Raw genomic sequence first — 56,099 nt, 5'->3', positions numbered from 1 at the left:
CCAGCATCCAGGTGCGCAGCGGCAGCTTGGTGCCTTCGAACATCGTGCCTGCAATCAGGCTGGTCTGATGCCGGCACGCGCTGCATTGGTAGTAGATCGCAGCACCCCGCTTGAAACGCGAGCGCACGCGTCCGGCACAAACAGGGCAACGAAAGCCTTGCGGCCAGCGCCACTTGTAAAGCGCGCGATAGCACTTGGCTTCGGTGCCGTAGGACGCGAAGAACTCAGGCATCGACAATCCCGCTTGGAACTGCACGGCATTGATACTCATCACGCCACCTCGTTGGCTTCAGGTGACAGCAGCATCCACCCAGCGCGGCGCAGATCCTGCGACAGGCGGCTGATGGTCAGGGCTAATCAGGNAACGCCCGGCCACGGCAGACGCTTGGCTGGAAGACGCCGAACCAGGCGCTGGAAGAAGAGATCGCTCAATTCAACTCACGTGTTGCACTTGCAAGTTGAGACCGCCCTGTCTCGATGCCCGGCATGTTCCGGACAGTCGCTGATGACCAGACCGCAATCCATCAGGCGGTCGATCCCCGCGGGAACCGAAGCCAGCTGCTCAATCGATTGCCACCGTAGGTGACTGAGCTCTCCAAGAAAGTCGCGCTCAGCCGCCGCGACCTCTATCTCCGCATCCAGGTGGGGCGCCAGTGCAAGCCAGCGCGTACGGCGTCGTAACCCATCGCCTCCCGCCAGCAACTGAGCAAGATCGAATACTGCATCGTCGCGAAGTTCGAAGAACAATGTGGTGCATCGACGGATCTGCATCTGAACTTCTCAAGGACCGATAAATACGGTCGATATTGTCTCAGTTACCCTCAGCCCACACTCTCCCACTCGAGAAGACCATGGCCTTGACGAGCGATACTGCCCATCCCGCGATTGATGCCTCCATCGCAGACAAGCTTCTGGAGTTGCTTTCCAGCGACGATGCATTCCGTGATTGCTTCCAGTGCAATCCAGCACAGGCACTGGCCCAGATCGGCGCACCTGGCGCCATCGTAACCAACGCCGCCCCGGGGCCAGGCGACGCTTATTACTGCATGACCTCCAGCCAGCTCGCCTCAAAGGAAGACATCGCTCAGGCGCGTGCAGAATTGCACAGCCAGTTGACCGAAAAGACCAATCACACCGTGATCTTTGCCTTCGAATCGGAGAGTATTCGCTCCACCCTGCTGCGCAAGTAGGGCGGCAACTGCGGCACAGGCCAGGCGCGCGTGAACGCCTGGACCTGTTTACGTGCTTCCTGGGTACGCCCCAACGCGTGTAGGGATTCGGCCGCCCAAAGCTGTGCAATGCGTGCGTTGGCTACATTGAGTGGTTGCAATGTCTGCGAGGCATTTGCCTCGATGTAGGCAAGCCCACGGTGTGAAGCCAGCCAGCGCGCCTGCTCCAGTGCCTCGGCATCTCGTCCCGCCTGCTGCAGCAACGCGTACAGGGCGACACGTGTCTGGAATAGATCGCTGTCCCTGACAGGCAGGCGAGCAAGCGCTGCCTCATGCCTGCCGCCCAACGCCAGATGCTGCGCATCGACAATGGCACGCAGCCTTGCGAGTACCGTAGATTCATTCAAAAGCGCCGGCTCGATGGCCGCCAGCGCACGTGCGGTCAGGCCGTCATCCCCATGGCGCTGTGCCTGGCTTACCAGGATCAGCAACATTGCAGCATTGTCTTGCAGATTGGGATCGTCGGGAGCTGCAGCTTTCACCTCACCTATCAGCTGATCATAGGCTGAGCTGAGCACGGGCAGCACGTTTGCCACGCCATCGACAATATCTGACGTGCTGGCTGCAATTACAAGGAACTGGCGATGGCTGAATGTATCGGTTTGTTCGCTTCGCGCAAGGCCCTGGGCGATGGCAGCCCGTGCGGTCCTCCAGTCTGCATGGTCGAGTGCAATGCTGGTGCGATCGATCAGGGGGACGACATCGTCGTTGGCGTATCCGTTCTCCACGATCTGATCGAGCGCTTTCTGCGCATCTGGGTAACGGCCCATCACTGCCAATGCATTGGCCTTGCGCCTCAGGGGGCCAGCGCGATCTCCGTCACCGGAGCGCTCGAACTGGTGCAGAGCCTCCGCTGTCATCCCTTGCGCGAGCAGGATCCGTCCGACACGATCCGTGGCAATGGATCGCATGGGATCCTGCACGACGTCGGCGGTGCGGGCATACGGCAACGCATCGGAAAAACGGTTGGCTACGAATAGATGCCACGACGTATTGGCGGCACCAGCGAAGTTGTCCGGGTAGAGGGATGCCAAGGTTCTCCATAACGGCAGCGCCTTGCTGACGGTGCGCAACTCTGCCGCCCAGGCATCCAGGTACAGCTGATCACGTTCGGGAAGGCGCGAGCGGTAGCGAATAGCCTTGTCCAGGTACGGAAGTGCACCACGACGGTCTGACAAGGCAACCTTGATCCGCGCCGCTCCCAGGTATGCGAGGGCAAAGGTGGGATCGATGGCAACGGCGCGATCAAACAGTTCAAGCCCCTCGCGCCATTGTCCCCGCGCAGTCGCATCCTCACCGAGTGCGTAAGCACGTAACGCATCCAGGCTGGACGTCGTGACTGCAGGAAGCGGGATGGAATTCTTGTCGACTGATGCCGCAAGCTCGCCCAGGCCCAGCCTCAGCTTTCGGGTGATCTGGTCGACCGATGACAACGCAGATTGCAATCCCTCGCCCTGCACGAATTCCGAGTGCACAGTGGTCTGTGTGCGTGGATCCACCAGCTCCACACTGAAACGCAATTTCCCTCCGATCTCGGCCACGGTCGGAAGAATGACAGCGCTAGCGCCATCGCGCAGCGCCACTTCCGAGGCAATGCTGCGATCGATGACCAACGCATTGGGATCGCGCTGCATTCGTTTCACCGTATCGCGCACCTTCATGTCACTCAGCACGTTGACGTAGCGCGATTGCTCCAGGCTGATCCGCAGCGCCTGCTCCAAGGTGCTGTCCAGCAGCGTGTTGCCGGTGAGATTACGGACATCGCCCACCACAACCCAGTCACGATTTGCGAACGCGATCGCCGGTTGTGGACGGACAAAGAACCAGACGGCGATACCTACCGCCAGTACGACGCAAACCTCGGCTACCAGCGCGGCAGGTCGACGCCAGAGCGGAATGTCGCGCCAGGCCTTGGCCGAGTTCTTCGGCACGCGCAGCGGGGTCAGGCCGACTTCGCCGACTTCGTAGATCTCCATCGGCGTGGGCACGCCCTTGAAGCGCCAGCGGCCGTGCGATTTCCACAGGATGCGCTCGGCACGGTCGCCCAGTTCGCGTGCGGCGCGATGCGTCAACGATTCGGCGACGGCCGAGATCAGGATCTGCCCCGGCCGCGCCATCGACATCAGCCGTGCGGCGGTGGGCTTGGCCAGCCCTTCCACTTCCAGCGGCTTGGCGCCGATGCTTACCGCCTCCTCGCTGTTGCGCCAGGTCAGCACCTCGCCCACGTGCAGGCCCTGTCGCGCGCACAGCGTTTGCGCGTGGCTCTGGCTCATCGCCTTCAGGCCGCGGGCATAGTCCAGCGCAAAGCCCAGCCCGTCGATGGGGCGGTCGAACAGCAGCAACAGGCCATCGGAGCGGTCGATCAGGCGGCCGCGCCACTGCTGCTGCAACATGACCACCAGGCGGTCATGCTCGCGGAACAGCGCGGCGGCGGCGTTGTCGCCGATGCGTTCGACCAGCGCGGTCGAATCGCACAGGTCGGTCAGCAACAAGGTGCGCAGACGCGGCGCCTGGATCGCTTCCGACGACGCGTCCTTGCGTGCGTGGGTGCGGGCGCTCATTGCTCAGCGGGTATCCGGTTCGGGCGCAATGCCGGGAAGCGGCGCGGTGGTCACGGCGAGCGTGTCGTGCATGCACAGCACGTTGCCGCCTTGTCGCTTTGCTTCGTACAAGGCGCTGTCGGCAAGTGTGTACCAATCGTTCCAGGCCGCTTCCGCGTCGATCATGCACAGCCCGACACTGACTGAGCAGCCCTGCTCGCTCTGGCCGTTGCACAGGCGCGCTTCCACCGCACGCACGATGCACTCGCCGATGTGATGCACCAGCTCCGGGGCGCCTTGCGCAACCAGCACGCAGAATTCGTCGCCCCCCAGGCGGCAGGCCAGATCGCCATCGGCGATCACCGAACGCAAGGCATGGGCCACGTTCTGCAATACGCGGTCCCCGGCCAGATGGCCGAATTCGTCGTTGATGCGCTTGAAGCGATCGCAATCGATCAGGATCAGCCCCACGCCGGGCACATTGCCGGCGCGCCGGCATTCCTGCAGATACAGCGCCAGGCCGCGTCGGTTGTGCAGGCCGGTCAACTCATCGGTGCGGCTCAGCTCTTCGGTGTGGTTGAGCTGGTGCGAGGTGACATAGAGATTGTCCAGCGCCGCTTCCAGATCGTGGTTGCGACGGCGCAGCTGACGGATCAGCAATTGCTCGTTGTTGACCACGCGCACGATCGAGCGACGCAGGAAATGCGCCACCATCGACGGGTCGTGGTCCACGAGCCGTTCGAAATCGGCATGTGCCAGTTCGATCAGGCGGCTGTCCATCGAGGCGCTGGCACCGGCGCTGCGCGCGTGGTCGCCGATCAGCAAGCCGAGCTCGCCGAAGAATTCGCCAGGCCCCAGATGCTTGAGCATCAGGTCTTCGCCGAAATCCAGATCGATCTGGCCGCTGATCACGATGAACATCTGCGTGCCCACCGCACCGCGCTCGAACAAGGCCTGGCCTGCCGCGATATCGCGGGTACGGCCAAAGCGGGCGAAGAACGCCAACTCGTCGGCTGTCATTGACGCATGCAGCCCGTCGGACAGCGTCTTGGCAACGCTTCCCGTCGGTTCGACCGCGCCTGCGGTTTTATGGCAAGTCATCCCTCATCCTCAGGCCGGCCTGCAACGTTAGCCCGTGGGCAAATCCTACCGTAGCCGCCTGTTCAGCACCACATCACAGTTGTTCTCACCAAGAAAGAGACAAGATGACGGGTATTGGACGCAAAAAGGGGCTCGGTTTCCCGAGCCCCTTCCCCCTTCCGGGGTGGCGACATGCGGCGGCCTGCTGCAGGCTAGGCCGCCTTCTCGCCATGGAACTGCTCTTCTTCGGTGGAGCCGCGCAACGCGGTGGTGGACGACTGGCCCTGCTGGATCGCCTGGGTCACTGCATCGAAGTAGCCGGTGCCGACTTCGCGCTGGTGCTTGACTGCGGTAAAGCCCATCTCGGCCGCTTCGAATTCGGCCTGTTGCAGTTCGACGAAAGCACTCATCTGGCGGCGCGCATAGCCATGTGCCAACTGGAACATGCTGTGGTTCAACGCATGGAAGCCGGCCAGGGTGATGAACTGGAACTTGTAGCCGTAGCTGGCCAGCTCGGTCTGGAACCTGGCGATGGTGGCGTCATCCAGGTTCTTCTTCCAGTTGAAGCTCGGCGAGCAGTTGTAGGCCAGCAGTTTGCCGGGGAACCTGGCGTGGATGGCCTGCGCGAAGGCGCGCGCGAATTCCAGGTCCGGCTTGCCGGTCTCGCACCAGATCAGGTCGGCGTAGGGTGCATACGCCAGGCCCCGGCTGATGGCCTGCTCCAATCCGTTGCGGGTCTTGAAGAACCCTTCGACGGTGCGCTCGCCGGTAGTGAACGCGCGATCGTTGGCGTCCACGTCGCTGGTGATCAGGTCGGCCGCTTCGGCATCGGTGCGTGCGATCAGCACGGTCGGCACGCCCAGCACGTCGGCTGCCAGGCGCGCGGCGTTCAACTTCTCGATCGCCTCGCAGGTGGGTACCAGCACCTTGCCGCCCATGTGCCCGCACTTCTTGACCGAGGCCAGCTGATCTTCGAAATGCACGCCGGCCGCACCGGCTTCGATCATCGCCTTCATCAGTTCGAAGGCGTTGAGCACGCCACCGAAACCGGCTTCGGCGTCGGCCACGATGGGCTGCAGGAAGTCGATGGTGTCCTTGCCTTCGGCATGGTGCAGCTGATCGGCGCGCAGCAAGGTGTTGTTGATGCGCTTGACCACCGCCGGCACCGAGTCGGCCGGGTACAGCGATTGGTCCGGATACATCTGCCCGGCCAGATTGGCATCGGCCGCCACCTGCCAGCCGGACAGGTAGATCGCCTTCAGGCCGGCCTTGACCTGCTGCATGGCCTGGTTGCCGGTCAACGCGCCCAGCGCGTTGACGAACGGCGTGGCATGCAACGAGGTCCACAGCTTGTCGGCGCCCAGCCGCGCCAGCGAGTGCTCCACATGCACGGTGCCGCGCAGGCGCACTACGTCGGCGGCGGTGTAATTGCGGGTGATGCCGGCCCAGCGCGGGTTGCTGGCCCAGTCCTGCTGCAGGTGGTCGGCGCTTTGCAGTGCAGTGCTCATCTTGCGTTCTCCTGAAGAGGTACGACGGATGCAACGGGGGAAGGAACGGTGTGCATGACGATGCACGCGGCATGGCGAGGCCTTCCGCTGCGCAGGCACGCGCAACGGGCGGTGTGGAACGTTGCGGTGAGCGCTGCAGCGCCAGGGCCGCTGCAGCGCGGCGATCAGTCGATCAGGCGGTAGGCCGGAACGGTGAGGAAATCGGCCAGCTCGTCGGCGCGGCTGAGTTCTTCCAGCAGCGCGATCGCCTCATCGATGCGCGCGGCGCCGGGCAGCGTGCCGGCAGTGCCCAGCCGGGCCGGCAACGCGCGCAGGCTGGCCTGCAACAGCTGTCTGTCGATGGCGGTACCGTCGTCCAGATGCTGGCCGTGATGCAGCCATTGCCATAGTTGCGCGCGGCTGATTTCGGCGGTGGCGGCGTCTTCCATGAGGTTATGGATCGGCACGCAGCCGTTGCCATCCAGCCACGCGGCCAGATACCGCACGCAGACGTCGACATTGCCTTCGAAACCAGCGCGGGTGATGGTGCCGGGGGACGGGGCGATCAGCATGTCGCGCGTCACCTGCACATCGTTGCGCAGCACGTGTTGCTGGTGCGCGGTGGGCATGTGTTCGTCGAACAGCTTCATCGCCACCGGAATCAGCGCCGGATGCGCCACCCAGGTGCCGTCGTGACCGGCGCTGACTTCGCGCAGCTTGTCGGCACGCACGCGGGCCATGGCCTGTTCGTTGGCGGCTTCGTCGTGGTTGATCGGAATCTGCGCAGCCATGCCGCCCATCGCATGCGCACCGCGGCGATGGCAGGTCTTGATCAGCAGCTCCGAATAGGCCTTCAGGAATGGCTGGGTCATGGTGACCTGGCCGCGCTCGGGCAGCACGCGGTCGCGGTGCGACCGGAAGGTCTTCAGATACGAAAAGATGTAGTCCCAGCGCCCGCAATTGAGCCCGACGATGCGCTCGCGCAGCGCGTGCAGGATCTCGTCCATCTCGAACACCGCCGGCAGCGTTTCGATCAGCACGGTCACCCTGATCTGCCCGTGCGGCAGGCCGAGCATCGCTTCGATATGCGCCAGCGCGGTCTCCCACAGCGCGGCTTCTTCCATGCTCTGCAACTTGGGCAGATACAGATACGGGCCACGGTCCTTGGCCAGCAGGGTGCGGGCGTTGTGGAAGGCGAACAGCGCCGCGTCGAACAGGCCGCCGGCCAGCGGCTGGCCGTCGATGTGGACGTGCTTCTCGTCCAGGTGCCAGCCGCGCGGGCGCACGATCAGCACCGCACGCTCGGCTTCCGGGCGCAGCGCGTAGTGCTTGCCGTTGGGGGCGTCGAAGCGCAGATCGCCGCGCACCGCTGCCGCCAGGGTGCGCTGGCCGGCCAGCAGGTTGCGCCAGGTGGGTGCGGTGGAATCCTCGAAGTCGGCCATGAACACCTTGGCGCCGGAGTTCAACGCGTTGATGACCATCTTCGGATCGGTCGGGCCGGTGATCTCCACGCGACGGTCATGCAGCGCTGCCGGCAGCGGGGCCACGCGCCAGTCGCCGGCGCGGATGGCGCGGGTGTCGTCGCGGAAGTCCGGCAGCTGGCCGGCATCGAACGCGGCCTGGCGCGCGCGCCGCTGTGCCAGGCGCTGCTGCCGGCCCGGTTCGATGGCGCGGTGCAATGACACCAGCAGGGCCAACGCGGCCGGCGGCAGGAGTTCGGCCTGCCCGGCGACCTGGGTGGTCAATGACAGGCCGGGCGTGGCCCGGTCGGTGGAGCGTGGGGCGAAAGCGGTGGCAGACATGTGGGAGATCCGTGTGCGTCCGGGCATTCACCGTGCGCCGGCAAACAGTATTTGACAAAGCAGTTTTATCAATGCTGTAAATAAGCTCAACTTATACTTTGCGCATTGTCAGCTGCCCTATGGCGCCAACTCCGCGTTTTTCCTACAAATCCGACCGGCTCAAGCCCCTGCGTGCCTTCTGTCAGACCGTACGCCTGGGATCTGTCTCACGGGCGGCTGAGGCGCTTTACGTCAGTCAGCCGGCGGTGACGCTGCAGTTGCAGGCGCTGGAACGCGATCTGGGTGTGCCGTTGTTCGAGCGCTCCGGGCGACGCCTGGCGCCCAGTCGCGAGGGCCAGCTGCTGTACGACATGGCGCTGCCGCTGGTGGAAAGCCTGGACGGGCTGGAAGCCAGCTTTCGCGAAAAGGTGCGCGGGCTGGATGCCGGCGAACTCACCATTGCCGCCAACAGCTCCACCATCCTGTACCTGCTGCCGCGCATCGTGGAGAACTTCCGCGCGCGCCACCCGGATGTGCGGTTGACCCTGCACAACGCCATCAGCGCCGATGGGACCGACCTGTTGCGCGAGGATGCGGTGGACCTGGCGGTCGGCTCGATGCTGGATGTGCCGGCCGACCTGTCCTACGCGCCGGTGTATCGCTTCGAGCAATTGCTGATCACCCCGCCCGATCATCCGTTGGCGCGCAAGGCCAGCGTGACGCTACAGGAACTCTCGCCGTATCCGCTGATCCTGCCGCCGCGCCGGCAGGTCACCTATCGCCTGGTCGACCTGATCTTCCAGCAGGCCCGCGTGCCGTACACCGTGGCGCTGGAGGTGGGCGGCTGGGAGGTGATCAAGCAATATGTGGCGATGGGCATGGGCATTTCCATCGTCACCGCGATCTGCGTGACCGATGCCGATCGCGACCGGCTTGCCACGCGCTCGCTGAAGGATTTTTTCCCCACCCGCAGCTATGGCGTGGTGGTGCGCAAGGGCAAGTACCTGTCGCCGCAGGCGCGCGCCTTCATCGAACTGATCCAGCCGGATCTGTTTACGCCGCGCGGCTACGACGAAGGCGGCGATTCGGAGCGCTGAGGGGAGGGCGCCGCGGTGGCGCGACCACCGCAGCACAGCTCGGCACGCCTCGTCCTCCAGGTGCATCGACACGTTTTGCCGCAGACTGCCGCCATGCCCCCGCACACCCAATCCCGCTACACGCAACTGCCGCCGCCGCCCGAGTTGCGCACCCAGCTGCGTTGCAGCTGGCGCTATCGGCAAGGCGCGGCCAGTGCGCCGGTGCGGGTGTTGCCCGACGGCTGTGTCGACCTGATCTGGGATGGCGCTTCGTTGTTCGTCGCCGGCCCCGACCAAGCCGCGACCATGGCCTGTGTGGACGCCAGCAACGTGCTCACCGGCGTGCGATTGACGGCAGGCGCGGCCGCCGGTGTGCTCGGTCTTCCACTGCACCACATCGCCGACCAGCGCGTGGCACTGGATGCGCTGTGGGGGCGCGGTGCGGGCGACTGGCAACAGAAGCTGTGCGATGGCGCCGACGTGGTGCAGACGTTGCACGCGCTGTGTCGGCAGCGCGCAGCACCAGTGGACCGGCAGATGGCGTTCACCTTCGCCCAGCTGGCCGGAGCAGCGCCGCCGCGCCTGCCTGCGTTGTGCACAAGCCTGGAAATCAGCGAGCGTCAGCTGCGGCGGCGCTGCCATGCCGCGTTCGGCTATGGCCCCAAGACGCTGGAGCGGATCTTGCGGCTGCAGCGTTTCCTGCGGCTGGCAGGCAGCCAGCCCACGCTGACCGCCGCTGCGCTGGAGGCCGGGTATGGCGATGCGCCGCATCTGGTGCACGATGCGCGGCAGCTGGCCGGTTTGAGTCCGCGCGAGCTGGTGCAGCAGCACGTGCAGTGATGGCCGTTTTCGCCAAGCCGCCAGGTCGCTGCGCAGGGCACGCTGTGCAGCCACCGACCGCCAGGACATCGCCATGCAACACAGTGCACAGCATCACCGTATCGACTATCTGGAATTTGCCGTGACCTCCATCGCCACCGCCAAGGCGTTCTACGCTGCGGCGTTGGACTGGACGTTCCAGGACTATGGCCCGGACTATTGCGAGTTCCGCGACGGCCGCCTGAGCGGCGGCTTCTTCCATGGCGCCCCGCAACCAGGTGGCGCCCTGGTGGTGCTGGCCTCGGACGATCTGGCGGCCTCCCAGGCACGCATCGAAGCCGCTGGCGGCATCATCACCCGCCCGGTGTTCGCATTCCCGGGCGGGCGGCGTTTCCACTTCACCGACCCGCACGGGTACGTGCTGGCGGTGTGGACGCAGGATGCTGCCGGCGCGTGAGCCGCGCCTGCGTGCACGCAGCGTGCTCAAGCGCCATGTTGATGTTGGACAATGCCTGCCGGTGCGCACAGATGCACTGCAACGGCAGGCAGAACATCGCACGTCAGCCAGCGGCGCATGGACGGCACGAACAGCGCGCAGGGTGAGAACGGCACGGCCGCCTCCGGGCACAGGACCACGCCCGCCTGCGCACGCGCCGCCGTGTTGCAAGCGGAGCTTACGTGCGCCAGTACAGCGCCAGAAACATCGCCAGCGCCGACTCGGCCACCTGCGCCTGTTGCGCGGCCGACAACGGCGGCTGGCCGAAGGCCAGCTGCGGCCAGAACGCAAAGCCCTTGATCAGCGACTGCAGCTGTTGCGAGGCGAACTCCGGGTCCACCGGCGCCAGGCGGCCATCGGTCAGTGCCGCGCGCAGCCAGGTGGTGATGGGTTGGCGACCAGGTACTGGCTGAGGCATGCCGATTGGCTGTCCTCACGTTTTGATGGCGTACCACGCCCGCACCCGACATCGGCCCACACCGACGGGGGATTCGGATGCAGCGACGTCAATTCTGTTATCCGGCAAAGGTGGTCCCGGCAGTTTGGTGAAATCCACGCGCAATGCAACCCGCTGTTTGGAGCATCATCTCTGAAATGTTTGCGCCGCGTGGCCAAACCCAGTGTCCCCGTGGCGTCGTGGCGACCACTCCGCCCCCTGAACAATGCAGCCAGCTCCAGGCTGGTTGACGATTGCATCCCTAGCCACCGGCCATCGGCCATTGATCGATGCCGCCACTGCATCAAGCGCCAGGAGAAATCTGATGAAACCTGCTGCATCCGCCAATCCGTTCAATAGCCCCGTGTCAGCGTCAACTCTAGGCACTCATGAGGTTGAGGAAGAAGCATCCCCGCAGGCATCGCCCCGCCATTCGTCTGCCCAGCCCGAGGGTGCATTGAGCATGCTCTCGCGCCGTCCGAGCAAGCGCGGCAATGAGACCGCAGACGCCGCTGCGCCTGCATCCCAGACGGCCAGCGACGCAACCTTGGTTGATCTGCAGGTTTCCCAGCCTGCAACGTTATCAAACCCCGCCACAACGTCGTTGGTGCGACTCAAAGAGCAACTGGCTGCCGACAGCCTGCGCCCGGTCGAGCCGCAGCTGGCCGCCGAACTCATCAACAAGATGAGGCCGATGAAATTGCCGGACGCCACTGGCCCGCAGGAACGCGCAGCAACACATGCGGATCTGTTGGGCCGCATCCGCGAGACGGATGCGATGGCGTGGTACAGAGCGCAGGGATTGAGCGAAAACGAGGTTTCCAACTTGCGGCGCACCGCGTTGCTGTCGGGCATGCCCAACCCCACCGGCAGCTTCCTCAACAATGCAATGCAGTACATCGTCTCGCCCTGGATCAACCACGCAACCCGTCAGCCGTGGGCGGGCGCGGGGTTCGGCTTTGCGACAGCAGCGATCGCCGCGCCCATGAATGCGGCACAGCAGTCGGCGGTGGTCAGCCTGTGCGAATCCATCCGCGAGCACGGCGGACACGTCATCGTGCCGGACAAGGAGCAGATCAACGATAAGCATTGGCTACCGGAGCTTGCGAAGGCACTGGAAAGCCACATCGAAGAATTCAGCGGGGGCTGCGACAGGTTTCGCGCACTCAAGGACGCCGCAGACCAGGACCCCGCGGCGCAGCCGAATGCCGACTTCGTTGCCGCGGCTCATCACTTGCTGCAAGCCGAAGCACGCCTGCATCAGGCCCAGCATCACTTTGTCATGACCCAGGGCGCGCACGATCGGCAATGGATGGGCAATCGCTGGCAAGCGGTCCCGCGCATTCTGCGTTCGCCAGTGGCGGGCACGCTGGGCCTGCTCAGCAAGACCGGCGCAATGCGGGCGTTGTCGCCGACCGCGCAGACCGTCGGCGCCCTGCTGATGACTGCCGTGCAGCACGTGGCTGCCGGCTTCGACGAACAGGCAAAACAGGATTACAACAACAAGCTCAATCTGCTGTACGCCGATGTATTGACCGACACGGGCAAGGCGAAACTTGCACGTGGCGAGCCAGTGGCGGCAGAGGAGATCGAACAGGGCAAATTGCGCAAACTGATTCAATCGCCTACGCAGGCGCTGGTGAAACGCGTCACCAGCGGACTGGTGTCAATGGAAAAGGCACTCAAGGCGGAACTCGCCGCGTCGCGCTCGCCGCAGGCGACGACAGGCGCCGACGACCTGGATCTGGAAGCGGGCCACGGCGCCGGCCCGGCGAAGGCGCTGAAATTGCTGAGCCAGGACCTGCAAGCCTTGCGCGGGGGCAGGCTGGACGAACTCGATCCGGATGGCGTCGCAGCAACGCTACTGCTCGGCGCCGAGAAGTCTGTGGTCTCGGACCAACTGATCGGCGATATCGTCAAGAAGTACACTTCGCGCGAGTTCTCGGCACAGACCGCCCAACGCATCGGCCAGATGTTTCATCTAGGCGTACTGGGCAGCGCGGCGTCCTCGGTGATCGGCAAGGCCAGTTCCGCAGCGCAGGGCGGAACGCGCAACGTGCCGATCCCGCAGACATTGGCAATTTCCGCCCTGTCAGGAGGCATGGCTGCGGTCGGCGCGCTGAATCAGCACATCGCCATCACCGTCAAGAACAACCGCCGCGAGGGCGAGACAGACATCGGATTGAAGCAGCAAGTATTGCGCGGCGTAATGGGGGGCGCCAACGAAGCGCTGTCCCAACGGCGGGCAACCAAGGCGAGTCGAAAGATCAATGCGCTGGTGCAACGCAGCGATGTGGAAGAGCTGTTGAGTCTGGCCAAAGCGCTCACCCAGCGATCCGGGGCCACGTCACCTGCGACGCATGCGTCGCCCTCGCTGCCCCTGCCAGAAGCGGTGGAACAGCTGCGTCCAGGCGTGGCGTCCGCATCGCAGTCGCACGAGGTCATCGTGCAGATCGGGGAGGATTGGGCACCGCCGCCGGCGTAATCCGACACCCGCTGCGACGCTGCGAGACATCAAAACGATGCGAGCAAACGGGATGGCGCAATGCCATCCCGTCTGGATCATCGCCGGCATTCGCGTGCGTCGTGCACGCGGGTGCCTCACTCGGTCAACCCACGGTTTTCCAGCAGCGCCTTGACGCTGGGATCCTTGCCGCGGAAATCGCGGTACAGCGTGGCCAGGTCGACCGTGTTGCCGCGCGAGAGGATCTTGGCGCGGAAGGTGTCGCCGTTCTTGCGGGTCAGGCCACCGTTTTCCTTGAACCATTCGAACGCATCGTCGTCGAGCACTTCCGACCAGAAGTACGCGTAGTAACCGGCCGAGTAACCGCCGCCCCAGATGTGGTCGAAATAGGTGCTGCGGTAACGCGGCGGCACTTCGGCCAGGTCCACCTTGAAGCGCTTCAGTGCATCGGCTTCGAACTTGCTCACGTCCTGCAGCGGCGCGTCGGCCGGCTGGGTGTGCCAGGCCAGGTCCAGCAGCGCCGCCGACAGGTATTCGGTGGTGGCGTAGCCGCTGTTGAAGGTCTTGGCCTTCTTGATCTTTTCCACCAGCTCGGCCGGCATCGCCGCGCCGGTCTGGTAGTGCTTGGCGTAGTTGGCGAAGACCTTGGGGTCGGACGCCCAATGCTCGTTGAACTGCGAGGGGAACTCGACGAAGTCGCGCGAGGTGCTGGTGCCGGAGATCGAGGGGTACTTCACCTTGGAGAACATGCCATGCAGCGCGTGGCCGAACTCGTGGAACAGCGTGGTGACGTCATCGAAGCTCAGCAACGCGGGCTGGCCTGCGGCCGGCTTGGTGAAGTTGCACACGTTGTAGACCACCGGCTTGGCGCCGGTGAGGCCGTCCTGCTCGACGAACACGTCCATCCAGGCGCCGCCGGACTTGCTGTCGCGCTTGAAATAATCGGTGTAGAACAGCGCCATCGAGGTGCCGTCGGCATCGAACACCTCATACACCTTCATATCGGCGTGATAGGTCGGGATGTCGGTGCGCTGCTTGAAGGTGATGCCGTACAGCTGCGTGGCGGCGTAGAAGACGCCGTTGTGCAGCACGTTGTCCAGCTCGAAGTACGGCTTGATCTGCGCCTCGTCCAGGTCGTACTTGGCCTTGCGCACCTGCTCGGCGTAGAAGTCCCAATCGGAGGCGGCGAGTTTGAAGCCACCGTTCTGCGCATCGATGACCTTCTGCATTTCGGCCACTTCGCGGCGTGCCTTGGCGGTGGCAGCAGGCACGGTGTCGGTCAGCAGCTTGAGCGCGGCGGCCGGCGTCTTGGCCATCTGGTCGCCCAGGCTGTAGGCGGCGTAGTTGTCGAAGCCGAGCAACTTGGCCTTCTGCGCGCGCAGCTGCGCCAGGCGCTGGATGATCTGGCGGGTATCGTTGGCATCGCCCTTCTCCGCGCGCGTTTCAGAGGCCTTCAACACCTCCGCGCGCAGCGCGCGATTCTTCAGCGAGGCCAGCACCGGCTGCTGGGTGGTGTTCTGCAAGCTGAGCAGATACTTGCCATCCAGCTTGCGGGCCTTGGCCGCATCGGCGGCGGTGGCGATATCGCCTTCGCTCAGGCCATCGAGCCTGGCGGTGTCGTCCATCACCACCGCACCGGCGGCCGAGGCAGCGACCAGACGCGTATGGAACTGCGTGGAGAGCGTGGTTTCTTCGATATTGAGCTTACGCAGGCTGGCCTTGTCGGTATCGGACAGCTGCGCACCGGCACGCACCAGGTCTTCGTAATCGCGTTCGAGCAGACGCTTCTGCTCGGGATCCAGATTCAGCGTATCGCGCTGGTCGTAGAGGGTTTTGACGCGCGCAAACAACTTGGGATCGAGATTGATCTCGTCCTGATGCGCAGCCAGCTTGGGCGCGATCTCTTCCTGGATCTTCTGGCGTGCGTCGCTGGTATCGGCCTGCACCAACCCGAAGAAGATGCGCGACACGCGCGTGAGCGTTTCGCCACCGCGCTCCATCGCCTCGATGGTGTTGTCGAAGGTGGGCGGCTCACTGTTGTCGGCAATCTTGCGGATATCGGCCAGATGCAGGCGCATGCCTTCTTCAAACGCCGGCAGGTAATCGGCGTCCTTGATCTTGTCGAACGGCGGCGCCTGGAACGGCAACGTGCTGGCGGTCAGCAGCGGGTTCGATGCAGCATCTGCGGCCGGGACGGCAGCGGTTTTCTTGGGCACGGTGGTGGACTCCTGGCCGGACGACTCTTTTCCAGAACAAGCGGCCAGTGCCAGGGTGATGGCGGCGGCCAGAACGACGGTACGCGACATGGCGGGTGATTCCTGAGTGGGTAATGCAGCCGGTCACGCTAGCGGGTTTCGCGACCGCTGGCATGTGCCGTTGGATTGGCCGGACGAAACGCGGTTGGGGATGCCGGCGCTACAGCGTCTCGTCCTTGAAAATCGCCACATGCGGGGTGCCGTCGGCGCCGATCCAGCCGCGGTACATGCCCTCGGTAGTGAACGGAAACGCGGCATTGCCCTGTGCATCCAGCGCAATGGCGCCACCGTCGCCGCCGGCGTTGGGAATCTGCTGGTCGATCACCGTCTCTGCCGCCTGTTGCAGCGATTGCCCGGCGTATTTCATGCGCGCACAGATGTCGTAGGCAGCCACCGCGCGGATGTAGAACTCGCCCCAACCGGTGCCGGAGACGGCGCACTGCGCATTGGCATAGGTGCCGGCGCCGATGATGGGCGCATCGCCCACGCGGCCGTAGCGCTTGTTGGTCATGCCGCCAGTGGAGGTGCCAGCGGCCAGATGGCCGTCGCGGTCCAGCGCCAGCGCGCCGACGGTGCCGAAATGCCTGGCGGTTTCCAGGTCCAGCGCCGCCTGCGCCTGCCGATCGCCGGACTCGGCCTTGAGTGCTTTTTGCAGCTGCTGCCAGCGTTTGTCGGTGCGGAAATAGCTCGGGTCGACCAGGGTGATGCCCTGCTCGCGCGCGAACTGTTCGGCGCCGTCGCCGACCAGCATCACGTGCTTGGAGCGGTCCATGACGCGGCGTGCCAGCTGGATCGGGTTCTTGACCGTGTGCACGCCGGCAATCGCCCCGGCCTTGCCGCTGGCGCCATCCATGATGGCCGCGTCCAGCTCGTTCCTGCCGTCGTGAGTGAATACCGCGCCGCGCCCGGCGTTGAACTGCGGCGCGTCCTCCAGCACGGTGATGGTGACCGCCACCGCCTCTACCGCGCTGCCGCCGCGGTTCAACACCGCATGCCCGGCGCGCAGCGCGCGTTGCATCGCTTCACGGGCCTGGGCTTGTTCGTCGGGCGAGAGGCTGGATGTCTCCACGCCGGCGCCGCCGTGGATGACCAGCATCGGCGTGGCTGCCAGCGCCGGGCCGGCGCACAGCAGCAAGGACAGGCACAACGTGCGGGCAGACTTGGCGATCATGGGGTTTCTCGATGGAGTGAACGTTTCGACGACAGACGCAGCGCACTCACCACATACCGCCAGCGATCCGTCAGCCGCGTGCCACCGGCCTCACAACGTATCGCGATGCTTGCCGCGCCACGGCCGGTACCAGGTGCGGATGGCGGCGATGTCGGCAGCCATGTCGGTTCCGGTCCAGAACGGCTCGCCGATGCCCACCGTCTTGCTGGGGTAATCGAAGTACACCGGCAGGATCGGCACCTTGGCATCGGAGGCGATCTTCCAGAAGCCGGCCTTCCACTGCTCCACCCGCTTGCGCGTGCCTTCCGGGGTGATCACGTACCACATCTGCTCGGAATTGCGGATCAGCCGCACCGCCTGGCCGATGGTGCCCTGTGGCGAGCTGCGATCCAGCGGGATGCCGCCGAGCTTGCGCAGCAGCGGGCCCAGCGGCCACCAGAACAGCTGCGCCTTGCCCAGCACACGCACGTCGAAGCCCAGCGCGAACTTGGCCGCAAAGCCCAGGAAGCCGTCCCAGTTGGACGAATGCGGCGCCACGATCATCACCAGCTTGGGCTCATTGGGCAGCCGCCCGAGCAGGCGCCAGCCGGTCAGGCGCAGGGCGGTGCGGCCCAGCCAGCGGATGAAGCGGCCATGCGCGCGCGGCATTCGGGGCGGGGACGGCTGCAGCAGGATGTTGGCCTGTGTTACCGGTGGCAACGACGGGGCGGGTTGACTCACGCTTACTCCCAGTGGGACGCAGAGCGTCCACGCTTGATATGGCTGCGCTCACGCTTGGCATCCAGCCGCCGCAGCTTGGCACCATGACTCGGTTTGGTGGCGACCCGGCGCTTGGGCACCGACAGGCACGCACTGATGATCTCGGCCAGCCGCTCGCGCGCATCCTCGCGGTTGCGGTCCTGGGTACGGAAGCGCTGCGCGTCGATCACCAGCACGCCCTCGGCGGTCATGCGGCGGTCGCGCCGCGACAGCAGCCGGGCCCGCAACGGCTCGGGCAGCGACGGCGAGCCGGCCACGTCGAAACGCAGCTCCACTGCGGTGGACACCTTGTTGACGTTCTGCCCACCGGCGCCGCTGGCACGCACGAAGCGTTCGACGAGTTCGCTGGGCGGAATCGTCAGGCTGGGGATGATCTGGATCGGGTCGCTGGCCATACGCGCCGATTGTATCGGCAGCGGCACGCATGCGCGCGAACGCCGGCCTCCCGTATGCTGCGGCCGGTTCCCCATTGCAGGATGCTCCGATGACACTTTCTTCTTCGCTCGCTGCCGCACGCGGCCTTGCCCGCCGGTTGTTGCTGTCGGCCCTGCTGGCCGTGGCGGCCCCGGCCGCGCTGGCGCAGGCGCAGGCGCCCAGCGATGCCGACGTCAACCGCCTGCTGGCGGCCTCGCGCGCGCAGACCATGCTGGACACCATGCTGCCGCAGATCGAAGCGATGCAGCAGCAGCAGTTCGCCCAGCTCACTGCACAGCGCCCACTCGACGCCGCCCAGCAGGCGCAGCTGCAACGCATCCAGGAACGCACCCGCCAGACCGTGCGCAAGGCGCTGTCGTGGTCGGAGCTGCGCCCCATGTATGTGGACATCTACAAGCGCTCGTTCTCGCGCGAGGACGTGCTGGCCATGGCCGAGTTCTACGAGAGTTCGGCCGGCCAGAGCCTGCTGGACAAGACCCCCGCCCTGACCCAGAACCTGATGGGCGCCATCCAGCAGAAGATGCTGCCGCTGTTTGCCGACCTGCAGAAGGATCTGGAGAAGATCGTCAATACGCCGGCCCCGGCGCAGAAGCCCTGAGGGGCGGGAATCGGGAATCGGGAATCGTTGGAGCATGGCTTGCTGGTGCTTAGCTCAGTTGAGAGTGACGGGCGCTTTATAAAGCCCCTCTCCCTGCGGGGCGAGAAGGCACAGCTTGCGCGCCACTGGCGCGCGTGCCTTGGAGCGCTCGCGCCGCAAGCGCGGGCCGGGGCGGGGAGCGGGGTTGGGGTGAGGGTACGTGGCGAAGCCCTTGTGACTTTCCACCGCGGCAGGCTTCGCACGTACCCTCCTCCGCCCCTTCGGGGCACCTTCTCCTCCATAAAGGAGGACAATGTCCCAAAGGGAGAAGGATGCAACGGCTCATGCGCCTGGCATGCAGTGCGGCAGGGCTGGCGTACCAGCCACACTCCGCGCTTGAAGCGGCACGCTTGCGCGGCTGACGCACAGGCGGAACTGGGTACCGGTGCTGCGCCTGGAGCGTGGAGCGTTTGCGCGCGCAGCGCCCACCGGCCTCCGGGTCACGGCGTGCCAGCGCTATGCCTGTGCCGTCGCCTGCAACTGCGGCATGTCCCAGCCGAACAACGCGCAGGCCTTGGCGAATTCCACATCCAGCGGTGCGGTGACGCTGATGCGCCTGCCGTCGGCCGGATGGGGAAATTCCAGGCGTTCGGCATGCAGCAGCATGCGGTGGATGCCGAGCATGCGGAAGCTGCGGTTGTGGCGGCCGTCACCGTGGCTGGTGTCGCCGATCATGTGATGCGACAGGTGCTTCATGTGACGGCGGATCTGCCGGAAGCGGCCGGTCTGCGGCTGGCAGCGCAGCAACGCATAGCGCGAGGTGGCAAAGCCGGTGGACGGAATTTCCAGCTCGCCGGTGGCCAGGCGCTGGAAGTGCGTCACTGCCGGCTTTTTCACCGGTTTGCCGGGGCCGCCGTCCAGGTCGTGGTCGACGACGAACTGCTCCTCGGCCGGCCAGCCGCGGCACACCGTCAGGTAGTGCTTGTCCACCTCGCCGGCCATCAGCGCCTTGCCCAGCGCGCTGGCGCTGTCGCGGTCGAAGGCCAGCAGCAGGCAGCCGCTGGTGGCGCGGTCGAGCCGGTGCATCAGGAAGATCGGCCGGCCCAGCTGTTCGCGCAGGCGGTCGGCCAGGAAGTCGTATTCCCCGCGCGCCAGCTTGCTGTCGTGGACCATCAGGCCCGCGGGTTTGTCGACGACGGCCAGGACGTGGTCCTGGTAGAGAATCTGCAGAGGCTTGGGGGATGTGCTCACCTGCGGATTATCCGCATCGCTGACACCGCGTGCCACTGCGTCAGCAGACTGCCCCGCGCTGGCCCATGCCGCTATCTGGCAGCGCACTGGCGCCGCCCACTCCATGGGCGTGCGCGGCGCAGGCAGCGCGCCGTCTAGCGACGCAGCCAGGCCACCAGCAGCGCGGCGGTGCCGGCGCCGCCGCTGATCCAGCTCCATACCGGCACGGTGCCCAGATACCAGCCGTCCGGATGCAGGCCGTACAGCACTGCGGCGACCACCAGCAGCCCGCTGCCGGTGATGGCGGTGACCACGCGGGTCTGCAGCTTGCTCAGGCTCAGTTCCAGCGCACGCAGCTCGGTAGAGCGGATCTCCAACTGATGGCGGCCTTCCACCTGCTGCTGCAACCAGCTGTGCACCAGGCGCGGCATGTCCGGCGCATGGGTCATGATTTCCGGCAGTCGCTTGCCCAGCTCGCGCAACGCACGGCGCGGGCTGTAACGCTCGCGCAGGATGCGTTCGAGCACCGGTCGCGCCACCGCCCAGATGTCCAGCTTGGGGTCGAGCTGACGGCCCACGCCTTCGATGTTGAGCAAGGTCTTCTGCAGCAGGATCAGCTGTGGCTGCAGCGTCAACTCATAGCGCTGGGCCACGCGGAACAGTTTGATCAACACCTGCGCCAGCGAAATTTCCGACAGCGGCCGGGTGAAATACGGCTCGCATACCGAGCGCGCGGCCGCTTCCAGTTCGTCGATGCGCACGTTCAAGGGCATCCAGCCCGCCTCCACGTGCAACTCGGCCATGCGGCGGTAATCCTTGTGGAAGATCGCCATGAAGTTCTCGGCCAGGTAGTACTGATCTTCCTGCGAGAGCTGGCCCATGATGCCGAAATCCAGCGCGATGAAGCGCGGATTGAGGCGGCGCTCCGGGTCCGAATCGACCCAGATGTTGCCGGCGTGCGCATCAGCATGGAAGAAGTTGTCGCGGAACACCTGGGTGTAGAACACGCGCACGCCCTTGGCGGCGAGCGCCTTGCGGTCGATGCCGGCGGCGTCGAGCTTGGCGATGTCGTCGGAGGGAATGCCGTACACGCGCTCCAGCGTGAGCGCACGCTCGGCGGTGTGCGACCAGATTACTTCCGGCACGTACAGATCGTCCGAGCCTTCCCAGAACCGGCGCAGCACGCTGGCGTTGGCGCCTTCGCGCTGCAGGTCCAGTTCGGCGGCCAGGGTGCCTTCGATCTCGGCCACCACTTCGCGTGGGCGAATCTTCTCGGCGCGCGGATGGGTGCGTTCGACCAGCGTGGCCAGCGAGTGCAGCAGCGCGATATCGGCATCGATCTGGCGCTCAATGTCCGGGCGCAACACCTTGACAACCACTTCGCGGCGTACGCCGTTGGCGTCGGGCGGCAACGTGGCCGCATGCACTTGCGCGATCGATGCCGAGGCCAGCGGCACGGTGTCGAAGGAGGCGAACGCCACGCTCACCGGCAGCCCGAGCGCGCCTTCCACGATCAGGCGGGCGGCCTCGCCGTCGAACGGCTTGACCCTGTCCTGCAGCAAGGTGAGTTCTTCGGCCACGTCGGCCGGGATCAGGTCGCGCCGGGTCGACAGGATCTGCCCGAACTTGACGAAGATCGGGCCCAGTTCCTGCAGCGCCAGGCGCAGCCGCGCGCCACGCGATTGCGCGGCGATTTCGGCGCTGGCACGCGGTACGAATGGCTTGGCCAAGCGCAACCAGCGCTCGGCCGGGGTGCCTTCGAGCAAGGCATCCAACCGGTAGCGCAGGATCACCCGGCCGATGCGGCTGGCCCGCAGGATCGCCTTCATGCCGCGCCTCCGCTCGCGCGCAGGCGGCTCACGCGTGCGGCCAGCCGCTCCACATCGTCGCGCAGCTCGTCCACGTCGTCGTGGAAGGCTTCGAGCTCGGCACGTGGCACCACATCGCGCGATTCTTCGGTGACGAATTCGGCCGCGCTCTGCGCCAGATCCGATGCGCTACGACGCGCCTGCTGCAGCGCCGTGCGGACCGCACCGGCGATCTGCACGCCCAGGATCTGCCCGAACACCGCCACGAACGGCAGCTGCCAATCCGGATCGAAGCGGCCGGCCAGCTGCTGCAGCTGGCGCGCCAGTTCGGCGTCGCCGGACACCCTGAGCCGCCCCGCCGGCGCACCGCTGCGGCGCGCATTGGCCAGGAACGGCAATTGCCCGAGCAGACCGGCCAGGCTACTACGCACCGCCAGATCCGGTTCCTGCGCCGGGTCCACCGGCCCCACCAGCAGCCGGCGTTCGTGCACGCGGATCTGCAGGGCCAGGGCCGGCGCGTCCAGGGTCAGCGCGATGCGCTGGCCTTCCAGCGGCAGCAGGGCGTCGCGGGTGTCCGGGTCCAGCGCCAGCGCGCGGTTGAGCGCGGCCTGCAGGGCCTGGCCGGCGAGCGGCTTGAGTGAGTCAAAAAGTGATCCGGGCATGGACGCATTCTACCGCCCCCGCATGTCGCAGCTGGCTGACGATGGTGGGCGCTGCGCACCGAAGGCTGCCGCGGTGGCCACGGCAGGCGCTTGCTTGGCGCGATCGATGCAACGGCGCGGCCTGCAGGGCCCAGCCGGCCGGTGCTGTGCGGTGGCGCGTCGGAAGGCTGCGCTCGCTACGTTGCGCGGGCGGCCCATGGCGACCATCGCGCCCTGCGGCGAGGAGTGCAGCGTCCGTGTGGAGTTGCTGGCTGCACGATCTGCCGACTTCCTTCGGCCGGCCGGTCACGGGCATGCTGACGCCCTTCTCGAACCGTTGGCAGGAGCAGGCAATGCGCAAGATCCGGGTCGGTCTCATCTTCGGCGGCAAATCGGCCGAGCACGAGGTCTCGCTGCAATCAGCGCGCACTATCCTGCAGGCGCTGGATCCGCAGCGCTTCGACCCGGTGCTGATCGGCATCGACAAGCAGGGCCAGTAGCATCTGAGCGCGCCGGACGGCTTTCTGCGTCTGCCGCGGCGCAGCCGCGATTGCTGTGCGAGGTCAATCGCGTGCCGCCCAATGCAGCCTCGATGGCCCTGCATCGGCAGCTGGGATTGGTCCCCATCGGCGCGGCATCGCTGGCGTGTGGCAAGCAGCTTCTCTACTTGGAAAACGCCGGTAGCGCCTATCCGCCGCTTCGAAGAGCGCCAAAACGCAGATGGCCCGCCTCCTTGCGGAAGCGGGCCATCTGCGTGCCGACCGGCAGCGCCGCTGCCGGGACGTATCGTGCGTGAGGCGTTATACCTTGCCGCGGCGGAACATCGAGATCACTGCCAGGATCAGGAACACCACGAACAGGATCCAGGCGATGTTGGTCGCCGCGCCGGCGATACCGCTGAAGCCAAGCACAGCGGCAATGATGGCGATGACGAAGAAGATGATGGCGTAATGCAGCATGGCAATGGTTCCAGAAGTTGTCGTGCCGAATCGGCGCAGACGTATCTTGTGGATGTGCCGGTCTTTATCGGGTGATGGCGATGTCGTTGGAAGATGAGGATCGCAGCCTGTTCAAGCCTTCTTCGATGCTGATCCGCGGCACATAGCCGAAGTCGCGGCGCGCCGGCTCCATGCTGTACCAATGCGGCGTGCATAGCTGCTCCACCAGGAACCGCGTCAGCGGCACTTCGCCTGGCAGACGCAACAGTGGCCACACCGTCTCGCATATTGCACCGATCCGGTAGGCGGTCTTGAAGGAGAGCGAACGCGTGACTGCCGGTGCGTCCACCGCAGCCAGCAGGCGGTTGAGCAACTCGCGCATCGGCAGCGGCTCGCCGTTGGAAATGAAGTACGCTTTGCCGGCGCAGGCAGCGCCCGGCGCCAGATGCTCGAACGCAGCGAAATGCGCCTGCGCCGCGTTGTCGATGTAGGTGCTGTCCACCAGGTTGCTGCCATCACCCACCATGCGTAACCGCCCGGCACGTGCGCGCGCAGCCAGACGCGGAAGCAGATGATGGTCGCCCGGCCCCCAGATCAAACGCGGGCGCAACGCCACCGTCGCCAGCTGCGCGTCGTTGGCCGCCAGCACTGAACGCTCGGCGATCGCCTTGGTGGCGGCATACGCGGCGCGCAGGTCTTGCCCATACGGCACTTCGTCGGCACCCAGCCCCTCCACCGGGTTGGTGGCGCGATGGGTGACGCTGGGCGTGGAGGTATAGATAAGCCGCGGCACGCCATTGGCGCGGCAGGCATCGAGCACGTTCTGCGTGCCCACCACGTTGGCCTGGTGGTAGCTGTCATAGCTTCCCCAGGCACCGGCCTTGGCAGCGTTGTGAAACACCGCATCGATCCCGCCAAAGGCATGTCGCACCGCCTGCGGGTCGGCCAGGTCGCCACGGATCTGGCCCACGCCCAGTGTCTGCAGCACCGGGTAATCGCCGCGCTGGAAGCTCACCACCTCATGCCCGCGCGCGCGCAGGCCACGGCACAACGCCTGGCCCAGGAAGCCGCCACCGCCGGTGACCAATACCTTCATCGCGCCGCACCGTTCGTTCGAGGGAGCACACCATAGCCGGCCGCCATCGCCTTGGCGAATGGCCCGCCGACACGCAGCCGATTGATTTGCTGCAGCCCGTTATCCACGTTGTTGCGCCGCCCACACCGCCAACGTCTCGCGGCCGATCTTGGCGTTGTGGCGAATGTCGACCGGAAAACCGGGATGTCGCAGGAAACGCGCGATGCCGGCAGTGTGCGGATGCGCCGCGCCCAGCGCATGCAATGCGGTGTGCACGTCCGCAAAGGCCGATGCCGACACGCCGGGCTGCAACTCCACGCACAGCACCGGCTGCTGTTGCCCTGGTGCGCCCACACCGACCAACGCCGTGCGCCGCACCTGGGGATGCACGTTGAACACCGGCTCCACCTGCTCGGTGTACAGCGGGCCGCTGGCCGTTTCCACGCGATGGGTCTTGCGCCCGCAAAACCACAAGCGCCCTTCCGCATCGAAATAGCCGACATCGCCCATGCGGTGCACGATGCGCTCGCTGCCATCGTCGCAGCGCTCGCGGATCTTGGCGATCCGCGTGGCCGCATCGCGATTGAAATAGGTATCGGTGGTGGTGGGCCCGGCGACAGTGATCTCGCCGACTTCGCCTACGGCCAGAACACGCACGCCGCTCCAATCGGCAATGGCCGCATCGTCGATGGCAATGATGCGCACCTGGTTGGGCGCGACCACCTGGCCCACGCAGGTGCCGGCACCGGCTTCGGTGGCAGCACGGGTTGCATCCAGGGTGCGGCCTTCGATCGCCGCCACCGGCAGACATTCGGTGGCGCCATATGGTGTCCAGAAGTGCGCATCGGCCGGCAGCAGCGCGCGAATGGTGGCCACCACATCCGGCGGCACCGGCGCCCCGGCAGAAGTGGCCAGGCGCACGTTGGGCAGCGGCTGCCCATAGTCGGCCAGCACGCGCATCAACGCCGGCGAGCCGAACAACTGCGTCACGCCGAAGCGATTGAGTGCATCGTGCAGCTTGCGCGGGTCGGCCGTGGCCGGACGGGTCGGGTCCATATCCGGAATTACCGAGGTCAGCCCCAGTGCCGGATCGAACAGGGCAAACGGCGGGAACGTCGGCAGGTCCACGCCACCGGGCTGCATGCCGAAGGCATTACGCAGCAATTCGATCTGCCCGACAAAATGCCGGTGCCGGTAGACCACGCCCTTGGGCACGCCGGTGGAGCCGCTGGTGAACAGGATCGCCGCGACATCGTCCGGCGCAGTATCGGCCAGTTGGCTGCCGGCACCGGCACCATCGCGCTCCACGCGCGCCAGCGTCACACCGCCCCAGCCGTAGCGTCCGCCGACGGTGACGATCTGCCTGGCAGAGCGCGCCCAGCGCAGCAACCGGCGTGCCAGCTGTGCCAGCGCAATGCCGATAAACGCCTGCGGCTGCGCTTCGTCCAGACACTGTTTGAGCGCGCGCTTGTCGATGCCCGGATCCACCAGCACCGGCACCGCACCGGCCTTGAACAACGCGAACATCAGCAGGAAGAATTCCGGCGACGGCCGCACCATCACCACCGCACGCGCGCCACGGCCGATGCCGTGCAGCGCCAGGCCAGCCGCAATCGCATCGCTGCGCGCGTCCAGTTCGGCATAGCTCAAGGTCACATCATAGGCCGCAAACCCATTGGCGCCACGGCGCCCCGGGCAACGGATGGCGATCTGGTCGGGGCGCTCGCGCGCCAGCTGCGGCAAGCTGGCCGCGATATTGCAGAGACTGGTCATCGCATGATTATCGCGGATAACGCGTCGCGCACGGGGCTGTGCGCGACGCGTTGTACGGACTTTCTGCCTCCGTCGAGGACAATCGCCCTGTGTGGTGCGAGGCGCCTGGGCAGACCGCACTACACGCAGGAACGTAGCTGGCACCCCGGGGGCGTCGCCGTGCTCACGCATCGTGGTCTGGATGTAGACGCCTCGCACTGCGATCGGCGGTACCCAGCCACGTGACTGCGGTGCACCTGGGGTGACAGGCCCTCAGCAAACGGCGCGCGCGCCAGCTCCGGGCTGGCCCATGCTGCAATCGGCAATGCTGCAACGGTGACGGCGCCATTGCAGAGCAGGTCGCTGTCCACGCTGTTGGCGAACGCGGCAACACGCCGGGTGTAACAAGGCGAGCAGTAGATCGGCGCCGCCAAACCGCTGCCGCGGATAGCAAGCCTGCCGAACACTGTTCTTGCCCTGTCTTCGGCAGGCAGGCCCCTGCCACGCCTGCCGCCCCATGAACCGCTAATGGGGCCACGCATGCGCCCCTTGTGTCAGCGCGCAATTCGGTCAGAATGCCGCGCTCTCCACGTTGTTTTGCCGCGCAAGGCCCGGCATGCCATGGCACACCCCTGCCTTACCTGCGGCGCCTGCTGCGCCTATTTCCGCGTCAGTTTCCACTGGAGCGAAGCCGACCCCGCCTTGGGCGGCAGGGTACCGATCGAGTTGACCGACGCGCTGCGCACCCATGAACGGGTGATGCGGGGGACCTCGCAATCCCAGCCACGGTGTATCGCATTGGATGCCGACATCGGCCGCTATAGCCGTTGCAGCATCCACGACCGCCGCCCGTCCTCCTGCGCAGCGGTGCCTGCCTCGCTGGAATTTGGCCACCGCAGCGCGCAGTGCGACAAATCGCGCCTGGCGCATGGCCTGCATGCGTTGACCGAAGCCGACTGGGTCGGTGTGGACGACGCACAACGCAATCCTTTGCCGACGCTGTAAGGTTTCAGCGCGGCGCGTGCACACCCTTTCTCAGCGGTAATACCGGCGCCCTGCAGGGATTGCCACGGCGGCGCACCGTGGCTGCTTCGAAAATGCAGTGCAGCGCTGCGCCCGGCGGAGAACCGGCCATCCAGCTCATCGACGGATCGGGACCACGCCGAGTAACGCACGGCGTGCCCGGGGGTGGCGCGGCGAGCGACGGTTCATCACTACCTTCAACGCACACGGCATTCGATGTGCTGCCGCGCTAGAGCGGATTGCGCTCCAGGAACGCACGAATCGCCGGCACCAGCACCTCGTGCTTGTCTTCCAGCACATAGTGGTTGGCATCGTCGAACGCAGTGACCTCGGCCTGCGGCAGCGCGCGACGAAAGCCGGCCAGAAAGTGCTTGTCGAAGCAGATGTCGCGCAGGCCCCAGGCAATGAAGGCTGGGCGATCGGCGAACGAAGGTAGCGCCTGCGCCGAGCGTTCCAGCAACGACCAGCCCTTGTCGGCCGGCGACAGCGGAATGTCCTGCATGAAGCGGATGGTGGAGATCCGGTTGCGCCAATCGTTATAGGGCGCCACGTAGGCGCGGCGCACGGCAGATGGCATGCGCCGCGACACCCCCAGCCACGAGGTGCCGGACGAGAACGCGTTGAAGGTGCGGATGAACCATTCGCCCGGCCGCCAATGACGTCCCATCGCGATCTGCCAGGGCATCGGCTTTTCCGACGGCAGCGGGAAGGCCGCGGTATTGGTGATCACAAGGCGTTTGACCTGCGCATGGTGCGACAACGCCCAGCCGAACCCGATCATGCCGCCCCAGTCGTGCACTGCCAGCGTGATCGGCCCGGTGATGCCCAGGTGCCGCAGCAGCGTGTCCAGATCGTCCACGCGCGATTGCAGGGTGTAGTCGTAACGGGGCTGCGTGTCGGGCGCATCGTCGGGCTTGTCGGACAGGCCCATGCCGATATGGTCGGGCACGATGCAGCGGTAGCGATCGGACAGGCCGCTCACCAGATGCCGCCACAGATAGCTCCACGACGGATTGCCGTGCAGCATCACGACTACCTCGCCATCGCGCGGGCCTTCGTCCAGATACGACATCGCAATGCCGGGACGCACTTCAAGGCGCTTGGGAATGAAGGGATAGCCGGGGTAGTTCATGCCAAAAGGATCCGGTGTGTTTCGAGAAGAGCTAGATCGCGCAGGCGTTGGCCTGGGCGATGCGGATAAAGAATCCTGCATCAATCGCGTACCCCGCCACATCAAACTAGAGCGCTTGGCACACATTTGCAGGAATCGTAAAGATCATGGTGCTTCTTACGGACGTGCACGGTAGGGCGGCAGTTGATGACCGTCAGCAGAGAGTAATTGCAGGAAGACAGGATGCAGGAACAGCTTCTCCTTGCCCAAGCGCTGCTCCTTGAGCACACCGATATCCACCAACTCCTTGAGATGACGCGCGGCGGTCTGGCGCGTCACGCCGAGCGCATCCACCACGTTTTGAATGCAGCAATACGGTTGATTGAAAATCACATCGACAAGCTCGCGGCTATATGTCCTGGGTGCAACAAGGCGAACGTGATCGCGCGCCTGCGCCTCCAGGCCGCGGATCGCCTGAATTTTCGCGGTTGTCCAGGCAGCGGTCTCCGCGACGGCAGCGAGCATGTAATGAATCCACTCGGCCCAGTGCCCGTGCCGGGTCACGTCCAGCAGCAGGCGGTAATAATCGCTGCGGTGGCGGATGATGTAGCGCGACAGATACAGCACCGGAACATCGAGCAACCCCTGTTCGATCAGCATCAGCAGATTCAATACCCGCCCAGTGCGACCGTTGCCATCGGTAAATGGGTGGATTGCTTCGAATTGGTAATGCGCCACTGCCATCCGGATCAGGGGATCGACCTCGGTGTGGTCGTGGATGAAGCGCTCCCAGTTCGCGAGTTTGTCGCGCAGCAGCGTTTCGCCCACCGGCGGGGTATAGATGATCTGCTGAATCTGGTCGTTGGCCAGCGCCGTACCCGGTACCCGACGAATCTGCATTTGCACCCCCTTGATGCGGCTGCACACCACAACTGCAGTGTCGGTACACAGCGGCCGCTGCTGGAGCGATTGAAATCCTTCGTACAGCGCACTGCGGTAACGCAGCGCTTCTTTGGTCGCGGGATTTTGGGCGCGCTCCTGATCGTCTGCGTAACGAAATAAATCGTCAGTGGTCGTGACGATGTTTTCGATCTCCGAGCTGGCTTGCGCTTCCAGGACCGGAATCGTGTTGATCAACACCGCCGGGTTAGGCAACAACGCCGCGGCTTGTTTCAACTCGGCCAGGGCGGTGCGGGCAACGATGCAGGCCTTGAGCAGGCTGCGGGTTTCGATGTCTCCCGCCGGCGGCAGCGGCGGAAGAGCATTGTGGGGGCTTGGTCGGATCGACAGCGGATGTGTCGTCCATGTCACCTGCTCATGTTGCAAGAACGAACATGATGCAGAGACGAGTACTAAAAATCCATTTTTTTTAACACGTCACGACAGCATTCACCAAACCACTTCCGCCATCGAGCAGTTCAGGCCAGAACCAATCCCCATCAGTGCGATGCGGTCGCCCTTCTTCAGGCGGCCCAGCTCCTTGAGCTTGCTCAGCACGATCGGTACCGAAGCCGGGCCGATGTTGCCGTGCTCGCCGAAGATGGTCATGACCTTGGCCGGGTCGATACCGAACGACTTCACGAATGAGGCGGTGTGCGGGCGGCTGACCTGGTGGATCACGAACTGGTCCACTTCGTCCACTGCCCAGCCCAGCACCTGCTTGGCGGCCAGGAAGGTCTTCTGCGCCAGCTTGATGCCTTCGATCAGCAACAGACGGGTGTCGGTGACCATGCGGTCCAGGTTGCCCCGGCACAGCTTGTTCCACTCGGTGGCCGAGCGGGTCACGCCGCCCTTGTAGCGCGGTGCGTCCGGCACCAGCTCCGAGCGCGCCATCACCATGGCAGCGGCGCCGCAGCCCAGGGTCAACGCGGCCAGTTCGTTGCGGAATTCCTCTTCGGTGACATCCGGCGAGGTCATGCGCTCCAAGGTCTTTTCATACACCAGGTTGGCGGTCTCGCCGTCGACGATCAGGGCGTAGTCGATTTCGCCACGCTCCAGCATGCGCGCGGCGATATCCATGCCGTTGATGAAGGCCAGGCAGGCGTTGGCCACGTCGAAGGTGACGCAGTGGTCGCCCACGCCCAGGTTGCCGGACACGATGGAAGCCGTGGACGGCTCCAGGTAGTCGCGGCTCACCGAGGTGTTGACCAGCAGGCCGATCTTCTCGATGCCGATGCCGGCATCGGTCAGCGCCTTGCGCGCGGCCTGGGTGGCCGCGTCGGATGCCTGGACATCCTGGTCCCACAAGCGCCGTGCATGGATACCGGCAACGTCGCCCAACACGTCGGTCTTGATCCCGAGACGGTCGTAGGTCGGTTGCAGGCGCTCGTTGATTTCCTTGGAAGTCAGCGTGTGCGGCGCATCAATATGCGCCAGTCCCGCGATGGAGACATTCTGGAAGAGCATCGAAGTAGCGCCATGGCGTCAGGCGAGGGGGCGCTAGTCTAGCTGCTGGCCGGTTTTACCGCATCTTTACAATTGAATCGCCCCCGCCCCAGCCCAACGGTTCAGCGCGGCGGGCAGCGGAAGGCGTTGAAGCGCTGGCTCCCCTCGGCCGGCTGGCCCTGCGCCTGCACGGCATTGGCGTTGGCGCCCGGCGCCTCGTTGCGGGCCAGGGTTTCCAGTTCTTCCTGCACGCGCAGCGGGTTGCGGTTGTAGAAGCCGACCTTGCTCTTGACCGACACCACCACCTCGCCCTGCTGCTGGCAGCCTGTCGGCACCGGGCCTGCGGGCAGCACCTGCACGCCTTTGCCGCTCTGTTCGATCGGCACCCAGGTGCACGCCGCGGTGGTGGTGGTGGCAACCAGAACAGACAGCATCAACACGCGCATACGTCGTCACACCTGAGGGCAAAGCCGGATTGTGCCGCAGTTGCCCGGCTACGAAACGCGTGCCGGGCGCAGGCCATACATCGCATTCAGCGCCCTCAAACGCGGCGACCTGCGTCGCGCGCCTCCAGCCTTGAGCTGTCCGCTGCTCCATGCAGCGTCCGGGTGTCCGGACACGGTCGCCATCCATTTTCAAAAAAACCATAAATAACAAACACATGCAAATGGCACGCCGTTTGCTCTCGTACGGGGAAGCTCCCGAACCAATCCTTAAGATGAATTTTTGCTGAACAAATGAGCAATACGCGCGAAAGTCCTTGCGCCTACCGGAACTGTGTACTACATCACTACAACACCACTGATCACCCACACCAAGAGACCTCGCCATGAATACCCAGACCCTGCGCATCGCCCTCTCCGCCGCCCTGCTTGCCGGCACCTCCCTGGCCGGTTTCGCCCAGGCCGCCAGCCTGACCACGCTGGACACCGTGCAGGTGCGCCCGGCTGCCGACCAGATCGCCCAGCAGACGCTGGAACGCAACAGCGACATCCGTACCCTGTCCGCCGTGCAGGTGCGCCCGTCGGCCGAGCAACTGGCCGCCCTGGCAGCCGAACAGGCCGGGCCGCGTGTCGTCACCATCGCTGCGGTACAGGTGCGCCCGTCAGCCGAACAGCGTGCCGAGCTGGTCGTGCGCAGCACGGCAGCGACCGCCCAGACCGCCTCCGGTCAGGCAGCCGCCGCGATCGGCGCGCTGATGGGCCAGGTCATCGTCAACCTGCCGGTGCCGCAGCTGCAGCCGTCGCCGGCCGAACTGGAAGCACTGGTCAGCGCCGCCATCAACCTCTGAGCACGCGCGCAGCTACACTTGCGCGCATGCCAGCAACCGTCCTCGATGTCATCCTGTTTCAACCGGAAATTCCGCCCAACACGGGCAATGTGATCCGCTTGTGCGCCAATACCGGCGCGCGCCTGCACTTGATCGAGCCGCTTGGCTTCGACCTCAGCGACAAGCAGCTCAAGCGCGCCGGCCTGGACTACCACGAATACGCGCCGCTCAAGGTGCATGCCGATCTGCCGACGGCCCTGGCGGCCATCGCCCCCCGGCGCGTCTTTGCGCTGAGCACGCGCAGCACCGTGCGTTACGACACCCCGCAATTTGCCGATGGCGATGCGTTCCTGTTCGGCCCGGAAACCCGCGGCCTGCCGGCCGAGGTGCTGGAGTCGATCCCGCCGCAGCACCGGCTACGGCTGCCGATGCGCCCGGACAACCGCAGCTTGAACCTCTCCAACACCGTGGCGGTGATGGTGTTCGAAGCCTGGCGGCAATGGAACTTTGCCGGCGGTCAGTAGCCACGCACCGCACCACCGGCCAGCACGCGGCGGCCGGCAGCGGCAGGCACCACGCTCCCGCACCGTTTCAGTGCACCGCGCATAGTGCGCCGAGCATTGCAGACCACGGCTGGAAGGGCATCCGCAGGTTGTCCCTGCATGCCTCAGCATTTCCTGGCCGTTCGCGATTTTCCCGCGCGAATGCGTGCTTGCCGCCGGTCGCCACCAGCACCGGATCGACGCTGACCAGCGTTAGCGTCGCAGTGCTTTGATCAGATGCTGCCCGCCGCGCACGTCCCTCCAATGTTGCGCCTTGCGTGACCGCACGCGCGCATCACGCCGACGGCTGCAGACCGGTGGCCGCCTGCAACATGCCGCGGCAGCCGGCCCATAGCGCCACCGCCAGCAACGCGATCGCACCCAGGGTCAGGAACGCGATGCGATACCCGAAGGCATGCGCCAGCCAGCCACCGAACGCCGGACTCAGTGCTGCGCCAATCCCCTGCACCGTCATCACCGCGCCCTGGCCGACATTGACCCGGCCGGTGCCTTGCAGCAGACGGGCCACCAGGGCCGGCACCACCACGCTTTGCAGTCCGGCGCCCAGGCCATCCAGCACCTGTACCGGAAACACGCCCCAGCCATGGATCACCGAGGCAGCCACCAGCGCGCGCAGCGGCAAGGCCATGAACGCGACCAACAACACCCACCACTGCCCGTGCACCCGGATCCAGCGCATCGCCAGCAAGGCCACCACCACCATCGTGGCCTGCGCCACCACGATCGTGGTGGCGGTCAGCGCGCTCGGGTCGCCGGCATGCGCCGCCACGATCGCCATGCCGTAGAGCGGTAGCATCGCGGCGTTGCCCAGATGGAACAGCCCCAGCGTGCCGGCCAGCAGCGCCAACGGGCGGCAGGTCAGCAAGACCCGCCAGCCGCCCAGCGTGTCTGCACCGTCGGCATCGCGCAGGCCACGTGCGGCACAGTGATCGATGGCGTCGGCCGGAATCGCCAGCACCGCCGCCAGTGCCAGCACGCCGAACACCGCCGTCAGTGCAAACACCGCCGTAAATCCGTAGCGCCACCCCAACCATCCGGCCAGCACCGCGGCCAGCATGTTGCCGGCATGGTTGGCGACCTGGTTGCGTGCCAGCTGATGGTCAAACCCGCGCGCGTGCACCAACCCCAAGGTGATCCCGGTCAATGCCGGGCCGATGCCGGCCGCCGCAAGCGCCGAGGCGATCTGCGCGGCGACCACACCGGATGAGGTAGGCCGCAGCCAGATCAACGCGGTGGCCAGCAGGATCGCCAGACAGCCGATCACCACCACCGCGCGCTTGCGCCGAGTGGCATCGACCAGCGCGCCGGCCGGCGTGGTAGCGAGCATGCCGGCGATGCCACCCACGCTCATCACCGTGCCGATCGCCCCCACCGACCAACCCTTTGACTGCAGAAACACGCTGAGAAACGGCCCCAGCCCGTCCTGCACATCGGCCACGCTGAAATGCAGCGCTTCCAGTGCGCGCGTACCGCGCGGCCTGGCCTGGGTCATCGGCATGGCAGTGCTCCGCCATGCGATGCAACGCCGGCACACAGGCCGGCGTGCGTGACAAACCGGAGGGCAACCATCTCAACCGCACACGGTGGCTGCATGTCCGGCTCCTAATGCTTGGGCTTGGGTTTGTGTGCAGGGCCGTGTGGCGGATGTGCGATTTGCTTCAGCGTCGCCGCCTTGCCGCCCAAGGCATGGGCATGGATCAGCAGGCCGTGCGGGGTTGCCTTGGTGTCGCCTTCGGCAACCAACGGCTTGCCGACCACCAATTGCCTGGCGAACTCGGCGCCGGCATGCGGCGGAAACCGCACGGTCACCTCGTCATCGAGCAACACGCCATGCACCTGCCCGTGCGGGCCGTGCAACAGCCGCGCGATGGTGCCGGCGTGCTGGGTGAGCTGCGGCGTGGGCGGCTTGCTGGCCGGCGGCTTGGGCTTGGGTTTGGCGTGCGGCCCGTGCGGGCCCTCATCGACGATGCGCTTGCCGCCCTCCGGGTCGATCGCCAGCGCCACCAGCATGTCGACATCGCGCGGCTTGAGGCCACGCACGGTGAGCGCGCTGCCCGGCTTGAGCGCCTTGAGCAGGGCCGCCGACAGGTGCGGCGGGGTGTGCACTTCGGTGCCGTCGGTCAGCAACAGGCCATCGATATCTGCCTTGGGATTGAGCAGGAAACGCGCCAGGGTGCCGCGGGTTTCGGGAAGGAAATCAGGGTCGACCCAATGCATGGAGTACTCCGAAGAAAGTGACCGGCAGTGCCGGTCGAGCCGCTGGCCGCGCAGCTGCATGGCCAGCGGAGAGACGAACGAATGAGGAACCTGCCGGCTCAGCGACCGGCAGGCGGCACCGGAGCGCCAGGCGGCAGCGGACCGTCCGGACGCGGCGCGGCGAACAACGTGCGCAGCGAGGCGCGGTCACGGCCCAGCTGGGTGGCTTCGATCGCGCGGCCGTCCGGGGTGGCCACGCCGAAGCCGTTGGCGCTCAGCGGCGCACCCACGCGCAGCAGGTCGGTGAACTGCAGTGCCAGGTGCGGGGGCATCCGGACCACGGTGCCATCGCTGACCAGCGCGCCATTGACCTCGCCGGCAGGCCCGTAGACCAGGCGCTGGATGGTGCCGTCGGACTGCAGCGGGGTCAGTTGGCCGGGAGTCGGCGGCGGCGCGCCGAAGGTGGGCGGGCGATCGACCACCTCGCGGCCGCTACGGCTGGAGCGGATCGAGCTGGCCTGCAGCACCGGCAAGTTGCCCAGCCGAAAGCCCTGCACGACGACGCTGTCGCCGGCGCGCACGGCAGTCTTCACCTCGGTGGACAGGTGCGGCGGGAAGCCCACCTGGGTCCCGTCACGCAGCCATAGGCCGTCGACATCGCCATTGGGATTGAGCATGAAGCGCTCGACGCTGCCGCTCACGCTCACCGGCGTAGCAGCGACGGGGGTCGGCGGGGTCGGCGGGCCACCGATCGGGCCATTGGGAGCCGGCGGCGGCGGCGGCGCGCCGACCTGGGCGGCAGCGGCGCCGATGGTGCAGGCCAGGGCAAGTGCAAGAACGGTCTGACGCATCATGGGGATGTCTCCAGCGCGGCGAAAAGAGGCCGCGTGTCATTCCCCAAGCAGCAATCATGCCAACCTATAACCCATTGTTTTATAAATGAATTCCTGCACACATCAGCGCACGGAGACGTCTTGATTTCATCCACCCTGTCCGCTTTGGGGACACCCCTGGACCGACGGAGGAGCGTGCGCAGGCGTCACAGCCCGTATTCCTCCAGCTTGCGATAGAGCAGCTGCCGGTGGATGCCCAGCCGACGCGCCGCCTCGGCCCGGTTGCCCTGGCTCTGCGCCAGCGCCGCCTGGATCATCTCCCGCTCCAGACGCGCCACCGCCTCGGGCAGGCTTCCGACGGGCGCCGAGATCACCGGTGGCGATGGTTCGCCGGCGTCGGCCAGCGCCTCATCCAGATCGGGCGCATCGATGCTGGTACCGCGACCCAGCACCTGGCTGCGCTGCATAACATTGCGCAGTTCACGCACGTTGCCCGGCCAGCGGTGCGCCAGCAGCCGTTCCTGCGCCGCCGGCGACACCCCCTGCGCCCGTCCGGTGCCGCTGCGCAGGAAGTGCTGCGCCAGCAGCAGGATGTCCTGGCCCCGCTCGCGCAACGGCGGCAGTTCGATCGGCACCACGTTCAGGCGATAGCGCAGGTCGCTGCGAAACCGCCCGTCGGCCACGCAGGCCGCCAGGTCGCGATGGGTGGCGGCCAACACCCGCACGTCCACCTTCTGCGGGCCACTGCCCCCCAACGGCGTCACCTCGCCTTCCTGCAGGAAGCGCAGCAGCTTGGCCTGCATCGGCAGCGGCATGTCGCCGATTTCGTCCAGAAACAGGGTGCCGCCGTCGGCTTCGCGAATCAGCCCGAGCCGGTCGCTGCTTGCGCCGGAAAACGCGCCCTTGCGATGGCCGAACAACTCGCTTTCCATCAACTCCAGCGGGATGGCCGCGCAATTGACTGCAACGAACGGTGCGTTGGCGCGAGGACTGGCGCGATGCAGCGCACGCGCGGCCAACTCCTTGCCGGTGCCGGTTTCGCCGGTGATCAGGACCGGCAGGTCGGACGCGGCTGCCAGCCCGATGCGCTTGTGCACGGTACGCATCGCCGGGCTGTGCCCGACCAGTGCATCGTCTTCTTCGGCCGGCTCGCTGGTCTCATCGGTCTCGGCGGCCGTGTCGTGCACGCGGCTCAGCAGCGCGCGCTGCACCACCTCGACGATATCCGCGCGCCCCACCGGTTTGACCAGATGATCGAAGGCGCCCAGCGTCATCGCCTCGATGGTGTTGCCGCTGGACACATGCGCGGTGAGCATCACCAGCGGCACCTTGCGCGCCTGCGCATCGCCCTGGCGCGCACGCAGGACTTCGATGCCATCCATGCCGGGCATGCGGAAATCGACGAACGCCATGTCGATGCCGCCTTCGCTCAGCCGTGCCAGCCCGTCCGGCCCAGTGTCGGCAGCGACCACGGTGTGGCCGAGCGAGCGCAAGGTGGCTTGCAAGGTCGTACGAAACGCCGCATCGTCGTCGATGATCAGGATGCGCGCCATGGCAGCTCCACGATGAAATCGGTCAGCCCGTCGGCATGTGCGTAACGCACCTGCCCGCCGTGCGCGCGCGCGATCTCGCGCACCAGCGCCAGCCCGAGCCCGTTGCCGTCGCTGCGCCCGCTGACGAACGGTTCGAACAGCTGCGCGGCAATCGGCGCGGCGATCGCCGCGCCATGGTTGGATACTCGCAACTGCAGCATGCCATCGGCTTCTGCCGCCTGCAGCGTCACCTCGCTGCCCGGCTCGGCGTGCTGTGCGGCATTGCGCAACAGGTTGTGCACCGCACGCCCGAGTTGCTGCGGATCCAGTGTCCAGCGCAACGGCGCCACCGGCACCCGCAAGCGGGGCGGTGGCATCTCCGGTGGCAACAGCTCCGGCGCCAGCAGCGCACCCAACCAGGCCTGCACGTCCACCGTCTCCAGTTGCAGGCGGATCGGCTGCACCATGCCGAGCAGGCTCTCGACCACCCCATCCAGGCGTTGGATCTGCGCCAGCATGATCTCCGCATGCGCCGCCGCGTCGGGCGTGGCCTCACGCTGGGCGATCTCGTTTTCCACCGCCAGGCGCATCGTGGCGATCGGGTTGCGGATCTCGTGCGCCACCGTGGCCGTCATCCGGCCAAGCGCGGCCAGACGTTCGTGCCGTGCCAGCTCATCGGCCAGACGACGCGTCTGCGCCAGCGCCTGTGCGTTGCGTTGTGCGTAGTCGTTGACCGCCGCACCCAGCCGATCCAGTTCCGGCGTGCCGGTCGGCGGTATGTGCGGTGTCTGCGTCTCGGCGGCCAATGCCTGCTGGATGCGATGCAAGCGCCGGCTCCAGCGCCGCACCACCACCCCCAGCGCAATCGCCGAGACCGCCACCATCGCGAAGATCAGCACCATGCCGACGACCAGCGGGCGCCAGGCGTCGGCCTTGCTGGCGGGTACCCGCGTCATCGTCCATGCCGCACTGCCCGACACCAGCGGACAGGCGCTGATCAGCAGCACTTCGCGGCGACCATCCCGACGGTAGTGCACGGCAGTCTTGTCCTTCACCGCCTGCTGCGCCGTGCCCACGATGGTGGTCCATTCGGCCGCAGGGATATCGGTCTTGTGGTCGCTGCCATCGTAGGTAGGGTACGCATAGGCAATGAAGCCCCGGCGCAGGTCCCAGACGCCACCTTCGACACCGGGTGCGTCGGCCAGCACCAGCTGCACCACCACCGCTGCCAGGCCGATTCCATCATCGCCGGTACGCGCCGCCTCGCTGGCTCCGGCATACCGTTGCACGATGCGTGTGCATTGCGTGCTCAATTGCTGGCGCGCTTCCTCAAGCCGCACGCCCTCGGTTTGCCGATACAAGCCGTACAGCATCGTGGCCACGCCCACACAGGCGGCCACGATGACCACCCAGATCAACAGCAATTGCCGCAGCAGCGAACGAGGCATGGAACGTCCCAGGAAGATCAGGCGGTAGTGTGCAGCGTGGCTGCTGTCTCAGCGCAGATTGGTCTTGACCAGCTGCAACACCTCATCGCCGCGCCCGCTCATCACCGCCTTGAGCATGTACAGGCCCATACCCTTGGCCTGTTCGAGCTTGATTGCCGGCGGCACCGCCAGCTCCTGCGTGGCGATACGCACATCCACCAGCGCCGGACCGGAATGCGCAAATGCCTGCCGCAACGCGCGCTCCAGCTGCGCCGACTCATCGACACGGATGCCCAGGATGCCCATCGCATTGCTCATCGCGGCGAAATCCGGGTTGCGCAGCTCGGTACCGGTATCCAGGTAACCGGCCGCCTTCATTTCCATCGCCACAAAGCCCAGCGAGGCATTGTTGAACACCACGATCTTCACCGGCAGCTTCAATTGCGCCAGCGAGATGAAGTCGCCCATCAACATTGCAAAGCCGCCATCGCCAGACAGCGAGATCACCTGACGCCCGGGAAACGCCGCCTGTGCGCCCAGCGCCTGCGGCATGGCATTGGCCATCGAGCCATGGTTGAACGACCCCAGCAAACGGCGCTTGCCGTTCATGCGCAGGTAGCGCGCGGCCCACACCGTGGGCGTGCCGACATCGCAGGTGAACACCGCATCCTGATCGGCAATCTGGCTGATCAGCCGGGTAACGAACTGCGGATGCAGCGGCTCGCCCGGATCGGCGGGCACGGCCAGATCGTCCAGCCCGTCGCGCGCGGTGCGATAGTGCTCCAGCGATTTTTCAAGGAAGCGGCGATCTTCCCGGCGCTGCAACTGCGGCATTAAGGCCGCGATGGTTTCGCCCACATCCGCCGCAATGCCTAACTGAAGCGGCGTGCGCCGCCCTAGCGCGCCCGGGTCGTGGTCCACCTGCACGATGGTCGCGTCCTTCGGATAGAACTGCCGATACGGAAAATCCGTACCCAGCATGATCAAGGTGTCGCAGTTGAGCATCGCGTGGTAGCCGGAGCTGAAGCCGATCAAGCCGGTCATGCCCACATCGAACGGGTTTTCCCACTCCACGTATTCCTTGCCGCGCAGCGCATGCACGATCGGCGCGCCGAGCGTATCGGCCAGGGCCACTACCGCATCGTGCGCACCGGCGCACCCGCTGCCGCATAACAGGGTGACCGCCGTGCTCTGCTGCAGCAGCTCGGCCAGTTGCTGCACATCCTCGGCGGCCGGCAACAGGCGCGGTGCGCGCAGCGCCGGCCATGCGCTCGACAGATGCTTGTCCACCTCCAGCAGCGCGATGTCGCCGGGAATCACCACTACCGCCACGCCCTGCTGCAGGATGGCGGTGCGCATCGCCCGGTGCAGCACTTCCGGCAGCTGCGCCGGGTTGGTCACCAGCTCCACAAAGTGGCTGCACTCGCGGAACAATTGCTGTGGATGGGTTTCCTGGAAATAGCTCAAGCCGATCTCGGACGAGGGGATATGCGCGGCGATCGCCAGCACCGGTTGCCGGCTGCGGTGACAGTCGAACAGCCCGTTGATCAGATGCAGATTGCCGGGCCCGCAACTGCCCGCACACACCGCCAGCTCGCCCGTCACCGCCGCTTCGGCGCCTGCGGCGAACGCGGCCACTTCTTCGTGGCGCACATGCATCCATTCGATCGTCTGCATCTCGCGCAAGGCATCGGTCAGGCCGTTGAGGCTGTCGCCGGTCAACCCCCAGATCCGCTGCACACCAGCGCTCTGCAGCGTCTCGGCCAGAAACCGTGCCAACGTCTTTTTCTTGCCCACGATGCAGCTCCACGCTATCTTTGAGCAGGTAGCTTGGCAGCGGGAATGTATGCCTGGCGTCTAGTTGCGGCCCGCGCTACGTCTTTCACGCGCACCTGGCAGATGAATGGTCTGGCTGGAGAGTGACCGAGCTGTCACTGCTCACCCGCCAGCATCGGTGCCCTCTCCCGAGACCTCACAGGCTCATACAGAAACTGGGGCTACAAAAAGTCACCTTTCTGAAAGCTTCCCCGGCCCAGGTGGGTGCGTAAGATCTGGGGCCCCTGCGAGTGCAACTGGGAGATCACTAACATCCTCGCGATCGTCGACCATGCGCGAGACCTGAATCATCCTGCCATTTCTGTCGTACGAGAGATTAGCCAGGTTTCCACGCGCGTCGGTTTGGCTGACGGCGCGTCCAAAGGCGTCGTAGCGAACGCTTTGCGTCAAGTTGAGCCGTCGCGTTCCAGCGTCCTGCACAGTCTGCAACTGCAGACCGCGACGATCGTAGCTGTAGGTCGTGACCGTGCCACGTGGCGTGCCGGCTGCACGCTCAATCCGCTCCAGTTGACCAAACACGTGTAGGTCTGCAGCGTGCGTACACCGAGCGTGTCGGTCGCCGTGATGACCTGACCGTTTGCGTTGTAGGTGAATTGTTGGCGCGCGTCGTTTGCGGCTGTGAAAGATAGGGTGCCGAGTGCATCCAGGAGGCTCTGACGGCTGTCGGGCACGGCCAACTGCAGGCGGCCGACATAGCGGATCTGCTCCGTCTGATCGCCAAAAGCGTTGTAACGCCACTCGGTGACTTCGGCCTGTGCGTTTTTGACGCCTTCCGCACTGGACATGCCCTGCGCGGTGTAGCGCAGGCGCCCTTCGGCATCATGGACGAACCATGTCGCGACCCCGTTGGGATTGGTGCTGCGGATCATGCGACCCAGCGCATCGTACTGATAATGCGTTGCGCAACGGGCAATCAGCTCCTGACGCTCCTGCTCTGACTGCACATCGACCAGTTTCTCCGAGCCAGCACCATCGAGTTCGGCGATCAACTCACCAAACGCGTTATAGAAACGGTTATTTTCCCGCGTCTTAACGATCTCCCATCCCCACTCGTCTGTACGGCGGTCTTCACTGATGGCCTGCGCCAGACGACCCGCCGCATCGTACGTGTAGCGCGTCACCAGACCACTAGTGGAGACCTCGGTCTCCAGCTGACCCATGCTATTGAACTGCCGACGCTGCTGCCGATAGGCAGCTTCATCCGCTACCGCGGCAACCTGCCCGCGAATGCTTGCCCAGTCGCCCGTGCGAGACGCCTCCGGCACCTGCCTGTAGTACGACAACGTCGCACGACTATTGCCATCCTCGTCGAAGACGTACTCGGTGACGTAGCCTTCCGGATCGAGCTGGCCAACCAGATTCCCGCGTCCGTCATAGAACAGGCGGATGGTCTGATCCCCGTCTGCGGCTGCTGGACGTAGCTGCTGTAGCGTGCCGGCGGCGCGCAGGCTAGCCGTTGTGGCTGTTGCATAGGCGATGGTGCGAATCAGTCTTCCCGCCTTGTCGTAGCCGCGTTCGACCAGGACGCCTTCGGCATCCGGCGTCGCTGTGAGCAGACCCGAAGCATCGTAGAAGTTACGTGTCACCCGTGCCGTGGCCCCGGTGCCGATAGTGGCGGTGATCAGGCGCCCGGCGTCATCGTACGCATAACGAGTCACCGTACCGACCGCACTGGTCTCAGTCAGTACCCGACCTGCGTCGTCGTAGCTACGACGGGTGACGCGGTCGTTGGCGCTGTCTGTCTGCAGCCCGATCTGCGACACCATGGCCGGGACCACTGCTCCGTCCACCAGCCAGTTTGAGGTCGTGACGCGATTTGCGTGCGTCGTGGTGGCGACCACCCGGTCCGCGCCGTCGAAGCTATAGCCGATGACGGTGCCCGTGGCATCGACTTGCGCCGCGAGCCGGCCCTTTTCATCGTAGAACTGGTGTACACGCCCACCCAACGCATCTTCGGATGCACGCAGCAGGCCTGCAGCATCATAGATGTAGCGTTGCGTGCGCGCGGCGCCCACGCTGCTGGGATCTTCCAACGTCGTTGTCGTGATCCGCCCTGCTCTTCACTGGAAGTCATCAGTCCACATTGCCTATCCCGTGCAGGCGCAAAGAGTTTAGCTATACGGCTCCGGATCCGCTGCTGGGAAGTTCGTCACAATTGGGCTTGGCTTTACTGCTACCGGGGCGCAATACAAGAAAGCGCAGCTGAATCTGGTGCGATGATTTATCAACTGCTCAGTCCAGAATTCATGTCGCGTTCCATCGAATAACGGAGAATTTACATCTCGGCAGCGAACGGCATCCGCCTCAGCGCCGGCCCAAACCATAAGTACAGGTATCTCGATCATGAAGACTTCTCTGCTGGCCCTCGGCCTTCTCGCTGTCCTGCCGTTTGCGGCCTCCGCTGCCGAAAACCTCTCCTACAACTTCGTCGAAGGCGACTATGTGCGCACCCCGACCGAAGGTCGCGATGCAGACGGTTGGGGCCTGAAGGCTTCGTACGCCGTTGCTCCGAACTTCCACGTGTTCGGTGACTACAGCAAGCAGAATGCCGACGACAACGACAACGTGTTCGAAAGCTCCAACTCCGACTTCCAGCAGTGGGGCGTGGGTGTGGGTTACAATCACGAGATCGCCACCAGCACCGACTTCGTTGCGCGCGTTGCGTACCGCAAGCTGGACCTGGACACCCCGAACATCAGCTTCGACGGCTACAGCGTGGAAGCCGGTCTGCGTAACGCCTTCGGCGAACACTTCGAAGTCTATGCCCTGGCTGGCTACGAAGACTTCTCCAAGAAGCGCGGCATCGACATCGGCGACAACTTCTACGGCCGCCTTGGCGCGCAGGTGAAGTTGAACCAGAACTGGGGCATCAACGGCGACATCCGTATGGATGGCGACGGCAACAAGGAATGGTCGGTTGGCCCGCGCTTCAGCTGGTAAACCGCACGTTTAAATGCAACGCGACTCTCTCTCCCGCGTTGCATCGGAAGCCCGGTCCCCCGACCGGGCTTCTTTCTTTTGGGGGGCGGCGGGCGCTGCGCGCAGCTCGCCCGCAATGCGGCTCCTGTAGAAGCACGGTGCAGCGCGTTCAAGCGGCTACGTCTTGCTGCCAGCCTTCGCGATCGACACCAACAAAAAGCCCGGCAATGCCGGGCTTTTTGTTGGCTTCTGCGCAGCGCGTCAATGCGCGATGCCACGATCAGGTAAACAAGGTCTGCGGATACTCGGGCTTGCGCTCGCGTGCAAGCAGGCCCTGCAAACCGGCCTCCGGCGTGATCTCGCCATGCAGAACCGCGCGCACGGCATTGGAGATCGGCAGTTCGATGCCATGCTGCTCGGCCTGGCGCATGACCTCGTCGGCCGTCTGCACCGACTCGACTACCTGGCCGATCTCGCGGATCGCATCGTTCAGGCTCTGCCCGCGCCCCAACGCCAGGCCCAGCCGCCGGTTGCGCGACAGATCGCCGGTGCAGGTGAGCACCAGATCGCCCAACCCGGCCAGCCCCATCAGGGTTTCCGGACGCGCACCGATCACCGCGGCCAGACGCAGCATCTCGTTCAAGCCACGCGTGATCAAACCGGCGCGTGCGTTGAGGCCAAGCTGCATGCCGTCGGCCACACCGGTGGCCACGGCCAGCACATTCTTCATCGCGCCGCCCAGTTCGGCACCCACCATGTCATCGCCGGTGTAGGCGCGGAAGGTGGGGCCATGCATCGCATCGGCCACGACCTGCGCAAACGCGGCATCGTCGCCATGCACGGTGATGGCAGTGGGCAGGCCAAGCGTGACTTCCTTGGCGAAGGACGGCCCGGTCACCACGGCCAGCGGAACCGCCGGGCCGAGCAGATCGCGTGCCACTTCATGCAGGAAGCGTCCGGAACCCGGTTCAAAGCCCTTGGTCGCCCATGCCACGCCAGCGTTGGCCGGACGCAACGGAGCGATCAGCCGGATCGTTTCGGTGAAGGCATGCGAGGGCACCACCACCAGAATCCAGGTGGCGTCGGTGACGGCCGCCTGCAGGTCGGTGGTGGCACGCAGACTGGCGGGCAGCGGAATGCCGGGCAGGTAACGCACGTTCTCGTGGGTGCGGTCGATGGCATCCACCATCGCCGCATCGCGGCCCCAGAGCACGGTCGGATGACCGTGCCTGGCGAGCAGCGCGGCCAGGGCCGTGCCCCAGGAACCGGCGCCGAGAACGGCGATCTTGTGAGTCGAATCGCTCATCGGCGCAACCGCAGCTTAGGCGTTGCCGGCCGGCTCTGAATCGGCCAGCGAGGTGCCTTCGTTCTGACGCTGACGCAGAGTTTCTGCGTACAGGGCTTCGAAATTGATCGGCTGCAGGTAGAACGGCGGGAAGCCACCGGCCTGGATCAGGTCGCTGACCAGGGTGCGCACGTACGGGAACAGGATGTTCGGGCACTGGGTACCCAGCAGCACGTCGATCGCCTGCGGCTCCAGGCCGACCAGGCCGAACACGCCGGCCTGCTGTACTTCGGCCACATAAGCGGTCTTGCCACCGGCGGTGCAGGTCAGGGTCACGGCCAGCACGACTTCGAACGCGTTGTCGTTGAGGCGCTGGACCTTCTGGTTGAGGTTCAGCTGCAGCTCGGGCTGGTTGGCGTCATTGAACACCGCCGGTGCGTTCGGCGATTCGAAAGAGACGTCCTTGACGTAAATCTTTTCGATGGTGAAGGCGGGACCAGCAGCGGCGTCGGCCGGCGCAGCGGCGCCGTTGAGGATTTCGTCGGACATTCCTAACTCCAGAAACGGTTCGGTGGATGCAGCGTTGAATGATGCAGACGTGAAAACGCAAGTATCTCACGCAAGCAATGGGGGCTTGTCGGGCGCCGCACAAGGCGGATCAGCGGCCCTTGATCAGTGGTAGCTCGGCCATCTGCCAGGCAGCCACGCCGCCTTCGAGCCAGTACACCTTCTCGAAGCCGGCTTTCTTCAGCGTCTTGGCCGCGCCTGCAGAGGTGTTACCGCTACGGCAGACCACCACCACTGGCGATGCCTTGGCGTTGGTCAGCAGCTTGCTGGCCGGGTCGAACTTGGCCAGCGCCACGTTGCGGCTGCCGGCGATATGGCCCTTCTCGAAATCGGCGCTGGGCGACAGGTCGATCACCAGCGCGTCTTCGCTGTTGATCAAGCGGGTCAACTCGGCCGGCTTGAGTGCGCGGTACCCACGGAACAGGCGCGCGACCTCGGTGACGATCAGGGCGATGGTCAGGCCCACCAGGGCCAGCGACAACATGGGGTTGCGGCCGACAAAGGCCTGAAGCTCTTCGAAATTCACGGGGTCAGGGTCAGTCAAGCGGGCGGGAATTGTCGCACAGCTGGCACGCACGACGGCCAGCGCACACTGGCCGGGCTACTGGCCCTTCCACAGGTCGGGCAGGCCGCTGGCCAGCCACCAGCGTTTGTGCTCGGCATCCCAGCGCCAGATCTCGATGCTGCGCACCAGCCGTTCGGCCTGGGTATTGCGGTTGATCACCCGCAACTCCACCTCGCGGCGCAGGTCGCCGTTGGCATCATCGCCGGTACGCAGCTCGCGGTAGCCGGAAATCTGCACCTGCTCGTAGCGCGAGCGTTCCAGGTCGCTGACCGGGTGGGCCTGGGCATAGGCCGGTTCGATAAACCCCTGCGCGGCGTCGAAATCGCTCCAGCGCACCGCGGCCGTATAGGCCGCCTGGGTGGTTTCCAGCGCACGCGCCTGCGCCCGGCTGCCGGCCGAGGCTGCCCCGCTCAGCAGCGCCAATCCCAGCACGAGCACCGCTCCAATGACTGCACGCATCCGCTTTCCCCCGATCCAGCCCGCATCCTACCGTTTCGGGAACGCCACGAAACGCCCGCTCAAGGTGGCCGCGGCCGTTCCCGAGCCCAGCGCGATCTGCGCGCGCATGCCGATCCGCGCCTTTCCGCGCTACCGGAAGGTGGCCAGAAACGCCTCCCAGCCGCCCAGCTCGGAGGGCGCCGCGTCGGCCACCAGCTCTTCATACACCGGCGCCACGTAACGCAGCTGGCTATCGGCCACATAGACGTCGGCATCGTGTCCGGCCAGCTGCAGCTGCAGCGTCAGCCAGCCCCAGCCGGCCAGCGTCATCAGCGAGGCCAGGCTGCCACCGAACGCATTGGCCTTGTCGTTGACGTTGGCCTGCAGTGGCGCACGCAGGCGCAGCGCACCATCGTGCAATCCGTCGACGGCGATGCCCATCGACAGCACCGGCGGCATGGCGATGAATTGCTGCTGCAGCGACTGCAGGGCGGATGCGAGCGTGTACGAAGGAGTCATCGACGAAGGCGGGAAGACGGCGAAGGGCGGCATCATGCCGCAATGTCCGGCGAGCGTCTTGTGCAAGGAGACGACATGCGGTACCGCATGGTGAACGCGTGCAGCATCGCGTGATGACCGGTGGTGCTGAGACCGCGTCAAACCCGCGTGCTGGTCGCTGGCGAATCGCAGGTCAGGCAACGCTGAACGCGTGTGCGCGTGTGGGCCGCATGCGCGCTGCATGGAAGGACTTGTCCTGGATGCAGGCCGCCAGGGGAGAGCTGGTAGGTGGCCAGCTGATGCGCCACCGGCGACGGGTTCCACCCGAACAAAAAGATGTCGGCCATGGTGTGCCAGCGCGCATCGGGGGCAAGCAGCAAGCGCGCCGCCCCGCGACTGATGATCCGTGCGCCGGCGCACACCGTCCAGCAATGCTGGTGGCGCGATGGTCGCACCAGGCGCAATTGACGGCCGGCAATCTCGGTTACCTTGGCATCGGGCTTGATCCGGTTATAGGATGGCTCCAGCCGCACGATGCTGGTGCCGTGCGGAAGCCAGTCGGTGCTGCGCAACAGCGCCGGCAATGCATCGTCGTCTTCGAAGATGGCGGTGTAGGCATCGTCGGAATCGGCGGCGATGCGCCAGGCCGCCTGGCGGCTCAGGAAGCGGCCGATGGTGGAGGCGGTCCAGCGACGCGGGCCGCTGCTGTAGCCTTCGCCGGATCCTTCCAGCGGGCGCTCGTGCACGAACGCGACGATCTGCTCGGGCGTCGAGGTCGCTCCATCCACCGCGGGGCAAGCGCTCGGGCGGCAGGTCCATCGCCTGCAACCGCGCCGACATCGCCCGCAGCCGGTCGCCGCTGCGCTGCATGTTGATGAGATAGGACTTGATCGCGGCGCGACTCCAGCTCGGTTGTCGTGCCGGATCGTGGCGCGATCGGGCGGATTTGCCAGAGGGGACGAAATGAGAGTCAGGTCCCCACAAATGAGCCGCGATGTGCCGCACCGCTGTGCACACCCCGTGCGCCTGTACCGCCCGGCTGGTCGATCACGCGGATGCCTCGCCCGGCCGCGCACGAGAGCGATGCTCTCGCATAATCACCGCATGACCCGCACGGCCACCGCCAGCTGGACCCTGGTTTCGCTGCGCCCCAGCGGCGAGCATGCGCCGTTGCGGCGGGCCGCCGCGCGCCACGGCGGGCGCGTGCTCGCGCTGTCGCCATGGCGGCTGCAGACCAACGACACCGCGCCGGCGCGCAGCGCGTTGCAGCAGGCGGTGCAGGCGCCCATCGTGGTGTTCACCAGCCCCGCCGCAGTGCAGGCCGCGCAGCGGCTCGCACCCTTGCGCCGGCCGCCGCAGGCGCACTGGGTCAGCGTGGGCGAAGGCACTGCACGCGCGCTGCATGCCTGTGGCGTTGACGCGGTGGCCCGCCCTGCCCGCATGGACAGCGAAGGCCTGCTCGCCCTGCCGCTGTTCCAGCCGCCACTGCACACGGTGGGGCTGATCACCGCGCCCGGGGGCCGCGGCATGCTCGCTCCGGCGCTGGAGCAGCGCGGCGCCCGCGTCCTGCGCGCCGAGGTGTACCAGCGTGTTGCGCTGCCTCTGCGCCGCGCGGCGGTGCAGGCGCTGGCGGCGGCACTGCCGCGCAGCGTGCTGGCGCTGAGCAGTGGCGAGGCGCTGGCACTGGTCCTGCAGCAACTGCCGAACGCACTGGTGGACGCATGGCGGCAACGTCCAGTGGTCGCTTCCAGCGAGCGCATGCGCGCCTCCGCGCTCGCAGCTGGATTCGATCATGTGGTGCGCGCCGAAGGACCGCTGCCTACACAACTGGCTGCGGCCGCCGCTACGCTCGTGACACCGCCGCGACCTTGCTGAACTGCGAACCCGAGCGCGGCTTGCAGGCGTCCGCCGACGCACGCCATGCTGTGGCGGATGACTGTGGCGCCTGCGCCAGTAGGGACCATCCGAGGATGTACGAATGACCGAAATGCCCGCTCCCGCGCGACGCGTTCCCTGGGCCTGGCTGCTGCTGGCGATCGCCGTGCTGGCCGTAGGCGTTGCGCTGTTTCTCGGCTGGCGAGCGTGGCAGGGCTATCACGCAGCGCAGTTGCAGGCGGCACAGGCGCAGCAACAGCGCTGGGACGGCACGCAGCAGCTGCTGGAAACGCTGCGACGCGACCAACGGCTGGCCAACGAGCGCCTGCAGGATGCGGCCGCCACCAATCGCGTGTTGCGCGACGAAATGCTGGGCCTGAGCCAGCGCAGCGCGCTGCTCGAAGAGACCGTGCAGAAACTGGCCGACCCCAACCGCCATGGCGCCCAGGCACTACAGTTGGATGAAGTGGAACTGCTGCTGCGGTTGGGCCAGCAGCGGCTCAGCATCGCCGGCGATGTCGATGGCGCACGCCGCGCGTACGCGCTGGCCAACGGCGCGCTCAACGGCATCGACGATCCCGGCTATCTCGATCTGCGCCAGGCACTGGTGCAGGAACGCGACGCGCTGGATCGCCTCGGTGCCGGCCCGCAGGCCCAGGTGGGGCAGACCCTGGACCGCGTTGCCGCCGATCTGCAGCGCCTGCCGGAGCAGACCACGCAGGCCAGCGACGCGGCGCGGCCGTGGTGGCAGAACGTGCTGGCGCCGCTGGTGGAGATCCGCCCCAGCCGCGGCGATGCGCTGCTGACTGGGGGCGACCGCCACGCTGCCGGCGACGCGCTGCAGATCGAACTCAGCCTGGCCCGCGCGGCGGCCGAGCGTGGCGATGCGCGGGGCCTTGCCCAGGCGCTGCGCCGCGTGGATACCTGGACCACCCGGCTGTGGCCGGATTCACCGCAACGGGCGCAGGTGCGATCGCGCCTGCGCGCCTTGCAACAAGCGCCGCTGCGTCCGCAACTGCCGGAACTGGGCACCACCCTGCTGCAACTGCAGGCCATGCGTGAAGGGAGATCCACCCAATGAAAGTGTTGCGTACCGTGCTGATCCTGTTGGTTGCCGTGGCGCTGGGCGTGCTCGGTGCGCAGTGGCTCTCGCACCAGACCAGCTACGACCTGGGCAATGTGGTGGTCAGCGTCGGTGGCAACGAGTACCGCTCCGCGATGCCGCAGGCGGCGTTGATCCTGATCATCGCACTGCTGCTGCTGTGGTTGCTGTGGACCTTGATCAGCCTGCCGTTCCGCGTGTGGGGCAAATACCGTCGCAAGAAGGGCCGCGCGCGCCTGATCGAAGGCCTGCGCGCCGCCGATCACGGCCAGTGGCAGCGTGCCGAGCGGCTATTGGTCAATGCCAGCGAAGACGAGGATGTCAGCGGCATTGCGCTGGCCAGTGCAGTGCGGGTGGCCGATGCACGCGGCGACGAGGCGGCAGCCAGTGCGCTGGCCCAACAGTTGGCCGAGCGCGACCCCACCGCGTATGCCCTGTTGCAGGGCGAACGCCATCTGGCACGCCAGCACCCGATCGAGGCGATCAATGCGCTGGATGCCGCCGGCGCCCAGCCGCTGCCGGCGCGCGGCCTGCTGCTGCGCACGCATGCGCTGACCCAGATCGGGCACGCCGACGAGGCCTACGGCCAGCTGGGCGCACTGCGCCAGCAGGCGGTGCTGGCGCCGGAAGCCTATGGCGCGCTGGAGGCCACACTGGCCGAACAGACCTTGCTGCAGGCCGGCGATGCCAATGCGCTGGCCGAACGTTGGGAAGCGCTGCCCAAGCCGCTGCGCACCCACCCGGCGGTGGTCGGTGCCTATGCGCAGCGTGCCGCCGTGCTGCATTGGGACGATGCCGCCGTGCACAGCCTGGAACAGGCGCTGGATACGCAATGGGACGAATCGCTGGTACGTCTGTACGGGGTGCTGCCGCTGGAAAAATATGATTCGCGCCGTGCCAGCGCGCAGCGTTGGCTGACCCAGTATCCGGACAGCCCGGGCCTGTTGCTGACCCTGGCGCGCCTGGCCCGTCACCAGCAACAGTGGTCGCAGGCCGAGGAGTTCCTGCATCGCGCGCTCGCCAATGGTGCCGGCAGCGACGCCTGGGAAGAGCTGGGACACGGGTTTGCCGCCGCCGGCGATCTGCTGTCGGCCCAGCATTGCTACGCCAATGCGCTGCGCGCTGCGCGCGGCGAGCCGGTGATCGAGGGCATGCCGCAACAATCGCTGCGCGGGCCGCTCGTCGCGGTCGGCACCACGCCTGCGGCCGATCCGCTCGCACCGGACAATCGCCTGCCCTGACCAGCGCGCGCCGCGCCCGGCCGGGAGCGGCGCAGGGGTTGGCATTGGCTGGTTGGTGGACTAGTACGCCGACGCATAGGAGCGTCTGGCCGCTGCCATAGCTCCCTGCACAAGCACGCACGCACGCAGGCAGCCGGTGTGCACGCATGTTGGAGAACGGCTTGGCGCGTGCAGCCCTCCATAGGTGTAGGGTGCGCGACGCCAGATCCGATCAGTTGCCGCGCCAGGCCGCTGGCGGTGGCGGCGGCAGTTCCTGCAGAAACGCATCGCAGGCTCCGAGATAGCGGGCCTGCCGATGACCGATCGATCGCGGCGACAACACCCGCGACCCCAGCCTGCCCACCAGCAGCATCGCCGCCATCACTGCACTGCCGATCACCCAGCGGAACTCGCTGTGCAGCGACAGGCCGCAGACCAGCAGCGCCAGCACCGAGGCCAGCGCCACAGCGACATAGCGCACCCGACGGCGCTCATGCAGGCTGCACAAGGTCAGCACATGCCCACTGCGCTTGCGCAGCGCGATCGCCAGGATCAGATACGGCAGCACGCCCAGCAGCAGCGCGGCGTAGATCACCGGATGGTGCCAATGAAAGATGTAGCGGCGCGGCGGCAGATCCGCCGGCGCATTGCACTTCACGCAGCGCGGCGGCAGGTTGGCGCCCGGCGTGCACACCAGGACATCGCCCTCGCGCCACACATCGCCCTGCACCGGCGTCAGGTACAGGCTGGGTGACTCGTGCTGCGCATCGTTCGACATCCATGCGTCCTTGCAGGTTGGGGATTCGGGAGTAGGGAGTAGGGATTCGCAAGAGCGGGTTCCGCCTTTGCGAAGCCCCACTCCCGAATGCCCAATCCCGCTGCGCAGCAGCGTCAGCGCTCGACGATCGCCACCACGCCCATGCCGCCGGCAGTGCAGATCGAAATCAGCGCGCGGCCGCCGCCGCGTTCTTCCAGTTGCTTGGCGGCGGTGGCCACCACACGCGCCCCGGTGGCGGCGAACGGGTGACCGGTGGCCAGCGACGAGCCCAACGGATTGATCTTGTCCGGATCGATGCGGCCCAACGGCGCGTCCAGGCCCAGCCGGGTGCGGCAGTAATCTTCGCTTTCCCAGGCGCGCAGCGTGCACAGCACCTGTGCGGCGAAGGCTTCGTGGATTTCGTAGATGTCGAAGTCCTGCAGGGTCAGGCCCTGGCGCGCCAGCATTTGCGGCACCGCGATGGTCGGCGCCATCAGCAGGCCTTCGCCATGCACGAAATCCACCGCCGACACCTGCGCATCGCGCAGGTAGGCCATCGGCGTGTGGCCATGCGCCAGCGCCCAGGCCTCGCTGGACAGCAGCACCGCGGCGGCGCCATCGGTCAGCGGGGTGGAATTGGCGGCGGTGAGCGTGCCGCGGCCGGAGGTCTTGTCGAAGGCCGGGCGCAGCGTGGCGAGTTTTTCCAGCGAGGTGTCCGCGCGCAGGATGTTGTCGCGCGACACGCCGCGAAACGGAGCGATGAGCGAATCGAAGAACCCGCGCTCATAGGCCGCAGCCAGCTTGTGGTGCGAGGCCACCGCCCATTCGTCCTGCGAATCGCGCGCGATGTTCCATTCCTTGGCCATGTCCTCGCAGTGGTCGCCCATGCTCTTGCCGGTGCGCGGCTCGGCCACGCCGGGGAACTCGGGCTTGAGCTCGCTCAGCTTGAAACCGCGCAGCAATGCCTTGAGCTTGTCGCCGGTGGCCTTGGCGCGGTTGGCCGCCATCAGGCGCGCGCGCAATTTCTTGCCATAGACGATCGGCACTTCGGAGGTGGTATCCGAGCCGCCGCCAATGCCCGAATCGATCTGTCCCAGCGCGATCTTGTTGGCGATGGTGATCACCGAATCCAGGCTGGTGCCGCAGGCGCGCTGCAGGGTGATGCCCGGCGTCAGCGGCGACAGACCCGACGACAGCGCCGCCTCGCGGGCCAGGTTCCAGTCGGAGGAGTGCTTGATCACCGCCCCCATCGCCACTTCGCCCAATTGCTGGCCATGCAGGCCGAAGCGCTCGACCAGCGCGCCCAGCGTGCGCACCGACATGCCCAGGTTGCCCACGTCCGCGTATGCGGTGTTCTGACGGCAGAACGGGATACGAACGCCGCCCAGAATGGCGACGGGACGGGCTGCGGGCATCGGTTGACCTGGCATGAAGGACTCGGGGACATGGCCTGCACAGGGCCGGCAGGCATAATGGCCGCAGTGTAGCTTCGACCCGGTGATGGGCCAACCGCGAATCATGAGCAAGACCGAACACGGCGTGACCGCCATGGGTGTGCTGGCGCTGGAATTGACGGGCGGCACCGCCCCCGAGCGCGGCGCCCTGGCGCCCGAGCAAGCCGGCATGCTGGCCGAACGTCTGGGCCGCGACCTGGCGCAGTGGATCCCCGAGGTGCGCGAACTCGAGCTCAGCGTGGCCATGGCGCACTTCGACCCGGCCGAGGTGCTGCGGCCGGGCTGGCCGCTGCACCGCCGCCTGGAAGAACTGCACGCCCGCGCCCCGGGCCGCGACCAGGGCCCGCGGGTGCTGGCGTTCGGCGCCGATGCGCAGGGCGAGATTCCGCTGCCGTTCCAGGCCGATGCGCAGCTCACCGGTGGCGGGCTGCGCGTACTGCCGTTCCTGCTCACCGGCGACCCACAGACTGTGGCCATCGTGGCCGAGGCGATGGAAGAGGTGCTGTTGGCCCAGGGCATGGCCCAGGCCGACACCGCGCTGCTGGCGCAGGAGAGCTTCGGCGCGCGCATCGAACATGCCCGCTATCTCACCGTGCACGATCTGGCGGCGATGATGTCGATGCAGTACGACAACCAGGGCCTGGCACCGCTGTGGCCGTTGATCGAAGCCGCCCTGCTCGCGCCCGCCAGCGAAGAGTGGCTGGAGCAGGCGCCGGAGCCGGTCCTGCGCTACGTCGATGGCGAAGTGCGCATCGCCCTGTTCGATCCGGCCGGCTGGTGCGATTACTACGCGCACGACCGCGAACACTGCGAGCGCCTGCGTGGGGTCTACGAACAATTCCTCTCGCGCCAGCGGCAAATGGCCGCGGTGCTGGAGGCGCACGGGCTATCGGTTCTCTATGTGCATGTGGAGCCGGATCAGGATCCGCGGCAGGCGCTGGCAAGTTAGCGCTTACCGAGCGAGAGCACCGGCCGGTCTATCCTGAGCGACTAACACGCGAGCGCGCGAAAGGATCTGTTGAACTGAGCCTACGCCCGGGCGCCGATGGCAAGACACAAGCCAGCCCAAAAACGGGCAGCGGCTATGCCGACGCTGACAATGCCGTGCTCGATGCCGCGCGCAAATGGCGCTTCTCATGCGACTCCTCGTCCGCACCACTACAAATTGCGCTCACTACTAAGCAATTCAATTTTTCGGGCTCCCCTATTCCAGAAAAGCAAAAGGTAGAAGCCCCGTCTTGCAGCGACGAACTGAGAACGACTGTTCGCGACACTCTTCCGATGGAGTACGCACATGCAGCGCAATTTCTGAATGATCTACCGGATCGGAACGATGTGGAATTGAACAAGGACATGGCCGGACCAGGCTTAAAGGTTTACACGACCAGTCTTAAGAAGGTCATGGAGCAGATCCTCTCATACGACCAACTCGAGCAGCCCAGTGTAACGACATGGCTGATTTTTATGCCTCCGCATCCGTGGGCACCCTCGGTAATACGTACGCGCAGCGAGACGATCACCGACGAGCCAAGTGGTCAGCGTCGTCCAATTACCCGAATTAACTATCTGTGCGAGTCGATTCCCACGAACTGCGCACAAGTTGAAAATCGTGTTACCGAGATGTATCAGCCACCCAGTGAGTTTCCTCGGCCGCGTTTCAATCGCGGCCGAGAATTGGGAGTTAACGCGTGGCCGCCTGCGCGTTGTCGGTGGTGATCACGCCGCAAGCCAGGCGGCCGCCCGCATTGCCGGTAGGCTGGGTTTTGTAGTCGTCGGCGTCGGCATGCACGATCACGGCATGGCCGGCGATGTCGAACTGGTCGGCCTTGCCGAGATTGACGTTGCTCGATACCGGTCCGTCGATGCTGGCATTGCCTTGCGCGTCGGCGGTGACGTTGGGCATGTCGCCGCCGTGATGCGGGTCGGCGCTGATGTTGCCATGGTCGGACTGGGCCGGATTGAAGTGCCCGCCGGCACTGCTGCCGTCCGGCGCGCTGCAGTCGCCCTTTTCATGGATATGGAAGCCGTGTTCGCTGTTGGGCTTGAGCCCGCTGAGCTGACCGGTAACGCGCAGCGCGCCGTCCACGGTCTTGAAGGTCACCGTGCCCTTGACCTCGTTGCCCTTGGTCGGCTTGAGTTCGGCGGTGGCCGTGGTGGTGGCGGCCGCTTCGCTGACCATGGAGGCGGCATGCTCGCCGCCATGCGCCGCATCGGCCGGCGTGCCGGCTTGCGGCGCGGGGGCCGGATCGGCCGGTGCGGGCTCCTCGCGCTTGCATGCGGTCAATGCCAGGGCGGTGGCCAGAAACAACGTGATGGGAAGAATGCGCATGGAAAGCTCCTGTAGAGACCGCGGATACGGCCATGGATGCCCCGACTCAGGGCTGCGAAGGGGGTGAACGCCACTGGGTGACGCGAATGACGCCGCAGGCCAGGCGTGCGCCGGCGTTGCCGCTGGGCTGGCTGCGGTAATCGTCGGCATCGGCATGCACGACCAGGGCCTTGCCGACCACGTCGCTGGGCGCGCCGTCGCCCAGGCTGATGCCGGAGAGAATCATGTCCAGATGCGCGACACCGTCGGCATCGGCGCGCAGATTGTCCATGTCCCCCAGGTGATGCGCGCCGTGGCCGGCCCGCCCGTGCGGCGCCCCGGCGGGATTGAAATGCGCACCGGCGCTGCTGGCATCGGCAGCGCTGCAATCGCCGCGCTCATGGACATGGAAGCCGGCCACCGCACCGGCACGCAGCCCGCCGACCGTGCCGGTGATACGGATGCCCTGCAACGCAGGTACCAGCACCACCCGGCCGCTGACCAGACTGCCCGATGCCGAGGCCAAGGCGGCTTCGGCCTGTTGCACCGGGCGCACCGGCACGACACGCGCAGCCGGCGGCGGCGTGGGAGGCGCCGGTGGCGTGCTGCTGCAGGCGGCCAGCGTCAGAGCGGTGAGGGCAACGACCGTGGACGACCGATAACGCATCGAGCTGTTCTCCTGATCAGGTTGGGAACCTATGCGGGTGCATGTTCACGTGTCATGAAATGCGCTTGGGCAGCCAAGGAGTTTACGGGGCTGGTGTCGCGAGCCGGGATGTGTGCAAAAAGCGCCCCTCACCCCAACCCCTTATCTCTTGGCGATCTGCCAGATTAGGCGTCGAGAGGCGGCGTGGTCGACCGATAACCCATAGGTCTGAGCGACCGC

47 protein-coding genes and 6 pseudogenes (1 of these 53 running past the window's edge) are annotated in these 56,099 nt (G+C 66.0%); 15 read left to right on the top strand and 38 right to left on the bottom strand.

The window, feature by feature from the left end:
- Positions 1–271 (bottom strand): annotated as a pseudogene (locus tag XCSCFBP4642_RS0102495) (IS1595 family transposase); it reaches 748 nt to the left of the window's first position.
- A gap of 203 nt (positions 272–474) precedes the next feature.
- Positions 475–771, bottom strand: a pseudogene (locus XCSCFBP4642_RS29830) (putative peptide maturation dehydrogenase); the annotation flags it as partial.
- An 80-nt stretch (positions 772–851) separates the two neighbouring features.
- Between XCSCFBP4642_RS29830 and XCSCFBP4642_RS26270 the strand changes: the two are divergent.
- A complete protein-coding gene (locus XCSCFBP4642_RS26270) occupies positions 852–1,190 on the top strand; it encodes an NHLP-related RiPP peptide (protein ID WP_084624367.1) in 339 nt (112 codons plus the stop codon).
- Here the strand turns inward: XCSCFBP4642_RS26270 and XCSCFBP4642_RS0102485 are convergent.
- The 4 genes from XCSCFBP4642_RS0102485 to aceB all read right to left on the bottom strand — a co-directional run bounded on the left by XCSCFBP4642_RS0102485 (position 1,130) and on the right by aceB (position 8,138).
- A complete protein-coding gene (locus XCSCFBP4642_RS0102485) occupies positions 1,130–3,790 on the bottom strand; it encodes a putative peptide modification system cyclase (protein WP_029218396.1) in 2,661 nt (886 codons plus the stop codon). The genes XCSCFBP4642_RS26270 and XCSCFBP4642_RS0102485 overlap by 61 nt on opposite strands.
- 3 nt (positions 3,791–3,793) lie before the next feature.
- A complete protein-coding gene (locus tag XCSCFBP4642_RS0102480; RefSeq protein WP_029218395.1) occupies positions 3,794–4,870 on the bottom strand; it encodes a GGDEF domain-containing protein in 1,077 nt (358 codons plus the stop codon).
- A 191-nt stretch (positions 4,871–5,061) separates the two neighbouring features.
- Positions 5,062–6,357, bottom strand: a complete 1,296-nt coding sequence (gene aceA, locus XCSCFBP4642_RS0102475) for an isocitrate lyase (protein ID WP_029218394.1) — start codon at positions 6,355–6,357, stop codon at positions 5,062–5,064.
- 164 nt (positions 6,358–6,521) lie between these two features.
- Positions 6,522–8,138, bottom strand: a complete 1,617-nt coding sequence (gene aceB / locus XCSCFBP4642_RS0102470; protein WP_029218393.1) for a malate synthase A — start codon at positions 8,136–8,138, stop codon at positions 6,522–6,524.
- 119 nt (positions 8,139–8,257) lie between these two features.
- Here aceB and XCSCFBP4642_RS0102465 point away from each other — a divergent pair, with 119 nt between their 5' ends.
- The 3 genes from XCSCFBP4642_RS0102465 to XCSCFBP4642_RS0102455 all read left to right on the top strand — a co-directional run bounded on the left by XCSCFBP4642_RS0102465 (position 8,258) and on the right by XCSCFBP4642_RS0102455 (position 10,469).
- Positions 8,258–9,214, top strand: coding sequence for a LysR family transcriptional regulator (locus tag XCSCFBP4642_RS0102465; RefSeq protein ID WP_029218392.1), 957 nt, complete (start codon positions 8,258–8,260; stop codon positions 9,212–9,214).
- Positions 9,215–9,307: 93 nt separating this feature from the next.
- Positions 9,308–10,033: a helix-turn-helix domain-containing protein gene (locus tag XCSCFBP4642_RS0102460; protein ID WP_029218391.1), complete on the top strand. Its 726-nt coding sequence runs from the start codon at positions 9,308–9,310 to the stop codon at positions 10,031–10,033.
- 73 nt (positions 10,034–10,106) lie between these two features.
- Complete coding sequence (locus XCSCFBP4642_RS0102455; RefSeq protein WP_029218390.1) at positions 10,107–10,469, top strand: VOC family protein; 363 nt, start codon at positions 10,107–10,109, stop codon at positions 10,467–10,469.
- Between the two features lie 217 nt (positions 10,470–10,686).
- On the opposite strand, the pseudogene XCSCFBP4642_RS0102450 reads toward XCSCFBP4642_RS0102455, so the two are convergent.
- Positions 10,687–10,893: pseudogene (locus XCSCFBP4642_RS0102450) on the bottom strand (TetR/AcrR family transcriptional regulator C-terminal domain-containing protein); the annotation flags it as partial.
- Positions 10,894–11,269: 376 nt separating this feature from the next.
- Between XCSCFBP4642_RS0102450 and xopN the strand changes: the two are divergent.
- The gene (gene xopN, locus XCSCFBP4642_RS0102445; protein ID WP_029218388.1) at positions 11,270–13,429 is read left to right on the top strand and encodes a type III secretion system effector XopN; all 2,160 of its coding nucleotides are present in this window, start codon (positions 11,270–11,272) and stop codon (positions 13,427–13,429) included.
- 116 nt (positions 13,430–13,545) lie between these two features.
- On the opposite strand, the gene dcp is transcribed toward xopN, so the two are convergent.
- The 4 genes from dcp to arfB all read right to left on the bottom strand — a co-directional run bounded on the left by dcp (position 13,546) and on the right by arfB (position 17,988).
- Positions 13,546–15,714, bottom strand: a complete 2,169-nt coding sequence (gene dcp, locus XCSCFBP4642_RS0102440; RefSeq protein WP_029218387.1) for a peptidyl-dipeptidase Dcp — start codon at positions 15,712–15,714, stop codon at positions 13,546–13,548.
- A gap of 109 nt (positions 15,715–15,823) precedes the next feature.
- The gene (locus XCSCFBP4642_RS0102435; RefSeq protein WP_029218386.1) at positions 15,824–16,834 is read right to left on the bottom strand and encodes an isoaspartyl peptidase/L-asparaginase family protein; all 1,011 of its coding nucleotides are present in this window, start codon (positions 16,832–16,834) and stop codon (positions 15,824–15,826) included.
- Positions 16,835–16,924: 90 nt separating this feature from the next.
- Positions 16,925–17,554 (bottom strand): lysophosphatidylcholine acyltransferase, encoded by a 630-nt coding sequence (locus XCSCFBP4642_RS0102430; protein WP_029218385.1) that lies wholly within the window; start codon positions 17,552–17,554, stop codon positions 16,925–16,927.
- 2 nt (positions 17,555–17,556) lie between these two features.
- Complete coding sequence (arfB, locus tag XCSCFBP4642_RS0102425) at positions 17,557–17,988, bottom strand: alternative ribosome rescue aminoacyl-tRNA hydrolase ArfB (protein ID WP_029218384.1); 432 nt, start codon at positions 17,986–17,988, stop codon at positions 17,557–17,559.
- Between the two features lie 89 nt (positions 17,989–18,077).
- Between arfB and XCSCFBP4642_RS0102420 the strand changes: the two genes are divergently transcribed.
- On the top strand, positions 18,078–18,626 hold the full coding sequence (locus XCSCFBP4642_RS0102420) for a DUF2059 domain-containing protein (protein WP_029218383.1): 549 nt from the start codon (positions 18,078–18,080) through the stop codon (positions 18,624–18,626).
- Between the two features lie 495 nt (positions 18,627–19,121).
- Here the strand turns inward: XCSCFBP4642_RS0102420 and XCSCFBP4642_RS0102415 are convergent, their stop codons facing one another.
- From XCSCFBP4642_RS0102415 to XCSCFBP4642_RS0102405, 3 genes are all read right to left on the bottom strand, one after another.
- Entirely contained in the window at positions 19,122–19,892 is a 771-nt protein-coding gene (locus tag XCSCFBP4642_RS0102415; RefSeq protein WP_029218382.1) for a pseudouridine synthase, read from the bottom strand.
- A gap of 98 nt (positions 19,893–19,990) precedes the next feature.
- A complete protein-coding gene (ubiB, locus tag XCSCFBP4642_RS0102410; protein ID WP_029218381.1) occupies positions 19,991–21,664 on the bottom strand; it encodes a ubiquinone biosynthesis regulatory protein kinase UbiB in 1,674 nt (557 codons plus the stop codon).
- Positions 21,661–22,305: a ubiquinone biosynthesis accessory factor UbiJ gene (locus XCSCFBP4642_RS0102405; protein WP_029218380.1), complete on the bottom strand. Its 645-nt coding sequence runs from the start codon at positions 22,303–22,305 to the stop codon at positions 21,661–21,663. Before XCSCFBP4642_RS0102405 ends, ubiB begins: the two co-directional genes overlap by 4 nt.
- 332 nt (positions 22,306–22,637) lie before the next feature.
- Here XCSCFBP4642_RS0102405 and XCSCFBP4642_RS26260 point away from each other — a divergent pair.
- Positions 22,638–22,781: pseudogene (locus XCSCFBP4642_RS26260) on the top strand (D-alanine--D-alanine ligase A); the annotation flags it as partial.
- A gap of 303 nt (positions 22,782–23,084) precedes the next feature.
- On the opposite strand, the gene XCSCFBP4642_RS26250 reads toward XCSCFBP4642_RS26260, so the two are convergent.
- From XCSCFBP4642_RS26250 to oleC, 3 genes are all read right to left on the bottom strand, one after another.
- Entirely contained in the window at positions 23,085–23,243 is a 159-nt protein-coding gene (locus XCSCFBP4642_RS26250; RefSeq protein WP_003468167.1) for a DUF1328 domain-containing protein, read from the bottom strand.
- Positions 23,244–23,307: 64 nt separating this feature from the next.
- Positions 23,308–24,318, bottom strand: coding sequence for a 2-alkyl-3-oxoalkanoate reductase (oleD, locus tag XCSCFBP4642_RS0102390; RefSeq protein ID WP_029218378.1), 1,011 nt, complete (start codon positions 24,316–24,318; stop codon positions 23,308–23,310).
- A 99-nt stretch (positions 24,319–24,417) separates the two neighbouring features.
- On the bottom strand, positions 24,418–26,070 hold the full coding sequence (gene oleC / locus XCSCFBP4642_RS0102385; RefSeq protein WP_029218377.1) for an olefin beta-lactone synthetase: 1,653 nt from the start codon (positions 26,068–26,070) through the stop codon (positions 24,418–24,420).
- Positions 26,071–26,670: 600 nt separating this feature from the next.
- On the opposite strand from oleC, the gene XCSCFBP4642_RS0102380 reads away from it, so the two are divergent.
- The gene (locus XCSCFBP4642_RS0102380) at positions 26,671–27,054 is read left to right on the top strand and encodes a YkgJ family cysteine cluster protein (RefSeq protein WP_029218376.1); all 384 of its coding nucleotides are present in this window, start codon (positions 26,671–26,673) and stop codon (positions 27,052–27,054) included.
- Between the two features lie 247 nt (positions 27,055–27,301).
- Here XCSCFBP4642_RS0102380 and XCSCFBP4642_RS0102375 read toward each other — a convergent pair whose 3' ends face one another.
- The 4 genes from XCSCFBP4642_RS0102375 to XCSCFBP4642_RS0102360 all read right to left on the bottom strand — a co-directional run bounded on the left by XCSCFBP4642_RS0102375 (position 27,302) and on the right by XCSCFBP4642_RS0102360 (position 31,014).
- Positions 27,302–28,204 carry an alpha/beta fold hydrolase gene (locus XCSCFBP4642_RS0102375; protein ID WP_029218375.1) on the bottom strand — a complete coding sequence of 301 codons (903 nt, stop codon included), beginning with the start codon at positions 28,202–28,204 and terminating at the stop codon, positions 27,302–27,304.
- Between the two features lie 156 nt (positions 28,205–28,360).
- Positions 28,361–29,467: a protein adenylyltransferase Fic gene (gene fic / locus XCSCFBP4642_RS0102370; RefSeq protein WP_425480181.1), complete on the bottom strand. Its 1,107-nt coding sequence runs from the start codon at positions 29,465–29,467 to the stop codon at positions 28,361–28,363.
- A gap of 105 nt (positions 29,468–29,572) precedes the next feature.
- Entirely contained in the window at positions 29,573–30,589 is a 1,017-nt protein-coding gene (locus XCSCFBP4642_RS0102365; protein ID WP_029218373.1) for a 3-oxoacyl-ACP synthase III, read from the bottom strand.
- Positions 30,590–30,690: 101 nt separating this feature from the next.
- Positions 30,691–31,014, bottom strand: a complete 324-nt coding sequence (locus tag XCSCFBP4642_RS0102360; protein WP_029218372.1) for a DUF4156 domain-containing protein — start codon at positions 31,012–31,014, stop codon at positions 30,691–30,693.
- A 383-nt stretch (positions 31,015–31,397) separates the two neighbouring features.
- Between XCSCFBP4642_RS0102360 and XCSCFBP4642_RS0102355 the strand changes: the two genes are divergently transcribed.
- Positions 31,398–31,859, top strand: coding sequence for an XAC0231 family protein (locus XCSCFBP4642_RS0102355; RefSeq protein ID WP_029218371.1), 462 nt, complete (start codon positions 31,398–31,400; stop codon positions 31,857–31,859).
- Between the two features lie 26 nt (positions 31,860–31,885).
- Positions 31,886–32,362, top strand: coding sequence for a tRNA (cytidine(34)-2'-O)-methyltransferase (locus tag XCSCFBP4642_RS0102350; protein WP_029218370.1), 477 nt, complete (start codon positions 31,886–31,888; stop codon positions 32,360–32,362).
- A gap of 313 nt (positions 32,363–32,675) precedes the next feature.
- Here the strand turns inward: XCSCFBP4642_RS0102350 and XCSCFBP4642_RS0102340 are convergent, their stop codons facing one another.
- From XCSCFBP4642_RS0102340 to XCSCFBP4642_RS0102310, 7 genes are all read right to left on the bottom strand, one after another.
- Positions 32,676–33,899 (bottom strand): MFS transporter, encoded by a 1,224-nt coding sequence (locus XCSCFBP4642_RS0102340; protein WP_029218369.1) that lies wholly within the window; start codon positions 33,897–33,899, stop codon positions 32,676–32,678.
- 104 nt (positions 33,900–34,003) lie between these two features.
- On the bottom strand, positions 34,004–34,618 hold the full coding sequence (locus tag XCSCFBP4642_RS0102335; RefSeq protein ID WP_029218368.1) for a hypothetical protein: 615 nt from the start codon (positions 34,616–34,618) through the stop codon (positions 34,004–34,006).
- A gap of 98 nt (positions 34,619–34,716) precedes the next feature.
- The gene (locus XCSCFBP4642_RS0102330; protein WP_029218367.1) at positions 34,717–35,451 is read right to left on the bottom strand and encodes a hypothetical protein; all 735 of its coding nucleotides are present in this window, start codon (positions 35,449–35,451) and stop codon (positions 34,717–34,719) included.
- A 185-nt stretch (positions 35,452–35,636) separates the two neighbouring features.
- Positions 35,637–36,983, bottom strand: coding sequence for a sigma-54-dependent transcriptional regulator (locus XCSCFBP4642_RS0102325; protein ID WP_029218366.1), 1,347 nt, complete (start codon positions 36,981–36,983; stop codon positions 35,637–35,639).
- Complete coding sequence (locus XCSCFBP4642_RS0102320; protein ID WP_029218365.1) at positions 36,968–38,410, bottom strand: sensor histidine kinase; 1,443 nt, start codon at positions 38,408–38,410, stop codon at positions 36,968–36,970. Before XCSCFBP4642_RS0102320 ends, XCSCFBP4642_RS0102325 begins: the two co-directional genes overlap by 16 nt.
- 48 nt (positions 38,411–38,458) lie before the next feature.
- Positions 38,459–40,168, bottom strand: coding sequence for a ubiquinone-dependent pyruvate dehydrogenase (gene poxB / locus XCSCFBP4642_RS0102315; RefSeq protein ID WP_029218364.1), 1,710 nt, complete (start codon positions 40,166–40,168; stop codon positions 38,459–38,461).
- 443 nt (positions 40,169–40,611) lie between these two features.
- Positions 40,612–42,240, bottom strand: coding sequence for a hypothetical protein (locus XCSCFBP4642_RS0102310; RefSeq protein ID WP_235048262.1), 1,629 nt, complete (start codon positions 42,238–42,240; stop codon positions 40,612–40,614).
- Positions 42,241–42,568: 328 nt separating this feature from the next.
- Here XCSCFBP4642_RS0102310 and XCSCFBP4642_RS0102305 point away from each other — a divergent pair, with 328 nt between their 5' ends.
- Complete coding sequence (locus XCSCFBP4642_RS0102305) at positions 42,569–43,165, top strand: OmpO family porin (protein WP_029218362.1); 597 nt, start codon at positions 42,569–42,571, stop codon at positions 43,163–43,165.
- Positions 43,166–43,424: 259 nt separating this feature from the next.
- On the opposite strand, the gene XCSCFBP4642_RS0102300 is transcribed toward XCSCFBP4642_RS0102305, so the two are convergent.
- The 6 genes and pseudogenes from XCSCFBP4642_RS0102300 to XCSCFBP4642_RS23845 all read right to left on the bottom strand — a co-directional run.
- Entirely contained in the window at positions 43,425–44,450 is a 1,026-nt protein-coding gene (locus tag XCSCFBP4642_RS0102300) for an NAD(P)H-dependent glycerol-3-phosphate dehydrogenase (RefSeq protein ID WP_029218361.1), read from the bottom strand.
- A 15-nt stretch (positions 44,451–44,465) separates the two neighbouring features.
- Positions 44,466–44,978, bottom strand: coding sequence for a protein-export chaperone SecB (gene secB / locus XCSCFBP4642_RS0102295; protein WP_010370592.1), 513 nt, complete (start codon positions 44,976–44,978; stop codon positions 44,466–44,468).
- A 109-nt stretch (positions 44,979–45,087) separates the two neighbouring features.
- Positions 45,088–45,522, bottom strand: a complete 435-nt coding sequence (locus XCSCFBP4642_RS0102290; RefSeq protein WP_029218360.1) for a rhodanese-like domain-containing protein — start codon at positions 45,520–45,522, stop codon at positions 45,088–45,090.
- A gap of 75 nt (positions 45,523–45,597) precedes the next feature.
- On the bottom strand, positions 45,598–46,020 hold the full coding sequence (locus tag XCSCFBP4642_RS0102285) for a hypothetical protein (RefSeq protein WP_029218359.1): 423 nt from the start codon (positions 46,018–46,020) through the stop codon (positions 45,598–45,600).
- A 27-nt stretch (positions 46,021–46,047) separates the two neighbouring features.
- Positions 46,048–46,518 (bottom strand): annotated as a pseudogene (locus tag XCSCFBP4642_RS23850) (YiiD C-terminal domain-containing protein).
- 214 nt (positions 46,519–46,732) lie between these two features.
- Positions 46,733–47,367 (bottom strand): annotated as a pseudogene (locus tag XCSCFBP4642_RS23845) (glycosyltransferase family 25 protein); the annotation flags it as partial.
- Positions 47,368–47,601: 234 nt separating this feature from the next.
- Between XCSCFBP4642_RS23845 and XCSCFBP4642_RS0102270 the strand changes: the two are divergent.
- The 3 genes from XCSCFBP4642_RS0102270 (at position 47,602) to XCSCFBP4642_RS0102260 (ending at position 50,715) form a co-directional block, all read left to right on the top strand.
- Complete coding sequence (locus tag XCSCFBP4642_RS0102270; RefSeq protein WP_029218358.1) at positions 47,602–48,372, top strand: uroporphyrinogen-III synthase; 771 nt, start codon at positions 47,602–47,604, stop codon at positions 48,370–48,372.
- Between the two features lie 103 nt (positions 48,373–48,475).
- On the top strand, positions 48,476–49,453 hold the full coding sequence (locus tag XCSCFBP4642_RS0102265; protein ID WP_029218357.1) for a uroporphyrinogen-III C-methyltransferase: 978 nt from the start codon (positions 48,476–48,478) through the stop codon (positions 49,451–49,453).
- On the top strand, positions 49,450–50,715 hold the full coding sequence (locus XCSCFBP4642_RS0102260) for a heme biosynthesis protein HemY (RefSeq protein ID WP_029218356.1): 1,266 nt from the start codon (positions 49,450–49,452) through the stop codon (positions 50,713–50,715). Before XCSCFBP4642_RS0102265 ends, XCSCFBP4642_RS0102260 begins: the two co-directional genes overlap by 4 nt.
- Before the next feature lie 211 nt (positions 50,716–50,926).
- Here XCSCFBP4642_RS0102260 and XCSCFBP4642_RS0102255 read toward each other — a convergent pair whose 3' ends face one another.
- Both XCSCFBP4642_RS0102255 and XCSCFBP4642_RS0102250 read right to left on the bottom strand, forming a co-directional pair.
- Positions 50,927–51,472: a hypothetical protein gene (locus tag XCSCFBP4642_RS0102255; RefSeq protein ID WP_029218355.1), complete on the bottom strand. Its 546-nt coding sequence runs from the start codon at positions 51,470–51,472 to the stop codon at positions 50,927–50,929.
- Positions 51,473–51,585: 113 nt separating this feature from the next.
- Complete coding sequence (locus tag XCSCFBP4642_RS0102250; protein WP_029218354.1) at positions 51,586–52,881, bottom strand: acetyl-CoA C-acetyltransferase; 1,296 nt, start codon at positions 52,879–52,881, stop codon at positions 51,586–51,588.
- A gap of 88 nt (positions 52,882–52,969) precedes the next feature.
- Here XCSCFBP4642_RS0102250 and XCSCFBP4642_RS0102245 point away from each other — a divergent pair, with 88 nt between their 5' ends.
- A complete protein-coding gene (locus XCSCFBP4642_RS0102245) occupies positions 52,970–53,854 on the top strand; it encodes a hypothetical protein (protein ID WP_029218353.1) in 885 nt (294 codons plus the stop codon).
- A gap of 732 nt (positions 53,855–54,586) precedes the next feature.
- Here the strand turns inward: XCSCFBP4642_RS0102245 and XCSCFBP4642_RS0102240 are convergent.
- A complete protein-coding gene (locus tag XCSCFBP4642_RS0102240; RefSeq protein ID WP_029218352.1) occupies positions 54,587–55,234 on the bottom strand; it encodes a superoxide dismutase family protein in 648 nt (215 codons plus the stop codon).
- 46 nt (positions 55,235–55,280) lie between these two features.
- Entirely contained in the window at positions 55,281–55,880 is a 600-nt protein-coding gene (locus XCSCFBP4642_RS0102235; protein ID WP_029218351.1) for a superoxide dismutase family protein, read from the bottom strand.
- Between the last annotated feature and the right edge of the window lie 219 nt (positions 55,881–56,099).

Source organism: Xanthomonas cassavae CFBP 4642 (assembly GCF_000454545.1).
Taxonomy (GTDB): Bacteria; Pseudomonadota; Gammaproteobacteria; order Xanthomonadales; family Xanthomonadaceae; genus Xanthomonas; species Xanthomonas cassavae.
This window is presented reverse-complemented; position numbering and strand designations above follow the sequence as displayed.

Bases quoted from the DNA above. Each gene is read 5' to 3' on its own strand.
- XCSCFBP4642_RS0102405 (WP_029218380.1), bottom strand. From the start codon at position 22,305: ATGCCCGGATCACTTTTTGACTCACTCAAGCCGCTCGCCGGCCAGGCC.
- XCSCFBP4642_RS0102355 (WP_029218371.1), top strand. From the start codon at position 31,398: ATGAATACCCAGACCCTGCGCATCGCCCTCTCCGCCGCCCTGCTTGCC.
- xopN (WP_029218388.1), top strand. From the start codon at position 11,270: ATGAAACCTGCTGCATCCGCCAATCCGTTCAATAGCCCCGTGTCAGCG.
- XCSCFBP4642_RS0102260 (WP_029218356.1), top strand. From the start codon at position 49,450: ATGAAAGTGTTGCGTACCGTGCTGATCCTGTTGGTTGCCGTGGCGCTG.
- aceB (WP_029218393.1), bottom strand. From the start codon at position 8,138: ATGTCTGCCACCGCTTTCGCCCCACGCTCCACCGACCGGGCCACGCCC.
- ubiB (WP_029218381.1), bottom strand. From the start codon at position 21,664: ATGAAGGCGATCCTGCGGGCCAGCCGCATCGGCCGGGTGATCCTGCGC.
- XCSCFBP4642_RS0102360 (WP_029218372.1), bottom strand. From the start codon at position 31,014: ATGCGCGTGTTGATGCTGTCTGTTCTGGTTGCCACCACCACCACCGCG.
- XCSCFBP4642_RS0102350 (WP_029218370.1), top strand. From the start codon at position 31,886: ATGCCAGCAACCGTCCTCGATGTCATCCTGTTTCAACCGGAAATTCCG.
- oleD (WP_029218378.1), bottom strand. From the start codon at position 24,318: ATGAAGGTATTGGTCACCGGCGGTGGCGGCTTCCTGGGCCAGGCGTTG.
- XCSCFBP4642_RS0102330 (WP_029218367.1), bottom strand. From the start codon at position 35,451: ATGATGCGTCAGACCGTTCTTGCACTTGCCCTGGCCTGCACCATCGGC.
- XCSCFBP4642_RS0102300 (WP_029218361.1), bottom strand. From the start codon at position 44,450: ATGAGCGATTCGACTCACAAGATCGCCGTTCTCGGCGCCGGTTCCTGG.
- XCSCFBP4642_RS0102265 (WP_029218357.1), top strand. From the start codon at position 48,476: ATGACCGAAATGCCCGCTCCCGCGCGACGCGTTCCCTGGGCCTGGCTG.
- XCSCFBP4642_RS0102365 (WP_029218373.1), bottom strand. From the start codon at position 30,589: ATGCTCTTCCAGAATGTCTCCATCGCGGGACTGGCGCATATTGATGCG.
- dcp (WP_029218387.1), bottom strand. From the start codon at position 15,714: ATGTCGCGTACCGTCGTTCTGGCCGCCGCCATCACCCTGGCACTGGCC.
- XCSCFBP4642_RS0102435 (WP_029218386.1), bottom strand. From the start codon at position 16,834: ATGATCGCCAAGTCTGCCCGCACGTTGTGCCTGTCCTTGCTGCTGTGC.
- XCSCFBP4642_RS0102245 (WP_029218353.1), top strand. From the start codon at position 52,970: ATGAGCAAGACCGAACACGGCGTGACCGCCATGGGTGTGCTGGCGCTG.
- XCSCFBP4642_RS0102235 (WP_029218351.1), bottom strand. From the start codon at position 55,880: ATGCGTTATCGGTCGTCCACGGTCGTTGCCCTCACCGCTCTGACGCTG.
- XCSCFBP4642_RS0102305 (WP_029218362.1), top strand. From the start codon at position 42,569: ATGAAGACTTCTCTGCTGGCCCTCGGCCTTCTCGCTGTCCTGCCGTTT.
- XCSCFBP4642_RS0102455 (WP_029218390.1), top strand. From the start codon at position 10,107: ATGCAACACAGTGCACAGCATCACCGTATCGACTATCTGGAATTTGCC.
- XCSCFBP4642_RS0102320 (WP_029218365.1), bottom strand. From the start codon at position 38,410: ATGCCTCGTTCGCTGCTGCGGCAATTGCTGTTGATCTGGGTGGTCATC.
- oleC (WP_029218377.1), bottom strand. From the start codon at position 26,070: ATGACCAGTCTCTGCAATATCGCGGCCAGCTTGCCGCAGCTGGCGCGC.
- XCSCFBP4642_RS26270 (WP_084624367.1), top strand. From the start codon at position 852: ATGGCCTTGACGAGCGATACTGCCCATCCCGCGATTGATGCCTCCATC.
- XCSCFBP4642_RS0102325 (WP_029218366.1), bottom strand. From the start codon at position 36,983: ATGGCGCGCATCCTGATCATCGACGACGATGCGGCGTTTCGTACGACC.
- XCSCFBP4642_RS0102480 (WP_029218395.1), bottom strand. From the start codon at position 4,870: ATGACTTGCCATAAAACCGCAGGCGCGGTCGAACCGACGGGAAGCGTT.
- XCSCFBP4642_RS0102420 (WP_029218383.1), top strand. From the start codon at position 18,078: ATGACACTTTCTTCTTCGCTCGCTGCCGCACGCGGCCTTGCCCGCCGG.
- XCSCFBP4642_RS0102465 (WP_029218392.1), top strand. From the start codon at position 8,258: ATGGCGCCAACTCCGCGTTTTTCCTACAAATCCGACCGGCTCAAGCCC.
- XCSCFBP4642_RS0102340 (WP_029218369.1), bottom strand. From the start codon at position 33,899: ATGCCGATGACCCAGGCCAGGCCGCGCGGTACGCGCGCACTGGAAGCG.
- XCSCFBP4642_RS0102250 (WP_029218354.1), bottom strand. From the start codon at position 52,881: ATGCCAGGTCAACCGATGCCCGCAGCCCGTCCCGTCGCCATTCTGGGC.
- XCSCFBP4642_RS0102335 (WP_029218368.1), bottom strand. From the start codon at position 34,618: ATGCATTGGGTCGACCCTGATTTCCTTCCCGAAACCCGCGGCACCCTG.
- XCSCFBP4642_RS26250 (WP_003468167.1), bottom strand. From the start codon at position 23,243: ATGCTGCATTACGCCATCATCTTCTTCGTCATCGCCATCATTGCCGCT.
- aceA (WP_029218394.1), bottom strand. From the start codon at position 6,357: ATGAGCACTGCACTGCAAAGCGCCGACCACCTGCAGCAGGACTGGGCC.
- XCSCFBP4642_RS0102240 (WP_029218352.1), bottom strand. From the start codon at position 55,234: ATGCGCATTCTTCCCATCACGTTGTTTCTGGCCACCGCCCTGGCATTG.
- XCSCFBP4642_RS0102460 (WP_029218391.1), top strand. From the start codon at position 9,308: ATGCCCCCGCACACCCAATCCCGCTACACGCAACTGCCGCCGCCGCCC.
- XCSCFBP4642_RS0102285 (WP_029218359.1), bottom strand. From the start codon at position 46,020: ATGCGTGCAGTCATTGGAGCGGTGCTCGTGCTGGGATTGGCGCTGCTG.
- XCSCFBP4642_RS0102375 (WP_029218375.1), bottom strand. From the start codon at position 28,204: ATGAACTACCCCGGCTATCCCTTCATTCCCAAGCGCCTTGAAGTGCGT.
- XCSCFBP4642_RS0102255 (WP_029218355.1), bottom strand. From the start codon at position 51,472: ATGTCGAACGATGCGCAGCACGAGTCACCCAGCCTGTACCTGACGCCG.
- XCSCFBP4642_RS0102380 (WP_029218376.1), top strand. From the start codon at position 26,671: ATGGCACACCCCTGCCTTACCTGCGGCGCCTGCTGCGCCTATTTCCGC.
- XCSCFBP4642_RS0102485 (WP_029218396.1), bottom strand. From the start codon at position 3,790: ATGAGCGCCCGCACCCACGCACGCAAGGACGCGTCGTCGGAAGCGATC.
- arfB (WP_029218384.1), bottom strand. From the start codon at position 17,988: ATGGCCAGCGACCCGATCCAGATCATCCCCAGCCTGACGATTCCGCCC.
- secB (WP_010370592.1), bottom strand. From the start codon at position 44,978: ATGTCCGACGAAATCCTCAACGGCGCCGCTGCGCCGGCCGACGCCGCT.
- XCSCFBP4642_RS0102270 (WP_029218358.1), top strand. From the start codon at position 47,602: ATGACCCGCACGGCCACCGCCAGCTGGACCCTGGTTTCGCTGCGCCCC.